Here is a 57671-nt window from a genome sequence, read left to right on the forward strand (position 1 = left end):
TTACCTCATGAGTCGTAATGACAATTCGTCCGGTGACGGCTATTCGCAGCTGCATGGCGGCTATCGTGCGCGCAAAAATCGCGACACGCTGACGGCGCGTGACAAACTGCAGTCGTCCCTGCTGGACAGGCTGACAGACGACGCGCCAGATAAAACCACCGAGTCAGGCAACAGTTCGATTATTACCCACAGTACGCTGCGACGTAATGTTCTGCGCGATCTCCAGTGGTTATTCAACACCATCAATAACGAGGCGCAGCACGATCTGAGCGACCTGACGGAGGTCCAGCGTTCCGTGCTGAATTTTGGCGTGGCCCCCCTGGCCGGACAGAATATCTCGGACATCGAGTGGCAGGATATGCAACGGAAAATGACCGATGCCATTCTGCACTTTGAGCCACGCATTTTACCCCAGGGCTTACAGGTTCGCTGCGTAAGCGACCTGACCTCTCTGAGTCTGCACAACGTACTATCGATTGAGATTAAAGGCCGGTTATGGTGCGTGCCGTACCCGCTGGAGTTTCTGTTCCGCACTCAGGTTGATTTAGAGAGCGGCCATTTTGAACTACAGGATGCAGGTTAATCATGGACAGCAAGCTGCTTGATTACTACAACCGTGAACTGGCCTATCTGCGCGAGATGGGCGCGGAGTTTGCTGCCCAGTATCCCAAGGTCGCCGGGCGGCTTGGTATGCGCGGCATTGACGTCGCCGATCCTTACGTCGAGAGACTTATGGAGGGTTTCGCGTTTCTGACGTCACGCGTGCAGTTAAAGATGGATGCCGAGTTTCCACGCTTTTCTCAGCGGATGCTGGAAATGGTGGCACCGGGCTACCTTTCACCTACGCCGTCGATGGCCATCGCCCAGCTCACGCCGGACAGCCGCAAAGGCGATATCAGCAACGGTTTCTTAGTGCCGCGCGGCACAATGATGGAAAGCCAGAACCTGAAAAAAACGGGCGTCACCTGCAGCTATACCACCGCGCACGATGTGATGTTACAGCCCCTGCGTATCAGCGATGTGTCGTTAGGTGGCGTGCCAGCGGATATCCCGTTAGGCGAGTTGAAAGCGGGCGGCTCGACGGCGGCGTCCAGCGCCCTCCGTATCCGCATCACCTGCGAAGGCATTTCATCGTTAAGCCAGCTCAGTCTCGATGACGTGATGTTTTTCCTGAGCGGACCCGATATCCAGGCCCTGAAACTGATGGAGCTGCTGATGCAGCATCGTGTCGGGATCATCCTGCAGTCCGTGGAAGCAAAACCGCAACGTCAGGTTCTGCCGGATGACGCGCTTCAACAGGAAGGCTTTTCGACCGAGCAGGCCCTGCTGCCCGACGATCTGCGTAATTTTGACGGCTACCGCCTGTTGCAGGAGTATTTTGCATTCCCGGCACGCTTCCAGTTTATCAGCCTGCGTCAGCTGGCGCCTTTCCTGCAGCGCTGCGATAACGCCCTGTCGTTTGACATCGTCATCCTGCTGGATAAGGCCGATGCGGCGCTGGAAAGCGTTGTCGACAGCGGCCATCTGGCCCTGCACTGCACGCCGGTCATTAACCTGTTCCCGAAAACCGCCGAGCGGCTTAAGGTCAGTGACAGTCAGCACGAGTATCACCTGGTGGTCGATAACATTCGTCCGCTGGACTATGAGATCCATTCGGTGAAGCGCTTGTTTGCCTCTGTCGAAGGGCAGCGAGAAGAGCAGATCTTCCGGCCGTTCTGGAGCACCTTCAGCCATGACGGCGGGGATTATGGCGCGTATTTCTCCCTGCGTCGTGAACAGCGCACGCTCTCTGAGCACGCGTTGCGCTATGGCACCCGAACGGGCTATATCGGTTCTGAAGTGTTTCTCTCCCTGGTGGATCAAAATCATACACCGTGGAACAGCGATATCCGCTATTTGTCTGCGGAAGTGATGTGCACCAGCCGTGACCTGCCTTTGATGCTGCTACAGCAAGAGCAGGCCAACTTTGTGATGCCGGATTCCATTCCTGTCGGGCAACTTAAATTGTGCAAAGGCCCGACGCCACCGCGTCCGGCGCTGGCTGAAGGGCTTTCAGCATGGCGACTCATCAGTCATCTGCAGATGAACTATCTAAGCCTGATGGACAGCAGCGATGGCGAAGGGGCTGCGGCACTGCGCCAGATGCTGAGCCTGTATGCCAGCCTGGCCGAAACGCCGCTAACGCGTCAAATTGACGGAATTCGGCACTGCAACCTCAAAGCCGTTCACCGCCGGGTGCCCGAGCCGGGCCCCGTGGTGTTTGCGCGCGGGGTCAGCATTGCGCTTGAGGTGGATGAGCAGGCGTTTTCGGGTGCCAGCCCCTGGCTGTTCGGCAGCGTGCTGGAGCGGGTCTTTTCTCGCCTTGTGGCGCTTAACAGCTTTACCGAATTCACCCTGAGCAGCCAGCAGCGCGGCGAAGTGGGCTACTGGCCGCCGCGCATGGGCAAAAAGGCGCTGCTATGAGTGAGACGGCGCACGTTATTCCCCTACAGCGGGCGGTGCGTCTGCCTGACGGTTTCTGGCAGGCCGTGATGGCCGCGCCCTGGCGCTATGATCTGTTTCAGCTGCTACGCAAGCTGGACGCCCAGAGTGGGCAGCGTTATGCCTTAGGTAAAGCGCCACTGCCCAAATTTGAAGCCGTGCGTCTTGGGCAAAAGCCATCCCTGGCCTTTGCACCATCGACCGTGTCACAGGTTAAAGCGCGTGAGCAGGACGAACGCTACGACGTCTCCATTTACAGCTTTGGGCTGTTTGGTCCCAACGGTCCTCTCCCTACGCACCTGACGGAATATGTACGCGGACGTATCGATCACCATCAGGATAACAGCCTGAGCGCTTTCGCCGATCTGTTTCATCATCGTGCCACGCTGCTGTTCTACCGTGCCTGGGCTAATTCACAGCCAACCAGCTCCCTGGATCGCCGCGACGATCGGCGGTTTCAGGATTATCTGGCCTGCGTGGCCGGTATTGGGTTACCGGCCCAGCAGAAAGCCAGTTCGCTGAGTCTGCATGCGCGCCTCATGCTGTCAGGGCATCTCAGCCGCCACGGTCACGATGCCGAAGGGCTGGTACGCATTTTGCGTCACTACTTTGCCGTTCCGGTTAAGCTGCAACAGAACGTGCCGCAGTGGTTATCCCTGGACAGCCGCGATCAGGCCCGTCTGTCGGCCGGTCGCCATATGCCGCGCCTGGGTGAATCGGCCTTTCTCGGTGTGGCCGTTCGTGATGTCCAGCATCGTTTTCGTCTGCGTATCGGTCCACTGAGCGCCGAGCAGTACGAACGTTTTTTACCCAACGCGCAGGGCGCTTGCGAAGTGCGTGACTGGGTGCGCCACTATCTGGGTATTGAGATGCAGTGGGATCTCAGCCTGATTCTGGCAGCCGATGCCGTTAAGGGCGTAACCCTTGGCGGTCAGGCGCGGCTGGGCTACACCAGTTGGCTTGGACAGCAACCGCAGCCTGTCGATCGTGAAGATTTTGCCTTTGAGGTTGAAGCTACGCCGTCATAGCCCAACCGCTTTCCCCGATAGTTAGCCCGCTTCTTTCAATAAAGAGAACCGATATGTCAGAGATCAGCCGTGCCGTGCTATTCGGCAAACTGGATACGCTGTTATTTACCTCGCTTGAGAGTGCGACCGCCTTTTGTAAACTGCGTGGCAACCCCTATGTTGAACTGGTGCACTGGTTGCATCAGCTCATGCAGCAGCAGGATGGCGATCTTCAGCAGGTGATTAAGCATTTTTCACTGGATGAAAACGCGCTGACGCGGGATATCGTCGCTGCACTGGACCGCCTGCCGCGCGGTGCGGGTGCGGTGTCCGATCTCGCAGAACACATCGACAGCGCCGTTGAGCGCGCCTGGGTTTATGCATCACTCAAATACGGTGCGACCCGCATTCGCGGTGGTCACCTGCTGATAGGTATGCTGAAGACCTTTACGCTCGCCAGCGTCCTGAAAGGCATTTCCCCCCAGTTTTCACGCGTGAACGCCGATGCTTTACTGGAGCAGTTCGATACCTTGCTGGCGAACAGTAAAGAAGTTCAGCAGGCGCTGGTTCAGCCCGCAGGCGATGCTGCCGCCCCTCCGGCGGCGGGCGACAGCACGTTAGCGCAGTATGCGCAGGATCTGACCGCGCGAGCGCGCGACGGCAAAATCGACCCGGTTGCGGGCCGTGATGAAGAGATCCGCCAGATGGTGGATATCCTGATGCGCCGTCGCCAGAACAACCCGTTACTCACCGGTGAAGCTGGTGTGGGTAAAACGGCGGTGGTAGAAGGGCTGGCGCTGCGCATTGCCGCCGGTGATGTACCGGCACCGCTTCGTGACGTGCAACTGTGGCTGCTGGATATTGGCATGTTGCAGGCAGGCGCCGGCATGAAAGGCGAATTCGAAGCGCGTTTACAGGCCCTGATTAACGAAGTGCAATCCAGCCCTACGCCGATTGTGTTATTCATTGATGAAATTCATACCCTGGTCGGTGCAGGCGGTCAGCAGGGTACAGGCGATGCCGCCAACCTGTTAAAGCCGGCCCTGGCGCGCGGACAGTTGCGCACGATTGGCGCAACGACCTGGGCGGAATACAAGAAATACATCGAAAAAGATCCTGCATTGACCCGCCGCTTCCAGACCGTTCAGGTGCAGGAGCCGGATGAAGCAAAAGCGATCCTGATGCTGCGCAGCACCGTGAGTGCGCTGGAAAAACACCATCAGGTGCTGTTACTGGATGAAGCCGTCAGCGCCGCCGTTAAGCTCTCTCACCGTTACATTCCTGCCCGCCAGCTGCCGGATAAAGCCGTAGCCTTACTGGATACCGCCTGTGCACGCGTTGCCGTCAGCCAGGGCGCACAGCCTGCCGCGCTGGAAGACTGCCTGCACCGTCTGGCCGCGCTGGAAATCGAAGCGGAGATCGCCGAACGTGAAGTCAAAGTGGGGCTGGGTGATGAAACCCGCCAGACCACGATTGCCGCCCAGCGCACTGCCCTGGAAGCAGAGCGCGATGCGCTGGACGCCCGCTGGCAGCAGGAGCGTGAGCTGGTCGAACAGCTGATTGCCCTGCGCGCGCGTTGCGTAACCGAAGGCGAAACTTCCCTGCGCGAGCAACTCGATGAAACCCGACAGAAGTTGCATGCGGTTCAGGGTGAAGCCCCGTTACTGTTTGCTGCCGTTGACGCCAGCGTCGTTGCCGCAGTGGTATCCGACTGGACCGGCATTCCGCTGGGCCGGATGGTGAAAAACGAAATTGACGCCGTGCTTAACCTCGCGGACACGTTGAATCAGCGCGTAATTGGGCAGCGTCACGGGCTGGATCTGATTGCCAAACGCGTTCGCACCTCACGCGCCCGACTGGACAATCCCAATAAACCGGTCGGTGTGTTTATGCTCTGTGGCCCGTCAGGCGTCGGGAAAACCGAAACCGCGCTGGCGCTGGCCGAATCGCTTTATGGTGGAGAGCAAAACATCATCACCATCAACATGAGCGAGTTCCAGGAAGCGCACACCGTTTCAACGCTGAAAGGTGCCCCTCCAGGCTATGTAGGTTACGGTGAAGGCGGTGTGCTGACGGAGGCCGTGCGTCGTCGTCCTTACAGCGTCGTGCTGCTGGATGAGATTGAAAAAGCGCATCCTGATGTGCATGAGCTGTTTTTCCAGGTATTCGACAAAGGCTGGATGGAGGATGGCGAAGGGCGCCACATTGATTTCCGCAATACCATTATCATCCTCACCTCTAACGTCGGTACGCAACTGATCAGTGCGCTCTGTGCCGATCCGGAACTCATGCCGGATCCTGATGCGCTCAGCACCGCTTTACGTAAACCCTTACTGGAGGTGTTCCCGCCTGCACTGCTGGGCCGTCTGCTGGTGGTGCCTTACTATCCACTCAGTGACGAGATGCTGGCAGAGATTGTTAAGCTGCAACTGGGGCGCATTGTACGCCGCCTGGAAGAGAACCACGGTATTGAAGCGATTATTGACGATTCGGTCATCAGCCAGATCGTGCAGCGTTGTACGGAAGTGGAGTCTGGAGGTCGCATGGTCGATGCCATCCTGACAAATACCCTGTTGCCGCAGATGAGCCAGATACTGCTCAGCGCCCATGCTCGTGATGAACGTTATCGTCGCGTGCAGGTCAGCTGTGATCAGGGCGAGTTTGTTTGCCAGTTTGCTGTCTAAAGCCGTTTGTTATCAGAGAGCTTTCGAATATGTCGGAAAATGATAATCACCAGAATGTACCCAATGCCCTCCCGATTGGTTACCGGTTTAATGAGTTTGAAATCAAAGATGTCATCGGCGGTGGCGGTTTCGGCATTGTCTATCGTGCCTGGGATCACCAACTGGAGCGCGATATCGCGATTAAAGAGTTTATGCCCGCGTCGCTGGCCGTGCGCAGCGACGACCTGAACCTGGTATTGCGGAGTGAGCGATTCAGTAAAACTTTCCATGCGGGCCTGAACAGCTTTATTCAGGAAGCCCGTCTGCTGGCACGTTTTAATCATCCGAACCTGCTTCACGTTCTGCGCTTTTGGGTGCAAAACGATACGGCCTATATGGGCACGGTGTTTTACAGCGGCACCACGCTGTCTAACATGCGTGAACGCCATCCCCATCTGATTGATGAGAACTGGATACGTCGCCTGCTGCCACCGCTGCTGGGTGCCATCAAGACCATTCATGATGCGGGCTATCTGCACCGCGACATCTCGCTGGATAATATTCAAATCCAGAGCAATGGCGATCCGGTATTACTGGATTTCGGCTCCGCGCGCAAAACCATCGGTAACCTTTCTGATGAAAGTGAAACCATGCTGCGTCCGGGCTATGCGCCGATTGAACAGTACAGCGATAACGATGAAAGCGAACAGGGCGCGTGGACGGACATTTACGCGCTGGGTGCCGTGCTGCACACGTTAATCACCGGCGCACCGCCGCCGGTCAGCGTGGTGCGCAGTATTGAAGATAACTATCAACCCTTGGTTCAGCGTGCACCGGCCGGCTACAGCCAGACCTTACTGGCGGCCGTTGATCGCGCGCTGGCGCTGAAGCCGGAAGATCGTCCACAGAGCATTGATGCCTTCGCGGCCTCAATGGTGCTGCCAGAGAAAGCACCCGAACCGCTGCCTGAAGTGAAGCACAGTGGGCCGGGTACCATGCTGGTACCGGTTCAGGAAGAGGATGAGGCGGCTGCCACTCCGGCAACACCGCTGAAAAAGCTGATGCGTAACCGCTTTGCTCTGCCGGGTCTGGTCGCTGCAGGTGTGCTGGTGGGGGTTTGCGTCGGTGTCCTGATGGCGGGCGGCGACAAAGAAGGTGATGCACCTGCCAATGTCGCACAGACCGAAACGGCCCCAGCCACTCAGGCACCGGCTGAACAACCTGCTGCAACGCCTGTGCAAACCCAGACCGCCCAGGCCGAGCCGGAAAAACCTCAGGAGCCGGTGGCACCACCGCCTGAACCTGTGGCGCAGGTTTATATTAAGCTCCAGCCCGGCGAGCGTGTTCAGGTGAATGGCAAGCCTCAGGCAGTGGTTCCGGCAGCCAATGGCTTTGCGGCGCTGCAGCTGGCACCCGGCAACTACACGTTTTCTGTAACAGGTCAGGGTGGCGAACGTGAACAAACGTTAACCATTAATCAGCAAGGCGTCTGGTTACTTGATCCCCATATTTAACAGGTATGTCTATGTTCTCACGTATTACTGTACAACTTCCCGCACAAGGACTGCTGTTCCGACGTCTGAGCGGCAGCGAAGCGCTGTCCCAGTCGTTCGTGCTGCAAGCGGAGCTGCTCTCCACCGACGCGCGCATTGATCGTAAGTCGTTGCTGGGCAAGCCGGTCACTTTCACGCTGCCGACGGATGGTCTGCTGAGCGCGGTGAATCCGCGCTACATCAACGGCAAAATTACTCAGATAGGCGTGCGCAGCGAGGAGCTGGGCGGCGTGCGCTACGCCGTTTACGGGCTGACGGTGGAGTCGGATCTGTGGCCGATGAAGCGCGACCGCAACCTGCGCATCTTCCAGAGCCAGACGGTGCCGCAGATTGTGCAGACGCTGCTGAAGGAGTACGGAGTGAACGTGGAAACGCGCCTGGCGGGAAGCTACCGGGTGTGGGAATACTGCGTGCAGTATCAGGAGAGCAGCTTCGACTTTATCAGCCGGCTGATGGAGCTGGAGGGGATGTACTACTTCTTCCGTCACGAGGCGGACAAGCACACGCTGGTGCTGTGTGACGCGCCGGACCAGCACCAGGCGTTCCCGGGCTACGAAACGATAGCCTACCACGTCACGCCGTCGGGCGGCAGCGTGACGGAAGAGGGCGTGAGCCAGTGGGCGCTGTCGGAAAGCGTGACGCCGGGGATGTACAGCACGGACGACTACGACTTCCGCAAGCCGAACGCGTGGATGCTGCAGGCGCGGCAGAACCCGGTGTCGCCGACCCCGGGCTCAGTGGACGTTTACGACTGGCCGGGTCGCTTCGTGGAGCACGGTCACGGCGAATACTACGCGCGTATCCGCCAGGAGGTGTGGCAGGTGGAGCACCACATGGTGAGCGGGAGCGGCACGGCGACGGGCATCGCGCCGGGCTACACTTTTTCGCTGCTGAACGCGCCGCACTTCAGCGACAACGGCAAATACTTGGTGACGTCGGCGCACTACGACTTTGAAGAGAACAGCTACGCGAGCGGCGACGTGGGCGCCACGCGGCACAACATCGACTTCACGGTGCTGCCGGCGGCGGTGACGTACCGTGCGAAGCCGGAGACGCCGTGGCCGAAGACGCACGGCCCGCAGACGGCGAAGGTGGTGGGGCCGAAAGGCGAGAGCATCTGGACGGACAAATACGGCCGGGTGAAGGTGAAGTTCCACTGGGACCGTCTGGCGAAGGGCGACGACACGAGTTCGTGCTGGGTGCGCGTATCGAGTGCCTGGGCGGGTCAGGGCTTCGGCGGGGTGCAGATCCCGCGCGTCAACGATGAGGTCGTCGTGGACTTCATCAACGGCGATCCAGACCGTCCGTTGATCATTGGCCGCGTTTATAACGAAGCCAGTATGCCGCCATGGGCACTACCGGCTGCAGCCACACAAATGGGCTTTCTGAGTCGCTCGAAAGACGGCACTGCGGATACCGCGAACGCATTACGCTTTGAGGATAAGGCGGGCGAGGAGCATTTGTGGATCCAGGCGCAGAAGAACATGGATACCAACGTCAAAAATGACGAAACGCACAGCGTTGGTGGAGAACGAAGCCACTATGTTGCTAAAAATGAGCTGCATAGGGTTGAAGCGAATCAGAGTCAGGCTGTAAAAGGCGGAACCGAAATCCTGACTGGCCAGGGTAAAGTTGATGCCGTAGTTGAACAGTATGTTCTGGCGTCGGGAACACAGTTGAGGCTTGTTTCTGGTGAAAGTGCTATCGAGCTCAATGCCAACGGAACAATAAATCTTATCGGAAAAGATTTTAACTTCTTTGTTGAGAACGATGGACATATTACGACGGGTGGCAAACTGAATCTGAATACGTCGGGGGCTAAACCTGGCACAACTGCGCCGGGTGCAGGCCACAAAGGCGATATTGATGCGGCCGTACAGGAGAAATTTACGCCGGGAAAGCCTGATACGGCAGGTGCGCTGGCAAGCGCACCTGCCGACGCTTCAAATAATGTGGCTAATCCCACGCGTGTTCAAACATCCTCTTTTAGCGGTTATGGCAAAGATGTCGATAATTTGGTTGAGAAATCACCTACCATGAAACAGGATATCACTACACTGAAAAAGCGCGGATGGGTGTTTAAAGAAGGTGAGGCGGGCAAGGGGACTTCAGCGGATCGTCAGGGACGTATCATAATTGTCGATAAAAGCCAGATGAATAACGCCGCTAAAGTCGTCCAGTCGCTGTCACATGAGAGTGGGCATGCACTCTATAAACCCAATATTGATCTGAGTTCTAAGAATAGTTATCTGAACAGTACACTCAGTGATGAAGGCGCTGCCACACTAAATAATATTCGTGTACAGCGTGAAATCATTGCTAATCAGGGGGGAGACATCGGTATAGCCGGTAATGCTGCGAATCAGAAGGATTACAACAGTATCTTCGACTCCTTGCAAAAAGGTGACATAACTGAGAGTGACGCAAGAATGAAAATTGGGCGCATCTTTGGAAAGGGTGAACAGACCTCCACCACTAAGGAGTTTTACGAAGATTATTATGGAGGTTGGTATGATAAAAATTACCCGTCAAAGTAAACTATCAGTCATATTAGTGGCAGGTTTTTTTATAAGCGGATTAGTGGAAGCAAAGATGCAAGCAAATGATATATGGAGTTTTGTCACTCAGATGAGTTCCAGTGTGAAAAGTTTGTCTGTGCAAGCTATTCACAATGCCCCAATGGCGTTCACATTAAAAAGTCAGAATGAATATATCAATTTTTACAGCGCTGACCGGGTCAGGCTTAACGATGCTTCCTTGATTAGCGATATCGAGTTGCGCTTGAGTAAAACCCCTGACGGAATGGCTCCCTTTCTGAGTTTTTCGCCACAAGGGAAATGCATTACACTTAATGACATAAAAGAACATTATCAGGCTATCCGGTTAACGGATTATCCACGCGGACAGTCTGAAAATGAGCTCACCAGCTACACATCATCCCCTGATGCCAACGGGCAGGTTATCACCTTTTCGTTCACGGCTAAAAATCCGGACTGCCTGAGTAGAGTCATTATTACCACTGAAGACTAAAGAGACTCGTTCTCAGTAATAACCGTTAGGCACAACACTCAGCAGCAATTTTTTCCCTGTTCGATTATCTTGCTCGAATGCCCCTCTCTCATTAGAAGATATATGACGTTAATCAGGTTTTTTTTGGCACTGGCGTTTTTGCTAACATCCGTTTTAAGCGAGGCAAATACGGTGCCGACAGTATCAGCGCCTCCACTTAGCAATAACGATTTCTCGGTCCTGCTAAACGACTACGCTTTCACCCCCGGCGACGCATGGAACAACCAAAGCTTCATACGCGCAGGCAAAGCCCTGAGTTCCGTTGTGGCCGGAGAAGTCGTCATCAATGAGCAGCGGTACAACTATTACCAACATACCTATGAAGGCTTTCAGTTATTCAGCGCGACGGCGGTAGGAAACGCCAGCCATGCAATTCTGGCAGAGATCCTATTGGACGGTGCCAGCGTGCCGACGGCTCGTAACATAATCGTCGGCGATAGCGTGGAACAGGTTCAGAAAGCCTATGGATCCGGAAAAGAAGATAACAGTGATAATCAGCAGTGGCTTATCTATAAGATGGGTGAGAAGCAGTTGATGTTCGAAATTGACCAGCAAAAAGTCAGCCACATTATGTTGAATACCACCATGAGTGCAGAGCAACATGAAGTCAGCGCTGATCAGGCTATCGCCTTAGCGACGAACGCGATTCATACTTATCACCTCACCGCGCTTGATGATCAATGTCTGAGATACGACCTGGATGACACCAGTGAGAAGGCGTTCTACATCATCACGGTTCGTGAAGACAACCATGACGTCAGTTGCGGCGGGGACCCGGATATTTCTCCCCGGCTTTTTGATATCAAAGTTGCTCGTGATAACACACAGATACTCACAAATGCCGATAACGCGGATGGCGATTATCGTAGCCTGGTTCCACCCGCCACAAACAATCAATAAAACGGACATCCTATGAATTATCAGTTTAATGAAGGCGCTTTTGCGCTGTTTCCTGCCGCCTGGCAGGACACCACCATGAATATTTTGCGGGATGACGCCAGCGGACTGGCATTAGTGGTGAGCCGTGGTGTGATTCCTGAAGACAGCGATGCGGAAAAAGAGTTTCAGCGCCAGTGGGACACGTTGCGCAGCCAGATGGGCCATATTCAGCAGACTGAGTTTGTTCGGGTTACGGCTGGCGCGGATAACGCTTTGCGTGCGCTAGAAGTTGAAACCGCATTCGATCGTAACGGACAGGCCGTGTGGCAGCGACAGTTGGCGACCCGGGTTCCGGATAGCAACATCTTAATGATTTTTACCCTCTCCGCGATGCGCGCTTTCAATGAAGAAGACGGACAGCGTTGGAGTGCCTTCAAACAAAGCCTGAGTCTGAACAACCCGCGGAAAGCATAAGCTATGGATAACCGTGCGGCCCGCGTGGGCGATGAGATCATTCATTCCAGCATTTTCGCTGATATCACCAGTATTGTCGCTGAGGGCGCAGCCTACGCGGTGATCGGTGCGGCGGTAGGTGCGGCGGCAACAGCAGCAGCACCATTGCTGGGGGCAGGAATGGCTGCGGCAGGCGTCGCAGCCATTGGTTCCAGCTGTCTGCTCAGCGGCATTATTGGCGGTGTATTAGCGAATGCTGCGGGCATTTCGGATGACATCACTAAAGCGGCCGATGGGCTGGGAGACATGATATTCCCGCCTTCTCCAGCCGGTGTGATCGCCAGCGGATCAGAGAATGTTCACGTTAATGGTCTTTTAGCTGCACGCGCGGCCGGGATGCTTACGCCCGGAGATACGCCGCCACCGGAACCGCAATCGCCCAAGAGTTTCGCAGACTATGGCGGCATGCTGCTCTCTGCGGTGGGTCAGTTTGGCAGTGCAATGTGGCAACCCACGGTAGCCTCCGCCGACGCTGGCACCTCTCCGCTGGAGCAGGACAAAGTGGCCTGTGAAAAGCACAGCGCACCGCAATATCTGGCGCAGGGATCGAAAAGCGTCTTTATCAATGGCCAGCCTGCGGTGCGGGCAAAGGATAAAACCACCTGTGATGCCACCGTGAGTGACGATGTTTCCCCCAATGTCATCATTGGTGGTGAAACCGTCACAGTAAGAGAAATTAAAAGTGGCAAGGTGCCAGGTCTGGCCGTGATGATGATCGGCCTTTCCCTGATTCGTGGTCGCCCCAGCCAGATCCTGAAAAACATGCCCTGCGCGCTGGCGAGCGCCGTGGGCGGGATGATGGCGGATATGGCGATCAACGCCGCCTTCTCATCGCTGTTTCCGGTTCATGCCTCCACGGGCGTCAAAGTGCTTAATGATGATGCCGAGCGCGATTTCTCCCTTCCTGGCCGCTTCCCGCTCAGTTTCCAGCGTAGCTATAACAGCCTGACCCAGCGCAGCGGATTATTTGGTCTGGGCTGGGCGACGGTGTTTGACAGCTATATAACGCTGGATGGCAATCAGGCGACCTGGTTTGATGACAACGGGCGCGAGCTGAGCTTTGCGGTTCCCGGTGAAAAAGAGGTGCTCTACAGCATCAGCGAAGGGCTGATGGTAAGGCGCAACGAACTGGGTGATATCGCCATTGCCGACGACGACGGTGCGGTATGGCGTCTGTACAGACGTACGGCCGCTGATCCGCAAGTGCTGCGGCTGGCTTCACTGAGCGACGAATACGGCAATGCGCTGGAGATGGGCTGGGATGAGCAGGCTCGCCTGGTACGCATTCATGACGCGCCGCTGGCCATTGACGTTACCCTGCATTACGACGACAAACAGCATGCACAGCGCCCGACCTCGGCCAGTCACTTTGATGGTGAGCAGCACTGGCCATTAACGCTCTGGACTTACAATGAACAGGGCCAGCTTGCCAGCGTCACCGATGCCGCAGGCGTTGTCTCGCGGCGCTTCCGTTACAACGATGACGGGTTAATGATCTGGCATCAACTGCCGGGCGGGCTGGAAAGCGAATATCGCTGGCAGAAGCTGGATCACTGGCGCGTCGTTGAAAACCGCACCAATACCGGTGACGGCTGTCACATGCATTATGATCTTGATGCTGGCATCACGCGCGTATCGACCTATGACGGTCAGCAGCGCGAACATCACTGGAATGCTGCAGGGCTTATCACCTGCTTTATTGATGAGCGGGGCGAGACCTGGCGCTATGAGTGGGATGAAAACGAACTCCTGACGCGCCGTATCGATCCGCTGGGTAATGCGGTGAGCTTCACCTATGACGATCTCGGCAACCGTGTAGAAGAGAAAGATGCGGACGGCGGTGTAAAGGCGGTGCAATGGCTGTCACACCGTTCTCTGCCCACGGTCGTTGCCGGGGCTGACGGTGCCACCACGAAATACTATTACGATCCCCATCATGGCCTTGAGCGCGTGGTTGATGCGCTCGGGCAGAGTACCTTCTATAAGCGGGATGAGTTTGGGCTGGTTGTCGAAGAGATTGACGCGGCAGGCAACAGCTATCGTCGTGAATTCAATGATGCCGGCCAGGTTATCCGCGAAACAGACTGTTCAGGGCTGACGACGCGCTACCGCTATCATCCCCTTGGCTGGCTCAGCTGTGTGACTGCGCCGGATGGTGAAGAAACCCGGTATCACTATGATGCTGCGGGCCGTCCTGTTCTGCTGGAGCGGGCAGAGGGCTGGGAAGAGCGATTGCGCTGGAGCGACAACGGCCTGCCACTGGCCCACGAGTCAGCGGATGGTAAACGTAGTGAATTCCGCTACGACAACGTCGGGCGCTTAATCGCCAACCGTAATGCCCAGGGCGAGACGGTTCAGCGCAGTTGGGACAGCCGTGGTCGGTTGACGGCGCTGCAAAACGAGAACGGCGAGCAGTATCAGTTCGAGTGGGGCGCAGATTCTCTGTTGCTGGCCCAGGTTGGGCTGGATGGTGTTGCCACGCGATACGAGTATGACGCGGCGGGCCGCACGGTATCACGCACCTTTGCCGCCGGACATCCTCAGTCCATTACCCATCGCTATAACTGGAGCCGTGCGGGGCAACTGCTGGCGCGGACCACGCCGGAAGGCCAGACGCGCTATCACTACAGCGGTGGTGGGCAGTTAAGTAAAGTGTCGCAGCATCTGCCGCTGTCTGACAGCGCTTGGAGCCAGCAGGCCGAGCAGGAGATTGCGTTTACCTATGATGCGCTGGGCCGTATCGTAGGTGAGCAGGGTGAACAGGGCGCGCTGGCCTGGGATTACGACGCGCTGGGTAACTGCACGGCCTTAACCCTGCCGGATGGTCGCAACCTGAAGCAGCTTTACTACGGCAGCGGCCATTTACTGAGCATCGCGCTGGACAACCTGCCGGTCACTGAGTTTACCCGTGACACATTGCATCGGGAACTCAGCCGCACGCAGGGCGGCCTGACCACGCGCAGTGAGTACGATCGCTTAGGCAGGCTGCGCCGCCGTGACGTTTTCAAAGGGGAAGCACAGCGCCCTGCGCCGCGCGTCTGGTCCCGCCGACGGGACTTCGATTACGGCAACAACCTGATCCGTGAAGAGCGCGACGATAACCCGTTCAGCCAGACATTATGGCACTACGATAACGCCGGTCGGCTGCTGTCTCAGGAAGGCGCGCAGCCGGGTAATGAGCAGTGGCGCTGGGATGGCGCAGGCAACCCGCTGGATCGCCATGCCGCTTCCCACATCATGCATAACCGCGTCACTGAACTGAACGGTATCCGCTGGCAGTACGACATTCATGGACGCACCACCGAAAAGGATGACGGCCAGACCCGCTGGCGCTACCGTTACGATGGTGAGCACCGCCTGACGGATGTCATCAGCGAACCGCGGGACCGCAATAAGCCACGTACTAAGGTGAGCTTCCGCTACGATCCGCTGGGGCGACGCATCAGTAAAACCCGCCATCAACTGTTACAGGGGAAACCATCTGGCAACGCCGTCACAACGCGCTTTGTCTGGGAAGGCTATCGTCTGCTGCAGGAGATCCACGACGATACTCCACTTACCTATGTGTACAGCGACAGCCAGAGTTATGAACCGCTGGCCCGTATAGATGGCGTGGAAAGCCCGGAAATATTCTGGTTTCACTGCGCCGCGAATGGTACGCCAGAGCTGCTGACCGACGTTGAAGGCCAGAAGACCTGGGAAGGTGTGAACAGCCCATGGGGCAAACTGCTGCGCGAGTCTAACCAGCGAATTCCGGTGGTGGAGCAGAATCTGCGTATGCAGGGCCAGTACCTGGATCGTGAAACCGGGCTGCACTATAATTTGTTCCGTTATTATGATCCGGACAGCGGCCGGTTTACCCAGCAGGACCCGATAGGGCTGGCGGGCGGGATTAACCTTTACCAGTATGCGCCGAATGCGCTGGGCTGGGTGGATCCGTGGGGTTTGAGTTGTAAAAAACTTCAAGGGAAATATAAAGAGATTGAGAAAAAGCCTCTTCCAGAATCACTCGCTGCAACATTTACAAATAGTGATTACAAAACCGTCATCACTACGGAAGATGTTGTTTTATATAGAGTTTATGGAGGGAAGGCTGAGGCAGGTGGTTCATTCGTTTCTACAACAAGTGCAGGTAGTCGTATTCAAGCTAAGATTGATGCTGCATTGCTACCAGAATGGAAAAATACCAGACAATACGAAGCTACAATATTGGTACCTAAGGGGACTATATTACAGATTGGTGAGGTTGCACCTCAAGTAACAAAATCCGGTGCAATACTTGCTGGGAAAGCTGATCAAATAATCCTTCCTCGCGACTGGGATCAGAGTTGGATTTTAAACATTAGAAGAATTAATACTCCATAGGTTGTCTATATGAATAAGAATGAAGTTATAAAAATATTAAAAGATACGCTGACTTTAATCAAAAGCGAAGCTTTAGTACATGGAAAAAATAAGCTTGATGACATCATTAAAAGATATGAATTAACAATTAAAAAGATAGAGGCTGACATCCTGGATCATAATGACATACACAATTCAGTAAAAGCTTATTTGGAAATTTATAATGATTACGATAATCCTTTACTGTTTAAAATGTCAGATGCTGAGAAAGCAGTATCTACTTATCTTAAATTTTAGAAATTATCGATGATTTTAATGAGACCTATAATAGCTTAAAAACTATTAGCTATACCAGATGCTTCTAGATAAGGTGGGGAGCTAGAAGATGTGGAGGGTAGCACAAGTAACCGACTCAATCATTCTGTCACCACATCATTTGATGCATAATCACTTTACAGTACTCAATACTAAATTATGTGGGTAGCATCGAGATTAGAGAAACATATGGTATTCGGTTATGTACTCTTGGACATCCCTGTCTTTATTAGTAATTAGTATGCGCCGAATGCGCTGGGGTGGGTGGATCCATGGGGGGGAGTAGGTGTAAAAACGAATGGAATGATTTTTAGAAAAAATCGAACAATAATCAATTTACTTCTAAGAAACAAGCATCCTAAGCATATGCTTTATGGAAAAAAAAGACTGGGCAGCGTTAGAACAATTTATGGGTGAAGGTGCTTGGCCACCGAACCGAGGGTTTGTGACCTCAATGAAAGAGACCCTTCAACCAGCCAGGTATGTTTCTCATTTAATAGGTGTTTTCCAAAAAATGAGTTTTTCTTTTAGATAATTTTTCTGGTAATCAGCACTGGCCATTAGCGCGCTGGAGCTGCAGTGAAAAAGAGCAGCTTGCCAGCGTCACAGATGCTGCAGGCGTTGTTTCCCTTACAACGATGACGGGTTAATGGTCTGGCATCAACTTCCCGGTGGGCTTGCAAGCGAATATCGCTGGCAAAAATTGGAACACTGGCGGGTTGTTGAAAACCGCACCAATACCTGTGGCGGCTGCACTGTGTAGAATAGGCAGATTGTATAACACAGTTCGAAAAGAAATTGCTTAAGATTAAATAAATATAGATAACGCTTGTTGACTTAAAAATACTAAAGGGTTTACATGTTGAACGCCATTGTTGTAATTATACTAGATAATGAAAAGGTGGTGTTTGAATCGATAGGTTGCGGCCAGGACATATCTTGTTTTTCAACGTGTGGGTTTCTGGAAAAAGGAAAATCTTACTGCGTTAGCTTTGAAAGCGAAAGTGAACAAATTACAGCGATTAAAAAGCTGGTCGAAATCGATGCTTTATTTTCATATGGACAGGGGTGGGCACCATCTCAGATCATGGAACACTTAAAAGAAAAGAATAAAATCAATATGTCTTATAAAGAAATAGCATGGAGTGGGTCAGGAAATTACGTTATAACAGAAAGGTAACAACCTGGTTTTACAATGCAGGACTTTACCCAAAACGTTTCCCTGTTGAGCCGGTGCAAAAAGAACTTGTTAAGCAACTCGCGCAGGTCGTAACGAGCGCAGCTGCTGTAGCTGGCAGTGCTGTCAGTGGCATCATTGCTGCACCCGGTAACGTGCCGCGCACCGGGCGCTATATTGTGGGAACCATTCAATCGTTGGCGGTATTTTAATGCAATTTCTACAATGGCTTGTCGGGCGTAATTTCGCTGAATTACTGCAACATGGTCGCGAAATAGATCAGGTAATCGCATGACAGGATAAGTCCATACTAGCCCGTTCCACTACAGAGCTTGAACGTTATTTTAAACAGCCTTCCGGGTCGCTTCCCAGGCAAAACGGCTTCCCTGTTGCAATAGTTCTGATGCTGTTACCGGTCGCCTTTGCATTTAATTTGCTGACATTTCTGCACGCTTTACCTCCGCTCAGTCCACAGATACATGCGTTGAGTTTTTTTGTTCCATCAATCGTCATTATTGGCGCGATACTCACGGCCAGTTACCTGCTTGCGCGGAGTTATACAACCGGTGTGGCGGGGTTAGTTTATCTCTGTGCGATGTTGATGATATCGACCATTTTACTACTGGTCTACAGCGTTATTTCGGGTAGTCACTCAGGCCTGTGGCTGCTTCTGGCACTCGCTGCTCTGGCTGGTACTCGCTGAATACTTAACGGACAAGCTTTCATCCTGTTTGCCATTTACTGCCGGACACAACGCCTCGCCAGCGTTGCCCGGCAGCGTCGCATGAAATAGCCCGCAGGTTGGTCTGTGGTATCCTCTTTGCAGACCAACTCATTCCCCCGTTCCATCCACATACACTTTTCCTCGCGTTGAATCGCACTCAACACGATAACGCTGTCTCCCGTCTTCTAAAATACACCACACATCTCCAAATATATCCCTTCCTGTCACCCTAAATAGGTTTCGACCTTACTTACTTCTGTTAAACCTTCCTTTATCAAATCAAGTGATCTGACGCTCATAACGTTTTTTTATTTAGACAAAGCTCCCATTTCTGGCCCGCTCTGCCGCAGACATCTTCCGCACCATACCGGAAACCGCTTGTGTTTACATACCTTAGGTTTCCGTTAGGATTTTCATCAAGGTACGGAACAATCCGGCAAGAGGGAAAACATGCTTATTGATCGCGAAAGCATATTCTTAAATAAAGCATTTACCAGCAAAGACGAGGTCTTTGATTTTATTGCTTCGCACGCGGTTGCACAGGGATGGGCGCTGAGTGCAGATGACATTAAAACGGATCTCTGGCAGCGCGAGCATGAATATTCCACGGGTTTTGAAAGTCAAATCGCCATGCCTCATGCCAAAACGGACAACGTAATAAAAGCCGGCGTGATTTTTATTCGGCTGAATGACGCAATTGAATGGCAAAGTCTGGATGGCGAACCCATCAAAATAATCTTCGCACTTTTGGTACCAAAATCTGGCGCCAGTCTTCTGCATTTAAAAATCATTAACGCGCTGGCAAGCCAGATTGTTGATGATGATTTCAGGCGAGCCTTATTTACGCTCGAAAACAGGGATGCCCTGTTCCAGTTTATGGTGCAACGAATCCAGTTTAAGGAGGAAGCATGAATATCGTAGGCGTCACGTCCTGTATTGCGGGCTTAGCCCATACGCCAATGGCAGCCAAATCGCTTGAGAAAGAGGGAAGAAAGCTGGGCCATCAGGTGCATATCGAACAGCAAGGGGCGATGGGGATGATCGATAAATTAACCCCGCAACATATTGCTGAAGCGGACTTTGTGCTGATTGCCGCCGATCGCTCGATTGAAGAAGAAGAGCGCTTTGCCGGTAAAACCGTCATTCGGGTGAAAATCAGTCAGTGCGTCGGACATGCAGCCGAGGTCATTGCAAAATGCGTGGCGGCTGTCGAGGCGCGCCGTAACCCGTGATATTGGTGACACTATGAAAAAAACTATGGTCAATATCAAAAACCATTTAATGACAGGGATCTCTTTTGCGCTGCCCGTCATTATTGCCGGCTCGTTAGTCGTCGCCGTGGCTAAGATTATCGGCATCATCCTGGGTGAACCCAATCTGGACAGCTTTGCCCACAGTAGCGGGCTGGAAAAATGGCTGTATCTTGCCCAGGATATCGGCTTCAAAATCATTGGATTAATGAATTACGTATTAGGTGCTTACGTTGCCTATTCAATAGCCGGGAAAAAAGGGCTGGCGCCAGGTTTTGCGGCGGGGCTGATTGCCTCTGTTACCGGATCCGGTTTTCTGGGAGCGGTACTGGGCGGCTTACTGGCGGGTTATTCTGCGGAATGGGTATCACGAAAAATCCGCATCACCGGTTCTGCCGCTTCGTCCGTGCCCCTAATCATCCTGCCGTTTATTACCGTTGGGCTGCAGGTTGTCGTGATGCTGTTGCTGCTGGGCGATGTCCTGCACTGGCTCAACAGTTCGCTGATGGCCTGGGTGCAGCGCATGACCGAAGACGGCACCAATACCGTTGTGCTGGCTGCGGTACTGGGCGGCATGATCTGTTTTGACCTTGGCGGGCCGGTTAATAAAGCAGCATGGGGCACGGGAAATGTGTTGTTTATGAGTGGCGTTTATTTACCGGCTATTTTGGTCAATGTCGCGATTATTATTCCGCCATTAGGCTATGCCGCTGCCCGCTTTATCCGGCCACGTAACTTCAGTGAAACCCTAAAAGAAGCCGGTAATGGCTCGGTGATTATGGGCATTCTGGGAATATCCGAAGGGGCAATACCGTTTACGTTAAAAAATCCCGCGCGATTAATTCCGTTAAACATACTGGCGGGCGCTATGGGCTCAATGACGGTGGCGCTGTTTAAAGCCTATCCCATTATGCCGCCGTTGGGGGGCTTGTACGGTGGTTTTACCGTCGGGAATCCGTGGGCCTATTTTCTTGGCGCGCTGGTGGGCACCTTGGTGATCGCAATAGGCGCTAACGTTTTAGTGAATTTTAATGAGACGGATGCGAACAGCGAGAGCATCAATACTTCCCCAGACGATATTGAAATTAAATTCGACTAAAGCGGTTTTTAGTAAGGTTAATAATATGAAAAAGCGGACAGTTCATCTCTATACGCACACGCACTGGGATCAGGAGTGGTATTTTACGTCTTCACGCTCGCGGATTTACCTGTACAACCATATTAAAAATCTTATTCAGGTACTGGAAACCCATCCTGAGTTTCCCTGCTATTTATTAGACGCACAAAGCTCACTTATCGAAAGCTATCTTCAGTGGGCTCCTGAGGATCGAGCCAGACTCACTAAACTGATCGCCTATGAACGTTTGCTGACGGGGCCGTGGTTTACCCAAACGGATCAGTTGGTGATTCATCAGGAGTCTGTTGTCAGGAATTTGTTTTACGGTATGGAAGTGGCTCAACGCCATGGCAACGTAATGATGCTGGGCTATGTTCCGGACTGTTTTGGCCAGGGCGGCAATATGCCGCAACTCTATCGCCAGTTCGGTATCCATCACGCCTTATTCTGGCGCGGCATCGCCGATAATACGCTGCACGAAACAGAATTTTTCTGGCAGGGTGATAACGGTGACCGGGTTTTTGCCCTGCAGATGCCGTGGGGTTATCACTACGGCGGCTTGCTGGATGAAACGCCTGAAACCATGAAAGCCTTTCTTGATGAGAAGATGGCTGCAATAGAAGCGCGTAGTCATCGCCAGCACCTGCTGTTTCCTCATGGCTTCGACCAGGCTCCCGTGCGCCGCAACTTGCCAGAATTAGTCGAGCAGTTTAATGCCCGTGATGATAGCCGCGAGTACCTCATCAGCAATCCGCTGACTGTCGTTAAGATGCTGGAACAGGAAGCCGGTGCAGAGGTTCGAACGCTAAAGGGTGAACTGACCGAAGCTAAGCATTCGCGCGTGCACAAAACGATCTTCTCCTGTCGTGCCGACCTGAAACTGTTAAACAATGAAGTTGAATCGCTGTTGGTGAATACGCTTGAGCCTGTGCTGGCGATAAGTCAGAGCCTGGGCAATGCCTATCCCAAACATATTGTCGCAACGATATGGAAACTGATGTTTTACAACGCCGCCCATGACAGCATCGGCGGATGTAACAGCGATGATACCAATCAGGATGTCTTCTTCCGCTATAAAGAAGCCAAAGGGCTGGCGCAGAATTTACTGGAGTTACATACCCGACTGATCACACAGCGCATTCCACGCCAGCATGATTTTACCTTCACCGTATTCAATCCACTGCCGTGGAGTGTTGCTCCTGGCATAACCTTTGAGGCCTGGCTGCCGGGGCTGCCGTTTACCTTGCGTGACGGCAACGGCAAAGCAATCCCCTGTGTTATCGAGTCTGAAGAAGATCTGACGCAATACGTACTTAATCAGACGATTCGCCTCGATCCGGGCAAAGCCTGGCATAAACCTGAAAAAGTCTGCCGTACGCGTCTGACCGTTAACAGCCCGGTATTACCGGCACTGGGCTATGACCGCTGGTACATTGATTTCAGTGAGGATAACGCCGCGAGGCCAGCGCTGAGCCAGGAGACAACGGCTGAAAATGACGTTTACCATATTCAGGCGGAAGCCGATGGCCTGTTAACCATTACCGATAAACGGAGCGGTAAACGCTATCCGCGGCAAATGCTGTTTGTGGAAAACGGTGATGATGGGGATTCATACAATTATTCGCCGCCTCGGGCCGACTGGATGATTACGTCTGAGGGTGCCATGACGACCGTTCAGAAACAAAAGAGTACCGTCAGCCAGGGCCTGATACTTCGCTACGCGCTCAAGGTCCCGGCTGATTTAGCCGAAAGGGCGGCAGGCACTGCCACGACAACCCTGAACCTCAAGGTAAAAGTCGTTCTGCAGAATGACGATCTTATTCGCTTTAATGTGGAAGTGGATAACAACGTTCTGAGTCATCGTCTTTGTGTGCACTTTGCCACTGATATTGCGGCCCGGGTTTCCTGTGCCGATCAGCTGTTTGGCGCGGTCACCCGACCGGTGCAACTTGGCAAGGCGCTGCAGTGCTGGGAAGAAGAGCGCTGGCAGGAAAAACCGATCTCGATTGAACCGATGCAAAGCTACGTCAATCTCCACGATGAGCAGCACGGCTTTACGCTGCACACCAATGGTGTGCGTGAATACGAAATCGTCGGGGATGATTTCAATACGCTCTCGCTGACGCTGTTCCGCACATTTGGCTTTATGGGTAAAGAAAATCTGCTTTATCGGCCGGGCCGCGCGTCCGGTGAAAGTATCGTAGAAACGCCCGATGCCCAGCTGTTGAAAACTATGACCTTCTCATTTGGCTGGCGAACTTACCTCGGCACATTCGATGAGGCCCAACATGCGCGCGTGTCGAAAACCTGGCTGACCGAGTTTCCCGTTTATCAGGACAGCGACTTCCTGAACGGACGACTGCGTTTTTGTCTGAATGACGAGGTGCGGGATTATCCCGAAACTTATAGCGCGCTAAGCCTGCCAGCAACACACCGCGATGCCCTGGTCAGTGCGGTGAAATGTGCGGAAGACCACAGCGGAATCATCATCAGATTTTATAATCCCCATCTGGAAACCGATGTCGTGATTCCGCCTCTGCAGGACGCGCGCTGCGTAATGCTCGATGAGATGACGCCCATGCAGGCACGGCAGACGCTCAAGCCTAACGACGTGCAGACGGTGCTGATTAAACGGATATAACCATGAGACTGTTCACCAGCAAACGGGTCAGGGACATCTTCATGACACTCGCGCAGGGCGATATCACGCAGGCCGCCCTGGCAAAAGAGATGAAGGTGTCAACAAGAACCATCCGTACTGACCTCAAAGAAGTGGGTGACATCGTCAGCCAGTCTGGTAACCGTCTTATCTATTCGCGAAAAAACGGCTTCTCATTACAGATTAGCGAGCCTGAGGCTCTGCAGGTTTTACTGGATCAGTGCCAACGGCCATGGAATGAAACACGTTCGGGGGCACAACGTCGCGCTGCCATGCTGGAGGCACTGCTGTTTGATGAGCAGGGCGTGAGGCTTGCTGAGCGGGAAGCCGAGTGGTTTATCAGTATCTACAGCTTAAGAAATGATATTACGTTGCTGAAGCGTCACGTCTCTCTCTATCAATTGCGTATTGTGTCGGAGGGTGAGGACATCTTTACGCTTAAAGGCAGCGAAATTGCCTTTCGGCGTTGCATCTACGACCACCGACTGCGCCTGACTCAGGCCACTGACGAGGACAGTTATGTCGGCCCGGTTACGGCATACCCGGACTGTAAAAACGCATTGAGCCACTGCCTTGCAGAGAAAAGGATCGCGATAAGTGACGCGAATCTTCGCTTTTTAAGCCTGATCACAGGGATTGCGCAAGAGAGGATGGCGCGAGGCAAATGGCTACGGGATTTTGAGTTTTGCGATGCGGAACCTGGCTGGAAAACGCTGGCTGAAGCTGTACTCCAGTCTTTATGCGTTAACCCGGCGATGCCGTTTTCGCAAAGTGAAATTGACTTCATGGCCATGAATCTTGTCGCCTTTTGTACCACAACCTCCAGCCCCAATCTGGTCTCTGAACAATACGCTGTTGAACGCACGATAATGAATCACTTCCTGAGCTACGTGAGTACATCGTGGTTTATTCATGTGAATTATGACGCGCTGTCCCAGGCGACGCTGCTAAGCCATATCAGAGCCATGCGCATTCGCGTCAACAACGCGATTACCATTGTTAATCCCTTACTTGAACAAATAAAACGCCACTATCCGTTAATGTATGAATTAACGCTTAGTGCATTCAGCGAACTGGATCAGTTCTTCAAGGCGACCATCAGTGCCGATGAAATCGGTTACCTGGTCATGCATATTGGCGCCATTCTGGAAGACAGTATCAGCCATCAGAGTGGTCAGGGGATGCGGGCGCTGGTGGTTAGCGATCAGGGGATGGCCTCGACGCGAGTCGTGTGTCAAAAAATCCTTAGCATGTACCCGGGGTTAGATATCGTCAGGCAGATCTCCGTTGAGCAATATAGTCTGCTGCCTGAGGTTTACGAAGATATTGTCATCAGCCTGGTCAATATCGTTGAGAAGAATAAACGTATTATTCTATTGCCCCCGTTTCCAGAGAGAGGGCAGCTCGAAAATATAAAATATTATTTGGTGTCTGAAACACAGCCTGTCAACGCGATGCTAACGTATTTTTCTGCTGATAATTTTTTTGTATTAAATGCGAGAGATTATACCCGTTCATCATTAATTACGTTTCTTTGCGACAGGTTAACCGCGCAAGGGCGGGTTACCGATCATTTCTTATCGTCGGTATTAGATCGTGAAGCGCGGGCGTCAACGCTGCTGGATGATAAAATCGCCATCCCGCATCCGTTAGGGCCTGTTGCCCTACGCACCACAGTCTCTGTCGCTATCTTTCCCGAGGGCATTGAGTGGGATCGCGGTAAACAGGTAAAACTTGTTTTCTTGTTGGCCATCAGTGAGGACCAGTTCATTGACAGTATGCTGATATATGACTTCCTCACCAATATTCTGGACGACGATATTATAGAAAAAATAAGTCAGTGTAAAAATTATAACGAATTTATTACAGCCTCAAAAAAGCACTTCCTTTAAGAAATTTATTCACTCAGGGTTATTTAGCATAAGGAGTTGGCTATGAAATACCGGCATTATGTCTGGGGACTGGTTTTTATCTCTTCCGCTTCATTTTCCTCGATAACGTTTGATACAGAACAAGGCGCGCTGAAACTCTATGGTGATGTTGAGTTCAATCTCGATGGTGCAAGCAGAACGGGCCAAATTACCTCATTAAAAACCCGTGCTGATAAAAACTGGAAGGCAGGAGAAGCGGAACGCTGGGACGTCAATGGCCGAATTTTAATCGGGCTGGACGGTTACCGAAGCATGGCGGATCAATCCTTTGCAGGCTTTACCGTGCAACCGCTTGCCGATCTCTCTGGCGGGCTTGAGTTAGACGACGCGGCTTTCTTCTTTGGTCAGGAAAAAGACTGGAAAGTGCAAGTAGGCCGCTATGAAGCCTTCGATATGTTTCCGCTCAATCAGGACACGCTTATCGAATATTCCGGCAACACGGCCAACGATCTCTACGAAGATGGCTATGGCTATATCTACATGATGAAAGAGGCGCGCGGACGGGGATCGGCGGGGGCTATTCAGCTAAGTAAAACATGGCAACGTTTTTATTTTGAATTAAATGCCATGGCGAATGACGGCACGAGGTTGTTCCAGAATGGGGAATACCATGGGAATACACTGGAGCATAAAAAGAATGTTATTTATTTGCGCCCGGTTATCGCCTGGCGCCATAGCGACGTCACGGCGGCTGTCGGCATGGAAAGCAACGTGGTGAACAATGCCTATGGTTATACCGATAACCGGGGGCAGTTTAAGGATCAGTCTAAGCGCAATGGATATGGCGCCACGCTGAGCTGGGACGGGCAACGTGCGAATCCAGATTCAGGGGCGGTCATCAATCTCAGCACGGCCTATATGGATGCGACGGAAGAACAAAACTTCAGTGCTGGGCTGAATGGACTATGGCGCGACTTTCAGCTTGGCTATATCTACGCGCGTAACGATGTGAAAGCCTTTACGATGCAGTATATCAGCGGGGCCAGCCTGAGTGACTTTATCTTAGGCAAGTATGATATCCATACCATCCACTCCTCTTACCGTTTTCGCAATGTCATGAAGATGCAAAATTTCGATATTTACCTTGGCGCTTACTGGTCGCAGATTAATGCCGAACGGCACAGTGGCGATAACGAACGTTACGGGGCACGCGTCCGGTTTAAATACCATTTCTGATAGGCAATAAGCCGCTCCCGGTTGAGATGACATGGCATCTTTACAGGGCGCGGCGCGTCACTCAACATCGTCAAAAAGGCACCAGGTTCTGGCCCGCCAGCTGCCAAAAAAATTTCATTTTCATCCCTTGAAATCATCCAAAAAGATCCTATAAATTTTTGTGAGCAACGGGGAGGGTCCCCACTCAGATGAGCTTTTGAATGAACGATTAATTCAGGAGGTTATCACTATGGCATTACGTAATTTTCCACTGTTTCCTTCTGTTGCAGATTCTGCATTCTCAGACCGGTTCAACCGTATCGATCGGCTTTTCAGCCAGTTGACCGGTGATGCGCCCGTGTCGGTTTCACCCTCTTATGACCTCAGACAAACGGATAATGAGCACTATGAGCTCACCGTCAGTGTCCCCGGCTGGCAAGAACACGAGCTGGAGATCGAGGTGGCGGGCGGTCGCCTGACGGTTACCGGCCAGAAAGAGGTGGTTACAGATAAAGAGGCGGACAAAGAAGGCCAGAACAGCGGCTGGCTGCATCGGGGCATCAGTCGTTCAGACTTCCGTCTGAGCTACAGCGTGCCTGAACATATGAAAGTCACCACCGCACGGCTTCAGGATGGACTGCTGCGGGTCGGTTTGCATCATGAGGTGCCAGAAAGCGAGAAACCTCGCCGCATTCCGATTGAACACCGCACCTCAGAGGCGATTGAACATCAGGCTTAATGGCAGTTTGACCCGACAGCGGGGAGCGTGAACAGCGCTCTCCGCACTATGTTATCAAGCGGAGAATCAGGAGGCTGTTATGAGAGTCATCAGCGTGCCCGAAGATCGTAGCCTGTATCCTAAACTGGTCGGCGAGACCGTCATGGCTGCCAAACTGCAGCTAGGCAGGACCCGCTTGTCGGTGAATTACAATAAAGTGCCAGGCGGAATTCTGCCTGTGCTGGTGGTGGATTTTTACAACGAGAAGGGCAAGCTCTACACCCTGCGCTACAACCTGCCACCGGATACCCCAGAGCGTACCGATCGCCGGGTATCGTTGCTGATGCGCTTGATTGAGAAAGAGGCCAACGAGGAAAAGTTGGCTGAGGCAGTGTGACCGCTCAGGACAGCGGTAAACGCGAGGAAGTCGTTATGTTGAATACATTGATGCTGCATAGCGCTCTGGGGGCAGGCATGTTAGCGATGACGGCCAGCCTGTTGCAAAACCGATTTAAATAGCCTGTTCCGTCATTCGTTATCCCTGTCTTTAAGTGCCGCGTCGTCGGCACTTTTTTTATGTCACCTGAGCGCTTGTTATTCTACCTTGCCATTGTTATGTTATAACGTAACAAAAATAGGTGGGGTGATATGATGCAGCCAGAGACATTACATGCCAGTGAATCGATATTGCGGGTGAACATTGGGGCGCTGCACAAACCCGATGGCGGCTGCCTGCTCAATGACATCACATTCGGCATCGGGACAGGGGAGCGCCTGGCGATCATTGGGCCGAACGGCAGCGGCAAAACCTCATTGCTGCGGGCGATGAGCCGTGAGCTGGCGGTACAGAAGGATGAGATAACGCTAAACGGTCGCTGCATCAAAACTTACACACGGCAGGAGTTAGCCACATGTATCGCCGTCATGGCGCAAAACGACGTGCCTGACCTGAGGCTGTCGGTTGAGGATTACGTTGGACTGGGTCGTCTTCCTCATCTGCGCGCCTGTCCACATTCTGTCAATCAGCGCGTTGTGAGTGAGGTGCTAGAGGAAACAGGGCTGGCGGCGTTACGGCGACGTTCACTAGATGCGTTATCAGGCGGTGAACGGCAAAGAGCGGCCCTGGCGCGCGTTCTGGCCCAAAAGCCACAGCTGATTCTGCTGGATGAACCGACCAATCATCTTGATCCCCTTGGACGACATGCGCTGCTGACGTTAATCAAAAACAAAGGCATCACGGCCGTGGCGGTCTTGCACGATTTATCACTGATAGATACGTTTGCCGACCGCGTGCTGATTCTGTCACAGGGGGAGCAGGTAGTATGTGATGCGCCTGCTCGCGCCCTGTCATCCCGCTATCTCCGGCCGGTATTCGGTTTAAACAGTTTTACCGTAGCGCATCCCGCGAACGGGAGTCATTTACGCATTTTCGAGGTGCCAGACTGTGCCTGATTCGTTGTTAAGGCTCTGCTGCGCGGCATGGCTGGCGAGCATTCCTGTTGGACAAACCCTCGCGGCCGATTTCCCGGTCACCATTGAGAGCTGCGGTCAGCCGGTTACCTTTAATGCACCGCCTGAGCGGGCGGTCATTAACGACCTCAATATGTCAGAAATGGCCTTTGCGCTTCATTTGCAGGATCGCATCGTCGGGCTGACGGGCATCAGTGGCTGGTACAAGATGACACCGGAATTTAAGCAGGCGATGGGGGCCATTCCTGAGCTGGCGCCTAAGTATCCCTCTCTGGAAACGCTGGTGGCGGTGAATCCTGACTTCTTTTTTGCCGGCTGGAATTATGGCATGAAGGTGGGCGGCGACGTGACGCCAGCCTCGTTAAGTCAGTACGGCATCAAGACGCTGGTGCTGAGTGAAAGCTGCGTTTTTACCGAAAAAGACAAGCATAAAGCCAGCATGGATCTGCTTTATCACGATGAGCTGACGTTAGGTAAAATCTTTGGCAAACAGGCTGAGGCGCAGGCTTTAGTTAATCACTGGAAGGAGCGCCTGAGAATGATTCCTCAACGGCCCAGCGCGGTCCGGCCGTTAAAGGTCTTTGTCTACGACTCGGGGGAAGATAAGCCGTTTACCAGCGGAAAATATGCCATGCCAACCGCCATCATTGAAGCCGCCGGCGCAACCAATGCGCTGGAGGAGCTGGATATCAGTTGGGGCACCACGTCATGGGAAAGTGTGGCGGCAACCGAACCTGATTTCATTATCTTGCTGGATTATCAAACCGGCGGCGGGGCGGATGCCCTTCGGCATTTCCTGGAAAGTCATCCGCTGATGAAACTCACGCCAGCCGTCAAACATCATCGTTATCTGAAGCTGCAGTATGCTGAGCTGACGCCAGGCCCGGCTAATATTGCCGCGGTGGAGAAACTGGCGCGCGCCCTGTATTCAGGAACCGCGCCGTGAATGCTACACCTTACCGTTTTTTTTGCATCTTGTGCTTTTGCGTCCTTCTGCTGGCAGTGCTGATGTTAATCAGCGTTGCCAAAGGTACGGTCGCGTTATCCCTGACGCAGGTGTTGGGCGCACTGGAACTGATCGCCATGCCTCAGTCTGAAATGATTAGCCGGATTGTGATCGATCTCCGCCTGCCGCGCACGTTGCTTGCAGCCTTGACCGGTGCCGGGCTGGCGATGGTGGGAGCGCTGCTGCAAACCACCACCCGCAACGATCTGGCCGATCCTTTTCTTTTTGGTCTCTCTTCCGGTGCTTCGGCAGGTGCGGTGCTGGTCATCACCCGCTTTGGTAACGGGTTGGGCGAGCTGACCTTGCCGGTTGCCGCCTTTGCGGGCGGGCTCTGTTCTGCCGCTGCGGTCATGTTGCTTTTCTACTTCAAAAAACTGCGCAGCCCAGCACACCTGATCATCTGTGGGCTGGCTGTGTCTTTTCTGTTTGGCGCGCTCACCAGCTATTTTATTTTCTCGGGCGATCAGCGAGCGGCCAGTTCGGTGATGTTCTGGTCGCTGGGTGGCCTGGGGCTGGCCAGCTGGCAGAATCTGCCTGTTGCGCTTGCCGGTGTTGTCCTGCTGAGTGGCTTTGCTCTGATGCGTCACCGCTCGCTGGACGGTCTGCTGGCGGGCGAACAAACGGCGCTGTCGCTGGGGATTAACGTCAGTCGTTTGCGGATTGAAGTCTTTCTTTGTTGCGCGCTGACGACCTCAATGCTGGTCGCGCTCACCGGGGTGATTGGTTTTGTCGGCCTGATGGTACCGCACCTGTGTCGACCGGTCACAGGGGTAAAGCACCGTCTGCTGTTACCGCTGTGTGGCCTGGGCGGCGCGGTTTTGCTTTGTGGCGGGGATATCATCAGCCGAACGCTGCTGGCACCGCAGGAGCTGCCGATCGGGATTATTACGGCAGGCATCGGGGGGATTTTTGTGATTCTGCTGCTGACCAGTGCATCGAATACCTAAAGCAAAACGAGGCCAGTTCAGCCCGGAACATACGGATGCTCACCGCCTGTCACTAAGTAGCAAAATTTCACTCTTCTCTCAGGTGTGACAATTGGCCCCTTTGCGGTATTAAATGAATTAAAAGCTGTAAACCTCTTCGAATCAAAGATAACGAATGCTGATATGTCTTATTCGAAAGTGTCAGGAAGTATTAATAATAGTATTCTGACAAATGTAGACTTTGAAAACGCGTGTTTAGATAGCGCTCTTTTATGCAAAGCAGAAATAAAAAGATGCAATTTTTCAAAAAGTAAATCAGTAATCAATATGGATGATGCAGTGTGTGAAGAAAGTCATTTTGTCAAAGCAAAGTTTGTGGCTGGATCCTCCGGAATTGAGTACGGTGGTCGTCGCGTAAGATTTGTAGACTGTGATTTTACCGGTGCTGTTTTTGATCGAGTTGAGTTTAGAGCAACGAAATATATTAATTGCACCTTTACTGATGCGAAATTAAAAAAATGTGACTTTCGTGGACTTAAGTTTGAGGGTGGTATTTTACCAATAACAACCCAGTTTGAAAATATGTATATACCTTCTCAGTTTATTTGATTTCTCAAATAAAGCCGAGAAAGAGAAATCAGCCTTACTCGGTTTTATTATTTAGTGTGGTTGGATCCTTTGAATATACCTGCACTTAATCTACCTAATCATCTGCTTAGTAAAATTAAAATACTCGCGCACTTCGTTGTTATCTGTCACTACACAGTGTATCTGCTAATATTTTAGCCGTACTTGCGGTGGGGCTATAGAGATATAGCCTGCAGAATTCAATCAATATTGCAGCCAGGCTTTGCCAATCAATAAGCGCATTTCTCAGTGCTGCAGCCTTCAACATCGCAATCACCCCAACGTTTCATTCTCAAGCTTCTGCCTTTTGCGCAGATTCGGAAACAGCGTCATCCAGAGCCCGACCACTACCAGCGTCCCGACGCCGCCAATCACCGCGGCAGGCACCGCGCCCATCCATGCCGCGAGCAGCCCCGACTCAAACTCACCCAACTGGTTTGAAGTATTGATAAAGATGGCGTTAACCGCATTGACGCGGCCGCGCATCGTATCCGGTGTATCCAGCTGAACCAGTGCGCCGCGAATGACCATGCTCACCATATCGAAACCGCCCAGCGCCGCCAGCGCCAGCAGTGAAAGCCACAGTTTGGTGGAAAGGGCAAACAGCAGCGTCGCCAGGCCAAAACCCGCAACGGAGCCAAACATAATCATGCCGACGTGCTTTTCCAGCTTGTTGCGGCTCAGCCAGACGCCGACCAACAGCGCCCCTACCGACGGCGCACCCCGCAACAGGCCAAGGCCCCATGGCCCGGTGTGCAGAATATCCTGGGCGAAGATAGGGAGCAGTGCGGTAGCACCGCCCAGTAGCACGGCAAACAGGTCGAGCGATATCACGCCGAGCACGTCTTTGCGTTCGCGAATAAAGCGCACGCCCATAAACATGTTCGACAGGGTCATCGGCATACGTTCCTGAGGAGGACGTTCGTAACGTAGGCGACTGACTAAGATTAGCGACAGCAAATAAAAGAGCGCTGAAACCCCGTAAACAACCTCGGGACCGGCCACGTAAAGCAGTCCGCCTAACGTCGGCCCGACAATCACCGCGGCCTGACCGCCGACGGAGCTGGCCGCCATGGCGCGCGCCAGAATCGATGGCGGGACCAGCGCAGGTAGCATTGAGGTAATAGCAGGCCACTCAAGTGCTTTAGCCAAAGCGATCAGGAAGACCAACCCCCAAATTTCAATCTTATCTGCCCAGTGCAGTAGCGTCAGCGCCACCAGGGCGAGCAGGGCGGCCCATTCAATGAGTTGCCCAATCACCACGATACGACGACGGTCGAATTGATCTGCCAGATGCCCTGCGGGCAAGGCTAACAGCACCGAAGGCAGAAACTGCATCAGGCCAATCATGCCCAGTGCCATGGCGCTGTGGGTAATCGCATAGATTTGCCAGCTGACGGCCACGGAAAACATCTGAAAGCCAAACGAAGAACAGGTACGGGCCAGCCAGAAGGCCACAAATGACCTGTGTTGCAGCAACGCGTCTTCGCCTGTAGAAACCCCTTTATGCATAATGATTCCTGTCCCGAACCGCCTGTTGGCGAAAGTGGTTGCATCAGTCTGATTCATGACCGTATTCGGTCTTATTTTGTCCTGGCTGAAGCACAGTGAGTGTGCTGTATGATCCGACTCGCTCGCCATAAGCGGAATCGGGCAGCACGAGCATAGACGTCTAAATATTAGCATGCTCAATATTCACTTTGATAAATCGAAATATCGACAAGATGTGATAGTTCCCCCTGAATAGTCAGGGGATTATCCGATCGTCTTGTCATCAGTTATGGCGATAAAAAGCACGAACCGGCCTGGAGGGCGACAGGACTTATCAGAGCTATTGGTCGTTTGCCAGCAGGGCGATGGTAAGATACGACCCACTGTTTTTGACTCCTCAGATAACGCAGAGTTAAAAACTAAAAAAGGCGGTGTCGCTGCGCGTGGTGGTATTCACTGCCTGAAAATGTATTGAAGCGCGGCGAGCCAGATTTACTTTTTTGCAAACTGTCAGGTGCGCTTGCGTGTTTTCATTGATGGCCTGTACCGACAGCCCGGGGCATATGGCCGTGTCGGAGACAGCAAAGGGCGTTGAACGTTGACTCAGCGGTCGGTGCCGATCCGAAGGCTGAGTTAAGCCGGTTTTCGTTTCGCCTCCGCGCACGCCAGCGGCCAGGACGGAGGTGATGATGTCCTTGAGTGTGCTACAGTGTTCAGGCACTTTTTTTCCATGGGTTTTCAGAGGTCCCAGCTAATGACGAATAAACAGGGTGTTTTAATTGTTAACCTTGGAACACCAAAAGAACCCACAACTGCTGCGGTTAAAACGTTTTTATCTAAATTTTTGCACGACTACAGAGTGGTCGATTTACCCAGGATCCTGTGGTGCCCAATCCTGCATGGTGTGATTATTCCGCTGCGCGCCAAACGCGTGGCCAAACTGTACTCCTCTATCTGGATGGACGAAGGTTCACCGTTGATGGTTTACAGCGTTCGCCAGGCTCGCGCACTCGAAGCGCTGACGGGCATGCCTGTCGAGTTAGGAATGAGCTATGGCGAGCCCAGCATTGGCGGCGCCATTGACAAACTGCTGGCTAAAGGTGTCGATAAAATTATCGTCATCCCGTTGTATCCGCAGTTTTCCTCGTCCACCGTCTCTTCCGTCTGGGACAGCGTCAGCCGTCACCTGCAGACGATGAAAAACCGTTACACGCCGGCGATCAACTTCATAAACGATTATGCCGATCATCCTGCCTACATCGAGGCGTTAAAAGCCTCTGTGCTGGAATCATTCGAGGCCAATGGCGTGCCGGATACGCTACTGGTCTCCTACCATGGCATACCGGTCAGGTTTTCTAACGAAGGGGATAAGTACCAGGATCGCTGTGCGTTAACCACCAAATTGCTCACCGAAGCCCTTAACATGCCATCGTTGAAGATTGTGATGACCTTCCAGTCACGATTTGGCAGAGAGCCCTGGTTAACGCCGTACACCGATGAAACCATCAAAAATCTTCCTGCGGAAGGCGTAAAAAGCCTGCAGGTGATTAGCCCGGGTTTTGCGGCAGACTGCCTGGAAACGCTGGAAGAACTGGACGAGCAGAACAGAGAAATCTTTATGCATGCAGGGGGAACGTCCTTTACCTATATCCCTGCGCTCAACGATAAGCCTGTTCATATTGAGATGCTGCGACAGTTGGCAGAGGGCGCGAAATAGCCTCCGGCGCGTGCTGACATCAGCCATCCGGCTATAACGCCAGCCGTGACGGGGCCAGAATGTGTGCATTCTGGCCCCGTTTTTTAGACGCGCCATGCTGACCGGATGCAGGCCGCCGGTTCGCACCGGAAACGCAGTGCTGGACGGTTCATAACAAACCAGAACTTGAGTTTAGTGCGTAACGTTTCTACCGGTATTTTTTGTATAAGTGTTTTATAACGCGTGGCAAAACCTTCGATGGTTTTTTGTAACTGGTTGAAAGCCTGACCGTTGACACTCTCCCTGCGACCACTCCCCGTTTCGAGCCTGAATGTACGGAGCTTTGTCGTTACTGCCTTGCTATCACGCAAACTCTGTCGGGGCTGGGATTTGCCTCTGAAACGGAGAAGCACCTTAGCTGCCTGCTGTATGAACTGATCAACTATTTCGCTGCGAAAATGAAAGCCCCGCGCTGGCTCCGCACAGCTGACGGCGTGAAGTTTATCGACGAGGTGACGGCATGACACAACAGGACTGGCATCCCGCCGACATTATTGCGGCCCTGAAAAAACGGGGAACGTCGCTGGCGGCGGTTTCCCGTCAGGCAGGGCTAGCGTCCTCCACGCTGGCTAATGCGCTTACCCGCCGCTGGCCCAAAGGCGAAAGATTGATTGCTGAAACGTTAGACGTCGAGCCTGAAAAAATCTGGCCTTCGCGCTATCGCTGATGTTCCTCCGGCGCAGCCCTGATACGGAAGCTGCGCCGCATTTCGTTTATCTGATCCGTCATAATCCTTTGAACCGCAAAAACAGTTTTCTATTATCGGCCTTCTTACCACGAACTAAGTTCCTGACTGCACGAAGTGCTTCATGATCTGAAAGAAGCACCTGATGTATCAGGATGGTCGCCGTTTTACCGGCAATGCCGCCTTTGAAAACTGCCGGATCTGTCCTCTGATGGTTTAAGGCTTTCTTCACGCTTTATTACGTTAAGGAAATCACAATGAATCTGATGAATAATTGTGCATCGCCTGCCGCAGATGTTATATTAAAATATAATATTTGGAGGTGCCCTATGTATACCACTCGTCTGAAAAAGGTTGGCGGATCTGTCATGCTGGCGGTCCCTCCCGCCGTGCTGAAAACGCTGGGGCTGTCGACGGACAGCGAAGTGGGCATGACTATTGATAGTGGCTGCCTCATAATTGAACCTCAAAAACGTCCCCGCTATTCACTCGAAGAACTACTGGCGCAGTGCGATCCGCACGCTGAAATAAGCGAAGAGGGTCGGGAATGGATTGATGCGCCTGCGGTGGGCAAGGAGCTCCTGTAGATGGACAGAGGGGAAATCTGGCTCGTTTCACTAGATCCGAATGCCGGGCATGAACAAAGCGGAAGGCGTCCAGTACTGATTGTTTCTCCGGCGTCCTTTAATCAGTTTACGCGGCTACCTGTGGTTGTTCCCGTGACCAACGGCGGAAACTTTGCCCGCGCAGCGGGGTTTACTGTTTCACTGGATGGCGCAGGAACGAAAACAACGGGGGTAATTCGTTGTGACCAGCCCAGAACCATTGATATGGAAGCCCGGAACGGCAAATATCTTGAACGAATACCTGAAGTTATTGTGAATGAAGTGGTGGCCAGACTGGAGGCCATTCTGAGCTGAGATTTTAGATGTAAAAGGTAAACGCAGAAAAGCAAAAAACCTGCTCAGTTTCCTAAGCAGGCTTCTTAAATCTGGCTCCTCTGACTGGACTCGAACCAGTGACATACGGATTAACAGTCCGCCGTTCTACCGACTGAACTACAGAGGAATCGTGTGAACGAGGCGAATAGTAACGAGGTCGCCTCAAGGTGTCAACTGTAAAAAAGCGTTTAGCATTCAACTGGCTAGCTTTAATGCAAAGCGTTCGCGAAGTAAACAAATCACCGATCAGTCATCTGGATTCTGCTTAACGGATCCTGCTGGTAAAATTGCTGGAGATGACCATACATCGCGGGAAAGCGCTCAGCTAACAGAACCGGTGCGGTAAAAAAATACTCGGATAACACCGCGAAGCATTCCGCAGGATCGCTGGCGGCATAAGGATCGATACTGGCGGCCTGTTCCCCGACCAGCTCAACCTCATTTTCAACCTCGGCCATGGCCTCACGCAGGTCTTTTTCCCACTGGGCGACGCCACGCAGAGGAATCAGTGGAACGCCGCTGGTGTAGCCGCTACCGCGGGCATCCAGCTTGTGTGCCACTTCATGAATGACCAGGTTATACCCTGACAGATCAAAGGAATCCTGAATATCCAGCCAGTTAAGGATCACCGGGCCCTGCGTCCAGCTCTGGCCCGCATGAACGGCAGGCGCGTGATGCACAAGGCCGTTTTCATCCTGCCACTCATCCGCCACATTAAAGGGCTCAGGATAGATGAGCACTTCATGAAAGCCATCCAGCCAGTCGAGACCCAGTTTCAACACGGGTAAGCAGAACAGCAGGGCAATACGCACGCTACGCAGCGCATCAAGTTGGCAGCCTTCAAGCGGAACCAGCTTTTTTTGCTGCAGAAAGCGCTGGGCCAGTTCTGTCAGCGACTGCTGTTCATCCTGTGTGAGAAGGGTAAAGATGGGCTGTGCCAGACCGGCCTGCCAGGGCAATTCGGTGACGGCGGTATCGCTATGCGTTTTCCATGGCCATTTTAACATCGTAAGTTCCGCACTGAATGCTGCTGTCGCAGAATCCTGAGAGACCAGACAGGAAAATGCCAGCATCGAAACGTCATGCTGGCATTGTCGGGCTTCAGGGATGAAGACGGTATATTCAACCCGTTAGCGAGGAGATTGTCTGTGATTTAGCCCGCAAAGCGCAGGCTAAATTTACTCACGCCCGGCGCGCTCAAACTCAATGACCCACACCCACGGGTTTACCTGCCAGCTGGTTGCACCGTACTGTTTCTGCCATGCCTTGCGATAGGCTTCTTTTGGCATTTCTGAATTCACATTCATGGTGAAAAAGTTATTCAGAAAGTGCGAGTCGGTTTGGACCCCTTCAGCCATGATGTCATCTTCACTGATATCCTGAATCTGCTCCACACGCACATCGGTAATGAGCAGATTGATACGGCTGGCCCAGCGCGGCATATGAATGGCCGTCTGCCAGCCAAACTGCTCGTCATCCGGGCCGCTCAGCGTATGCTGACCCAGTTCATTGCTGTCAGCACGGTACTGGCAAAATTCCGGCGTGCGGAACGGTACGGGATCGCGCTCGTAATCCGCCAGGGCATCCTGCGGCACAATCGGCCCACGCCAGGTTTCGCGCACCCAAAGCACGTCGCCCGGCATACCGTACGGGCAGTGATAGCGAATGTCATTCATCGACATCATTTTATCGCCATGCAGGTGGTTAGCCTGAACGTCAAAAGCATGAACCCCTTCGTGGTGATCCTGCCCCGGGCCAAAAGCCTGCGTTTTCATTATGCGCCGGGTTTGCGTTTGTTGGCCAACTAACAGGGCACGAACCCGCTGTTCGGAAAAAAGAATCGGCCGCTCTTTCATGGATTACCTCTTTTTATTAGTAGAACCCGGTTACTGCTAAAACAACAAGGGCATCTAAATGGTGGCAATATCATAAAAACTATAAATCATTACCCTTAACAATTTGCCGTCTCATAGTCATCTGAGCATTGGTGATTTTTGTCCCGAAAAACGGGGGCGGATAAAAAATCAACAATGCTGTTGTCAATGCGCGTTCCGGGACATCTGATAGTGAGAATACAGTACGTTATATCGGCAAAAATAGGAACCTTTTCAGATTTATCTGTGTGTAACTTTTGCCGATTTTAATGATAAGTGCGAACAGGTTATGTCATGTTTTTTGTTACTCCCCGAGAAAATGCCTATCATTAATCATTACATTTATTAAACTAATTAACCTGCCCGCAATTAAATCAGTCAAGGCTGAAAAAGCAGCAAACTGACGTTTTAATTACGGCAAAATGCTATAAAAATGATCAGCGTCGCATTTTTTTTCGAAATTATCCTGGGGCAAGGGCGATATTCATCTGCTGTGTAAAGAAAATGTCATTAGCCATTCGCTATGATGGTCGGGCCTGAGCGCGTAATTCATCGTCAGTCAGGACGGACGTCAACCCAACAGGAAAGAGAATATGTCACTTACGCTTTGGCAGGCTCGCTATGAGACCTGGTTTGAAAACAACTGGATTCATGATGATGGCGCGCACGATATCGCACATTTACGCCGCGTATGGATGAGCGCTCAACGCATTATGGCCGGCACCCAAGCCGATCCGCTGGTGGTCCTGACCGCGTGTTATTTTCACGATGTGGTGAATTTACCGAAAAACCACCCTGAGCGTCACAAGGCATCCACCTATGCCGCCAGTGAAACGCAGCGCATTTTACAACAGGATTTCATCGATTTTCCTGAGGAATTGATGGAGCAGGTCATGCATGCGGTTCAGGCGCACAGCTTCAGTGCCGCCATTACGCCAAAAACGCTGGAGGCAAAAATTGTGCAGGATGCCGACAGGCTGGAATCGCTCGGTGCTATCGGTCTGGCGCGGGTGTTTTATACGGCAGGTTCCATGAATCGCCCCTTGTTTAACAGCGAGGATCCGCTCGGTAAAGATCGGGAACTCAATGATGTTAAGTGGACGCTGGATCACTTTCAGACCAAGCTACTGCGGTTGCCAGAAACCATGCAAACCGAAGCAGGGCGCAGGCTGGCAGAACACAATGCGGACTTTCTGGTGCACTATATGGCCAAGCTGTGTGCGGAACTGCAAGGCAACTTAGTCAGTCTGGATGAGTCAGTACTCCACGACTTTAGCCCTATACACGCTGAATATTAAATTTTTATGACAGTATAGGAATCGATACAGTCATCCGGTAGCGTGGCAGTAATAACAATAAAGGAGTGATGAAATGACCGAAACTGTTAATTTAACGATTAAAATTGATCCTGCACTGAAAGAACACATCAAACAGTTGGCGCTGGAAAATCAGGTGTCGATGAGTCAGGAAATCGTGCAACGGCTTCAGTCCAGCCTCAATGCGCCTGCTCAGCCTGTCATTGACAGCCAGAATACAGAGGAAGACACATCGGATGCATTAAGCTCCAGCGAAATCAAGCAGCTGCGCACGCTGCTGAAGAAGCAGAGCAAGAAAAAGAAATCGTAAAATTCGGTGTTTGTCCCCGCAAAACGATTAAAAGCCGCCTTTAACACTGGCGGCTTTTTTACATCCCAAGCTTAACGGCTACAGGGTGATACGGAACTGCTGCACGCTTTCGGCCAGGCGCGCGGCCTGCTGCTGTAGCGTATCGACCGTGCGGCCCTGGCGGGCGGTGAGGCTTTCGTTCGTCTGAAGCTGTTTATCCAGCGCCACCACTTCTGCAGCAATGCCCGTCACGCGGCGGCTTTGTGCGGTGGCGTTTTCCTGCAGCTCTTGCAACTGTGTCACAACGGCGCTGACCGACTGGCTTATCTGGTTAAACAGCGCCTCAAGCGATTTCACCTTATTGAAGCCCTCTGAAATGTGCAGTTGCGTATGATTAACGAGACCGTTGATCTGCTGCGCCGATTCGCCACTCTTGTTTGACAGGTTGCCCATCTCTTTCGCGACCACGCCAAAACTTCGTCCATACACGCCCGCATGAGCGGATTCGATGGCGGCATTGAGCGCCAGCAAACGCGTTTGCAGTGACAGGCCGTCCAGCATCTCAACGATACCCGCGATTTCGCCGGAGGAGGCGACGATATGGCGCATCTGAACCTCCATCTCATCCACCTGAAGCGTACATTGCTGCATCAGATCGTCGGCGAAATGCGCCTGTTCAGAGGCCTGCTGAGAAAACAGGGTGCTGTTTTCGACTTCTTCAGACACGCGATGCAGGCGCTGGGAAATATGGCTAAAGCTGCTGTTTTGCGCTTGATACTGTTCGCTGACCTGCTCATTAGTATGCTGCATTTCACGCGTACCTTCGGCCACGCTTGCCGCAATCGTGTTAATTTCAGCCACGATGGTGCGCAGCCCCTGGCGCATCTCCGCCACTGCGTTGAAGAGTCTGGACGTTTCCAGCGATTGCAAACGCGGTGGAACCGGGCAGTTGATTAAATCACCGGTTGCGATGTCCTGTAACTGTCGACTGGCCAGACGTAAGGGGACGATCACACCACGCAGCAGCAATATGCCGCCGGTCAGCAGCAGGACAAACAGCAGTCCTGTCACCATTAGCGCCAGGTTGCGGCTTTCCATGAGTGTCTGAAGGGTCAGGCTGTTAACCGCAGTGAGCTGTTTATTGGTCTGCGTAATCTCGTTAAACCAGGCGCTATTGAACTGCTGCTGGTAAGCCTGCATCGGTACCATAAAGAAGGCGTCAATGTTATTCCCCTCCAGACCTTTTAGCTGCTCCTCCAGTCCCTGTTTCAGCAACGTAAAGCCCTGCTGCAGTTCGCCGCCGGGTGCGGCGTGATAGCGAGCAAAAAGCTGTTCAGCATGAAGCAAAGACGATTTGGCTGTTTCTGCCAGACTTTTCCAGCTGTCAACCGATCCACTTTTCTGATCTTCCATTAAATACAGCCCGGCGCGGTGGCTGTTATCACTGGCCGTAAGCAGCTCGACGCGTGCGCGGTCCAGCAAGGCCAGCCGGTCACGCATGGCGCTGGCCTGGGTGAGGTTGACTTTGTTCTGGCTCACCTGAGCGGTCAGCAGAACAATCCCGATGGACTGCAGCAAACAAAACAGCACCACGAACAAAATAAAGTTCCCGCGCAGGCTGGTTAACCAGGTGGGGATCGCCGGAAACCTAAAGCGGGAACGTCTTTTCAGCACGTGCCGCGACAACAAAGTGAGAGGTGACATCATTCTACCCATCCATTGAAAAAGCAGCAGTATTCTGGGCTTGCATGACGGCGTTGTGACAATCCCGCCGGACGGCAGGAAAAGAGAGGAATTGTTGCGCCTAAGCGCAACTTTTAGCGGGAATTATGCGTTCAACTGGCGGATATAGGGCGAAAGCAACTGCGCCACGGCGGCAAACACTGGTACCACCACCGAATTGCCAAACTGTTTATAGGCCTGCGTATCGGATACCGGGATGCGGAAGGGATGGCTGTCTGCACTATCAAATCCCATCAGTCGCGCGCATTCTCGCGGCGTTAACCGACGGGGGCGCCGCGCCATATTGGCGGCATCAAGAAAATCGGCTTCCCCTTTTTCCCGATCCCAACCGCGATCGATTAAAATTTCTGAGCCATCTTTATAGTATCGGGCTGACAGGGTGCGCACGCAGCAATGCACATTGTGTGGATCATTCAGGCCAAAGCCGAACCCGTTACCCCGTGCTTTATGCTTCTTAGCGTACTGGTAGAGGTAACGCCACAATACGGGCGACAGGATGTATTTGTCGTCGGGCTGCGGCTCCAGCAGGCTCTGTAGGCTGGGCACCTGGGCGGGGAAAAATTGGCGAATGTCGCGCAGGCTAAACTGCGCTGAGCCAGCAATATCCCGCCGGATGCCGACCAGAACGATACGTTCACGATGCTGCGGCAAAAAAAAGCGTGCATCAATCACCTTCGGATCGGGCGCGCCAGCCTGGGCATCCGCCACGTCATAGCCCAGCTCGTCCAGGGTTTCCATAATCACCGCAAACGTCCGGCCTTTATCATGGCTCTTGAGATTCTTCACGTTTTCCAGGACGAAGAATGGCGGTTTCTTTGCCGCCAGAATGCGGGCGACGTCAAAAAACAGTGTGCCCTGCGCCTGACATTCAAAGCCATGAGCCCGGCCCAGCGCATTTTTTTTACTGACGCCCGCCAGAGAAAAGGGCTGGCAGGGAAAGCCCGCCAGCAGCACCTGATGGTCGGGAATGGCCGCATCAATCGACTGATAGATCGCCTGTTCGTCAGTAAGGCCGGCTGGCTGCGTGACCTGGCGAATATCCGTATTAAAGTGGTGCTCTGCCGGATCGCTGTAGTGATTCGCCCGATAGGTGCGAATTGCCTCTTTATTCCACTCACTGGTAAATACACATTTACCGCCGATGCGCTCGAAGCCACGTCGAATACCGCCGATGCCGGCAAACAGATCGATAAAGCGGAAATCGGGAGAATCATAATGGGCAGGACGTTCAGGCAACAAATTCTGCAACAGCGACAGTTCTGCGGCGGCCAGCGAGGGTAACGCGCGCTTGCCCTGACGAATAGCGTTCAGCAGTGGCGGCGTCCAGTGCGGAAAGCCTGCCTGATGCAAACGTGCGACAACGTCCTTAACGGAATAGATCGACAGCACCTGTTGTAACATGTTCAGTTCATCGGAATGCAGAGCAGCAGGGAGAAGAGGTTCAGCGATTGCGACAGCGTGCATGCAAATATCCTTAACAGTGAAGCGCGTATGCTAACACTCCTTGCCCGAGGAGGAAATCTGCAGGCGCAGGTCAGGATGGTGTTTCAGTGTGCGCCAGCGTCAAAAAGGCACAATTGCCCGGGTCAGATCTAAACGGCGCGGTCTGGCGGTGAAAATATTTTCTCTGCTTTTATCTGGCCGACTTTCACTTTTCAGGGCGACGACTAAAGTTGAATAAGTCGCTATTAAGGAGGTGCTATGGCCGACGTTCACTCCAGCGAAACGCGCAGTAAAAATATGCGCGCAATTCGTCAACAGGACACTGCCATAGAGCAGCGAATCGCCTTGCTGCTCAAAGATCGTGGATTCAGCTATCGGGTACAGGACAAAAACCTGCCAGGCCGCCCTGACTTTGTCGTGACCTCGCATCAGGCGATTATCTTTGTGCATGGCTGCTTCTGGCACCGCCACCACTGTTATTTGTTTAAGATCCCCGCCACGCGCACCGAGTTCTGGACGGGCAAAATAAACAGTAATGTAGAACGGGATCGGCGTTATGTCCGGCAGCTGCGGGAGAATGGCTGGAAGGTGCTGATTATCTGGGAATGCGCGCTACGCGGTAAACTCAAACTGGACGATGAAGCCCTGCTTGAACGTCTCGAAGAGTGGCTGCTGGCGATGAATGACAGCGCTGAAATCGATCATCAGGGAATTCATCATTACCGAGAGGATGAATGATCCCACCTTGCTAATCAGTAACATAAAATGTTAGATAGACGCTTTTCCGTGACCGGGAGCCCGCAATGAGCAGCATAAAACTGACGGTTAAACGCCTGTATCAGATTCGTGATGAGCGCATGGTGAATACCAAAGCGACCGCCAGAATCTATGCTGGGGAAACGATGGTGGCCACGGAAGAGATAACCGGCATGACGGAAAGCCCGGTCAGTAAATATCTGCACATGGATGGACTTGCAGGACAAGCGGTGCGCGTCGAATGGGATTGTGAGGGCATCGCTGATATGACCGTGACAGAAATTGAACGATGCCCATGTTGTCAACATAACGAACCGGAATAGGCACGACGGGCTGCACTGTCACGCGCTTCGTCGAGGATGACGCGTTGCGGCTGATGCAGACATAACCCGTTGCTGATGACCGAATAAGGGAAATACTTTGGCAGGAACCAGTTTATTAACGTTGCTCGATGATATCGCCACGCTGCTGGACGATATCTCGGTAATGGGAAAAGTCGCCGCGAAGAAGACGGCAGGCGTGCTGGGTGACGATTTGTCACTGAATGCGCAGCAGGTGAGTGGCGTGAAAGCCAATCGCGAACTGCCGGTCGTATGGGGCGTAGCCAAAGGCTCGTTCCTCAACAAACTGATACTCGTGCCGCTGGCATTGATTATCTCTACGTTTGCCCCCTGGCTGATCATGCCACTGTTAATGATTGGCGGTGCGTACCTCTGTTATGAAGGGGTGGAAAAGGTCCTGCACAGTCTGCAGCATGATAAACAGCAGAACTCGCCAGAGGCGCGTCAGCAACGCCTGGATAAGCTGTCAAAACAGGACCCGCGCGATTTCGAAAAGAAAAAGATCAAAGGCGCAGTGCGCACCGATTTTATTCTGTCGGCTGAAATCGTGGCCATTACCCTCGGTATCGTCTCCGAAGCGCCCTTGCTGAATCAGGTGCTGATCCTGTCAGGTATTGCGATTCTGGTCACGATTGGCGTATACGGCATTGTCGCCGGCATCGTTAAAATCGATGATTTAGGGTTCTGGCTACGTGATAAATCGTCACGCGTGGCCCAGGCGCTGGGCGCAGTATTACTGGCCGCTGCTCCCGTATTGATGAAAGTGTTGACCGTTGTCGGTACGCTGGCCATGTTCCTGGTCGGGGGCGGCATTATCGTCCACGGCCTGACGCCGTTGCATCATCTGATTGAAAATGCGATCGCACCCTTCAGCGGCCTGGTTGCTGGCCTGCTGAGCAACGGCGCAAACCTGGTGATTGGTTTTATCATTGGGTCGATCGTGCTGTTAGTGGTTAACCTTATTGCCAAACTGCGTGAGTAATCGGTATAAAAGCGCATTCTTTAACGCGTTCAGGGGAGAAAACGATGAGCGATGACATGTTTGAATTTGATATTGATGCTCAGTTAGAGCAGGCCGAAGCGAAGGCAGAAAAAAAGGCGGGCGAAGTGCCAGAAGACCTGATTGATGATGCCGATTGTGAAGGCTGCAAAATCTAATCCACTCAGCGCCCCAGGCGGATAATTCTTATCCGCCTGATTTGTTTTCGACATATCTCTCTACGTTATTCTGAATTCGCCATTTTTATGCGCGTCTTAACAGCAGCAACTCTTTTACCATGCTATAAAGAAATGGTTTCAATGACAGTCATTTCTCAAAGAGGGCGCAACATGGTTTTTGCAATCAGTGATGAAGTACAGCATAAGGAAGGCGGGCAAACGATGGTGGTGACCGGACATGCCAGCGGCATGGTTGAATGTCGATGGTACGATGGTTATGCGGTCCGGAATGAGGCTTTTCGCACCGATGAGCTCAGCCATTCCAGCGAATCGCAGCCCCAGTTTACTTCCTGATTTCTGTCAGTCAGGCCGTTAACGACGGCGGCCTGACTGGATTTATCACACTCTCCATCCTCACTGGCGCGATGCCTGCAGCGTTAGACGTTGCCGTCGTTGTCTTCTTCTACCGCTTTATAAATACGCTGCAGGATATCCGGAAAAGCCGACTGAACCCGACTCCAGCTGGGAATAAACGGCTTATCGTTCGGGCGCTCGATAAAGGACTGACCGGCATCCAGAATCGACTGGGTGAACATTTCGACGGCCGCTTCTTCAACATGCTGGTCGAATTTCAGGCCGTTCATTGCCGCCTCATGGTTATAGATTTCCATCATATCCAGCGCATTACGGTAATAGGTCGCTTTCAATACCCGGAATGAGTCACTGGTCAGCGGCACGCCCATGGTTGCCAGCTTACGCAGCAGCGACTGGACAATATCGTTGCTCATGCGCTTAAGGCCACCGGTGCCATCATCTTCTGCCAGCGGCTGATGCTTGTGATCATAGTGATCTGCAATCTCCACCTGACACGACTGGCGCGTGGTGTAGTTACGGTAAATTTCAGAGAGCACGCCAATTTCCAGTCCCCAGTCGCCGGGGATTTTAATGCCGTTGAGCACGTGCGTGCGCATCGCAAACTCGCCCGAGAGCGGGTAACGGAAGCTGGACAGGTAATCGAGGTATTCGGAGTGGCCATAGACTTTTTGTAACGAGCGCAGCAGCGGGCCTACCAGCAGGCGGCCCACGCGGCCATTGAGTTTACCGTCAGCGACGCGTGCGTAAAACCCTTTGCAGAATTCATACTGAAAAGCGGGGTTAGCCAGCGGATAAAGCAGGCGTGCCAGCATGCCGCGTTCGTAGGTAACAATATCGCAGTCGTGCAGTGCAACACAGCTGGTGCGATCCGAGGCCAGCGTATAACCGGTACAAAACCACACGTTGCGTCCTTTGCCCGGATGGGTGGGCGACAACCCCTCTTTATCCAGTTCCGCGTCAATGGCTTTGAGTCTGGGGCCGTCATTCCACAGGATGCGGTGCCGTTGCGGCAGTCGGGAAAAAAACTCGCGGGCATGCAGAAACTGGTCACGGTCAGCCCGATCTAACCCGATAACGATTTCATCCAGATAGGGGACCTTAGCCAGTTCATCAACAATTTTTGTCAACGCCGGACCTTCCAGCTCGGAAAAGAGGGAAGGCAGGATCAATCCCATTTTGCGCTTACGGGCAAAACGCACCATTTCTTTTTCCAGCGACTCAACGCTGCGGTGCGTAAGATTATGAAAGTTGGTAATTACGCCATTCTGAAAGAAATCACTCATTGCATCATCCTTATGGTTTTGCGAGAGGAACAACAGCCTTTCATGGCTGAGTCAAAAAATGGTCCAGCCCTTCACGCCAGCCTTCAGGGCCGTGATGTGTCGTGCGGAATACGTTGGCATCCTCCGCGCGCTGTAAGGTCACCGGTGTTTTACTGAAGCCTTTGATCACCACGGCATAGTCAACTGCATCCAGCATCGGGGCATCGTTCGGGCCATCGCCCAGGCCAAGGGTGGTAACGCCTTCCCGGTCGGTGTGAGACAGTAGCCAGCGCAAGGCTTCTCCTTTGCCGCTTCTGGCAGGCATGACATGCCAGAAGCGGCCGCCCTGTGTCAGGGAAAGATGATAGTCGGCCAGCGCCGTGCGAAAGCGGCCAAAGGCCTCATCGGTATCCCGCCAGACAATCACCTCTGAGGCATCACGCTGACGGGCGAGGGCGGCATCCGCTTCACTCAGGCCGGTCATGGCGGAAACATCGACATCGCTGAAGTCATGGAAGCCGGTAAAGCGAAACTGCTGTTGTAACGCTGCCAGCACCCGGCAGATTGCGGCATAGTTCATCTTGTCGTCCGGAATGCGCACGCTTTTACTGTCGTTGAGGTACAGCACGGCGCCGTTTTCAGCAATAAAGGCGGTGCCGGCAATACCGAGCTTACGCTGCAGTGGCAGAATCTCAGCGGCTGTTTTGCTGGAGCAAATAATTAAGGGAACGGCGTGCGCGTTGAGTGTATCAAGCCAGTCTGCTGCGGCATCCCAGTTATAGTCGTGGTGGTCAAGCAGCGATCCATCGAGGTCGGTCACTATCATTAGCGATTCATTCAGATTCGGCATCCTGATCTCCTTCACTCCAGTTCGACATTAGTTTTAGTGTAGTTGAGTCTACAGCAGGCTTAGCATTGCGCACCGTAACCCCTATAACCAGGAGGATTCCTAAAACCCGAAGGATAAAATCGGCGATGCCGTCATTTCGTGCAGCGAATATCGCTGAAATAACAAGGCTCAGGGTGAAAGTGGCCAGTTTGAGATAGGGCGAAATGAGTGAAACGCGCACGGGAAAGGCTTGTTTTGGCGAACGGGAAGCGTACTCTGAACGAGCAATATGAATTCCCTGGTGTAACGAATTGACTGCTTACCTGGCTCGCGCCGGGTATTTTTTTGCGCCGAATTCAGTGCGGCTGCGCTGCCTAGCGGTTTATCTCTGTATAACGACAATCATGAATATCCATTTCACACTGCTCCGCAGGTTCACGGCACAGCCCTGGCCGAGAGGCATCCGCCCCCGTCACTGACTGCGAGTGTGGGGAAAAGTAGTCCTGCAGTTCACCGGTGCTACCGGGTTCAATAGCCTGCAGCAGGGCGTCCATTTCTTTATCCCGCTCATGCTTTTCGGCTGGGTGGGGAAGCGACATCGCAAACCTCCATCGGCTGGATTGGGTAATAAATATACAATTTAGCGGAAAATGAGAGGGCGGGACAGAAAAAAAAAGCCCGCGCTGCGCGGGCAAATGATCCTTGTTACTTTGGGTGTGTTGTATTTCCTGGGGAGGAAAGCAACGAAAAAAAGTTTACCTGTTGTTCCTGTTAAACGTCTCGCAGTGAAGTGTCAGGAAACTGAAAATGCGTATTACTCAGATTTACCTGACTTTCTCAGTAATCTGCTAAAAAGGGACTATATTTGATAACAAAACGGTTTTTTATCAATACCTAAAGGAATGGTTATGGACTTACTTCGAATTCTAATCGCAATCTTACTCCCCCCGCTTGGTGTTTTTATGCAGGTAGGTTTTGGGGGAGCATTCTGGCTTAACATCCTGCTGACCCTGTGTGGATACATTCCAGGCATCATTCACGCCGTGTGGGTCATCGCGCGTCGCTAACGCCTGCATTACCCAGGCTCTTCGATTAAACTGTTAACAGGAATGTATCGGGAGAGTGGTAAATGAAGGTAGACGATCGCGTCAGTGTGAAAACGGATGGTGGGCCCCGTCGTACAGGCACCATCCTGGCTGTTGAGCCATTTAGTGAAGGCACCATGTTTCTGGTGGCCCTGGAAGATTACCCGCAGGGCATCTGGTTCTTTAACGAGAGCGGTCATCAGGACGGTGTGTTTGTCGAGGCTTATCCTGCCGACTGACCTTCATATTTAACTGCCAGACCATCACAAAATCGCCCTCTGGCCTGTTTGGCTCAGAGGGCGAGTGTTATTGACAGCGCCGTCAGGCAATGCGCTTCAGCGACGTCGCTGGCTCACCGGTCTGCTTTGGCTAAAACGTTTCCCAGTTCTCATTGCCGCTTGTGGCGGCAGCGGGGCGCAAGACAGGCGCAGGCGCCTTAGGTGCGCTATCGGACTGATGAACAGGTTTTGCTGCTGGCGTATCCTGCAAACGGAAAGCCGCCACCGCCTTGGTCAACTTACCAGCCTGATCTTCCAGAGAGGCAGCCGCAGCCGAGGCTTCCTCAACCAGTGAGGCGTTTTGCTGCGTCACGTTATCCATCTCTGTAACGGCCTGGCTGACCTGCTGGATACCGCGGCTTTGTTCGTCGGACGCGGCGGCAATTTCCGACATGATATCGGTCACGCGACGCACGGCCTCAACAATTTCGCTCATGGTCGTCCCGGCCTCACCTACCTGATGTGAACCGCTGCTGACTAACTTCACTGATTCAGCAATTAGTGATTCAATTTCTTTTGCCGCCTGCGCACTGCGCTGAGCCAGGTTACGGACTTCGCTGGCGACCACGGCAAAACCGCGGCCCTGTTCGCCCGCGCGGGCAGCCTCGACGGCGGCATTCAGCGCCAGAATGTTCGTCTGGAAGGCAATACTGTTGATCACGTTAGTGATCTCAGCAATTTTCTTCGAACTACCGGAAATATCGTTCATGGTTTTCACCACGCCACTTACCATATCGCCGCCGCTGCGCGCCTTGCCGGACGCATCTGCTGCCAGTTGGCTGGCGTGATGGGCGTTATCTGCGTTCTGTTTCACCGTCGCGGTGAGCTGTTCCATGCTGGCCGCAGTCTGCTCAAGCGCGGCTGCCTGTTGCTCGGTACGTGATGACAGGTCGGTGTTACCCGCAGAAATCTCACTTGATCCCTGGTAAATGGCGATAGCCCCTTCGCGGACGGTACCTACCGTTTTGATTAGCGACTGCTGCATACGTTGCAGGTTGTCGAGCAACAGACCTATTTCGTTACGGCCGTGCGGGACAGTGGGTGCCGTTAAATCCCCTTGAGCAATACGTTCTATGTGCGCCACTGAATTGCGCAGTGGGTTAATGACGACACGACGTAAAAACACAAAGGTGAGCAGCACCAGCACAAGAGCGGCAACAAACGCGGAGCCCATTGCGATAAATCCAATCCGTGACTGCTCTGCCGCCTGATCGTTGATCTGAGCGGAGCGAACATCACGAAGCTTAATCGCCTCCATCAGAACGGCTTTATAGGCGTTGTCCAGTTTGCGTGTCGTATCGGTTTCCTGAGCAATAATGCTTTCGAAGCTGCCCTGTTTACCCGATTCGATCATCGGCATCAAACCCTTCGTCACATACTCTTTGAAACGCGCCTGTAACTGCTCATCCAGCTTGATGCCTTCTGGTGTTTTGCTTTTACGATTCAGATAGATTTTAAGGCCGGCTTCAGCCTGCTTGATACGATCGGCCGTAGCCGCAAGATTGGCGTTGAATTCATCCATCTCACCGATACGCGCGGCGGCGCCTGCCTGAATGATATTCAAACGGGCAGAGCGCATGTGCGATGAGCTGTCGATAAGCCCGTTTCTAACCTGGATCTCATCGGTAGCATCTTTAAGGGACTGATTACTGAGAATAAGAAAGTAGCTTGAGATAGCAATACAGAGTGCGAACAGAAACAATATCCCGCCGAATATTAAACTAAACAGAGGAACGAGGCGGATGTTTTGCCAAAGACTAAGTTTGGGATGCCCTTCATTAACCAGCGTTGTGTTCATTTCCTTGCTCTCTTAGGAGGTTATTCTGTTGAACAAAACATCGGCAAAAGAAGAGAAAGGTTTACACCCGAAAGTGAGATCTGGATCGCTAATCCATAAAAAAACCGGCCTTTTGGGCCAGTTCTTAGAGGGGAGGAGGTTACCTTACGTTGACATAGATACCGGACGTCACGTTATCGGTTAAACGCACCACATGATAGATCACTTGCTTGTTATGCGTTTTAATTTTTCGCTTTATATTGCCTTTATGCGAAGAAACGGTTTTCGCTTTGATTTGCATTTTATCTGATATCTGGATGGTATCATGGCCTGACATCCACATTTTCAGCATATTTGACTCTGTCTGGCTTAGCGTAAGAGGGTGGACATCAAGACCCGAAGAAATACGCGGCGACATATTGAGTTTTTTCTGCAAATAAGTACTTAACAATGAATCCAGCGTCGAAGGCTTAATTGCTTTGGATGTAATAATCAAATTTTTCCGAACATACAAATATTCTTCAAAATGAATATTACTAATGGCCATAAAAATAAAAAACAATGTTTCGGGATGCTGGTTAATAACGCTGCGAATGCGCTCGCTGGAGTCGGTTTCATGAATGAAACAGTCTTCGTTAATAAAGACGACGCCAGGTTTTAACTGCTCACATCTTTGCTGTAATTGCTCAATGTCAGATACAGAAGTAATATTTTTCTTCTTAACTCCCTTAGAAGACATATAATCTGATAATCCCAGGCGTGTGTAGTTGCAGGAATCCATAATAATCGTTGGCATGTTAGCGACCCTCACCAATTTGTTATCCGTTTAAATCAACGATGAATTACGCGTTGCGGTACGAGAAGATTTCCAAAGCGCTTTTTTTTATTCTGCTGATGCAGCGTGGCAATGGGCAATAGCCCATAAAAGTCCTCTTCCCTGACCCGGTCTGCAAAAAATTTGTGTTGCTCTGACCTCACACCTGACCTGATATCAACATGATAAGTCGATACAAAGTCGGACTGAGCGAAATGCAGTTTTTTGGGAGCGCTGTCACTATCGCTGAAAACCCAGAGTTTTCTGATAGGACAAATCTTAAAAACATTTATTTCACGAAAGTGTGAAGTCGGTTAGCGAGTTGACAATGCCGGAAAAAACATTTTCTGACAAGAAAAATCACATAAAAATTTTTCTTTAGTAATTTCAACGCATTGCCGATTTTGTCACCAAAACAATCTTGTTGATGACTCGGTTAACCGCCTGACTAAAATACGCGAAGCGCGGTTTAATAAGAATAATTTTAAGACTTTCCGCACGTTTATCAGAATATCCTTAGTTGATTTCTGGGAAATGTGGTTTGAAAAATGTGCGGATAGTTATGCGTTTCTTAAGTATCAAATCAGGATAATAGTTAGATACTTAATGTTCAGACAGGGGACAGTTCTGTCAGGAACTGGGCCAGAAGATCGAATATTTCGCCGAACAGGTGCTCGCAGAAGGGGGCAAGGAGAGGCATCAGCAGGCTGATGGTCAGAATGCCTACTGATAAGGTAATCGGGAAGCCGATCGCGAAGATTGATAACTGTGGTGAAAGACGGTTTAACAAACCCAGGACCATATTTATCGTGAGTAGCAAAACGATCAACGGCAGCGCTAACATCATGCCATTAAGGAAAATCATGCTGCCGGATTTCACCAAAGCCATAAAGGCATTTGCCTGAAGAGGCTCGCCGCCGATAGGCAACGTATGAAAACTGTCCGACAGCAGGGAAATAAGCCACAGGTGACCGTTGAAAGTCAAAAATAAAAGCATCGCCAGCATGTCGAGAAAGCGCGCAAGAACGGGCATATTCAGTCGACTGGCGGGATCGAAAAAGGTGGCGAAAGACAGACCCATCTGCAATCCAATCAGTTCACCGGCGGTACGAACCGCGGCAAAGGCGAACTGCATGGTAAAACCAATGGCAATCCCAATCAGCATCTGCTGAATCAGCAGCATAAAGCCGGCAGGTGAAAACAGCGTCACGTTCACCGGGGGTAAATTTGGGATCAGTATCCAGGTGATCATGGCGGCAAGACCAATCTTCACGCGTTTACTCACCGCTTTTTCACTCAGTACCGGCGCGGTAGCAAGCAGTGCCAGAATACGCACCAGTGGCCAGAAAAACTGACTGACCCAGTGTACGAGTTGGCTACTGTCGAGAGTGATCATCAGCCGATGATATAAGGCAGATTAGAAAAGACGGTGCGGATGTAATCCAACAGCACGTTCAGCATCCAGGGGCCGGCAATGATACCCGTGGTGGCCACTGCAATAATTTTTGGAATGAAAGACAGCGTTTGTTCGTTAATCTGGGTCGCTGCTTGCAGCAAACTCACCAGTAAACCGCTGACCAGCGCGGCCAGAAGCATAGGGGCAGCCAGCAGCAGGGCAACGCGCATGGCTTCCTGTCCCATTACCATTACCGATTCAGGTGTCATGAATTTCTCCTGTGCAATAGAGAGGTCAGGAATAGAAACTTTGCGCCAGCGAGCCAACCAGCAATTGCCAGCCGTCCACCAGAACAAACAACATTAATTTGAACGGCAGCGCAATTGTTGCCGGGGGAACCATCATCATCCCGAGTGCCATTAACACGCTGGCAACCACCAGGTCGATAATTAAAAAAGGAATAAATACGGTAAAGCCAATCTGGAATGCGGTTTTTAATTCACTGGTCACGTAAGCCGGCAACAGAATACGCATAGGTACGGCTTCCGGACCCGCAATCGGCGCTGTATTTGCCAGGCGGGCAAATAACGCTAAGTCAGCCTCACGGGTTTGCCGCAGCATAAACTCCCGCAGCGGCTGTGCGCCTTTATCGATCGCCACATCCATGCTGATTTTATCCTGGCTAAATGGCAGGTAGGCATCCTGATAAATTTTATCGAAGGTCGGTGCCATAATAAAAAACGTTAAAAATAAGGTCAGGCCAAGTAATACCTGGTTAGGCGGCGCGGAAGGCGTGCCCAGCGCATTACGTAGCAGGCCGAAAACAATAATGATGCGGGTAAAGCTGGTCATCATTAACAGAATGGCTGGCAGGAATGTTAACGAAGTAATAAAGACCAGCGTTTGTACCGGCAGTGACCAGCTTTGGCCACCGTTAGCTAATGGCTGACTAACCAGGCCCGGCAACTGGGCATGGGCAACCGGTGCCAGCAACAGCAGCGGCAGAAGAGGGAGCAGTCGACGCATCATGGATTTTTTCCGGGACGTTTAACCAGATTTTGTAATAGCTGACGAAAATCCTGCGGCGCAGCTTTTACCGGTGCGGTTTCATCAGGTGCACCTGGCGGCAACGTATGCAGGTGAGTAATTTGTTGAGCTGTCACGCCCAGCACCAAACGCGCATCCGGCGTATCAACAATCACAACGCGTTCGCGCTGGCCGACCTGCACACTGGCCGTGAGTGTCAGCTCACGGCTGCCCACTTTCTTAGGGGCAAAACCCATGCGGCGTGCCAGCCAGGCACATGCCAGAATCAACAGAATAATGACGACCAATACGCCACTGACCTGGGTCAATACTGAACCTGCCGAAATGGGCGGTGCCTGAGGTGTGGCAGGTTGCAGCGTATGATTCTGGTTATTCATCTTAACGGCTCAGACGACGCATACGCTCTGACGGCGTAATGATATCGGTGATGCGAACGCCATATTTATCGTTGACCACGACGACTTCACCCTGTGCGATCAAATAACCGTTGATCAGGATGTCCAGCGGTTCACCCGCCAGCCCATCCAGGGAAACCACGGAGCCCTGCGTCAGACGCAGCAGTTCTTTAATGGTCATTTTGGTGCGGCCAAGCTCGACGGTGAGCTTCACCGGGATATCCATAATCAGGTCGATATCCTGCAACGAACCTGACGCATTACTCGTTTCAAAGCTTTTAAAAACGTCATCACTCTGTGAGGCAGTCGTAGCGGAGCCAACCTGCTCATTCATTGCTTCAGCCCACAGATCGTCCGCAGAGATAGTATCATCGGACGGTTTCTTGCTGTCAGTCATGGGGCTGTTCCTCGTTAAGCGAATTCAAAATCGGGTTAATCAAATGTTCAACACGCAGGGCATACTGGCCGTTAAGCGTGCCATACTGACTGGTTAAAACGGGCACACCGTCCACATGGGCAATAATGCGCTCTGGCTTTTCAATCGGCAGGACATCACCGGGTTTCAGCTGTAAAACGCGCGACAGGCGCAGCGACGTTTCGGCGAAATGGGCAATCAGTTCCAGCTCAGAGTGCTGAACCTGCTTCACCAGATTGTCGCGCCAGTGTGTATCTTCTGACCGCGAGTTTTCCAGCGGTGGATTCACCAGCATTTCACGCAGCGGTTCAATCATCGAAAACGGAATACAGATGTTGAACTCACCCACAAGGTTACCGATTTCAACCTGGAAAGGCGTATTCACAACAATATCGTTAGGTGATGTGGTGATGTTGGTGAATTTCACCTGCATTTCCGAACGCACATACTCCACATCCAACGGATAAATGGCTTTCCACGCATCGCTGTATCCGTCAAGCGCCAGCTTCAGCATGCGGCGAATGACACGTTGCTCGGTATGGGTAAACTCCCGTCCTTCAACTTTAGTCGGAAAGCGGCCATCACCGCCAAAAAGGTTATCGACCGCAATAAACACCAGGCTTGGCGAAAACACGACTAATGCCGTACCGCGCAGGGGCTTCAGATGGATCAGGTTCAGGTTGGTTGGCACCGGCAGATTGCGTGCAAACTCATGGTAAGGCTGAATCTTGATCGCGCCTACGCTGATATCCGGGCTACGACGCAGCAGGTTAAACAGCGCCATACGGAAACTACGGGCAAAACGCTCGTTAATAATTTCCAGCGCCTGCAGACGCTCGCGCACCACGCGACGCTGGGTATTCGGATCATAAGGGCGAATATCGCCCTCAGGTCCGTTTTGTTTCTTTTCTTCTTCCGCGCTGCCGCTGTCGCCGTTAAGTAGCGCGTCAATTTCAGCCTGGGAGAGAATGCTGTCGCCCATTGATTCACCTCAAAATGAAGGCAGTAAACAGTACGTCGTCTACGACCTGCGGAGGTTGACCTTTTACCAGTGGTGGTGCCAGCGCCTGTTTGATTTGATCAACAAGCGCTTGCTTTCCTTGCTCCGTCGCCAGTGCAGCTGCGTTCTGACGAGACAGCAGCAGTAACAGACGACTGCGAACCTCAGGCAGGTAGTCACTCATCCGACGACGCGTTTCTTCATCCGGCAGACGTAGCGTAAAGCCTACGTACAGTACGCGGTCTGGGTCGTTGTCGGGATTGACCAGGTTAACCGTAAATGTATCAAGTGCAAAAAAGACCGGGGCGGGAGGCGGTTCAACTTTCGCGACCTCCGGCTTATCACCCTCATGTTTATTCATCATTCGCCAGACTGCATAGCCTGCCACGCTGCAAGCGGCCAGCGCGACAATCAGTAACACTGGTATTAAAAGTTTTCGTTTGCGGCCTTTGGCTTTCGCGTTATCAGACATTTTTGCAGTAACTTCCTGTGAATTATGGGCAAGCCTCTCGGCTTGCCTGAACAGATTATCGCGTGTCTTAAGTCAAACAATGGCAAGAAAAGACACGGGTTTTACGCTTACCTTCAGCGTTTGTCGCTGTCAGGCAAATGTGTCGACTGCGCCTTTGCCGGTTAACCGGGCCTGAAGAGACTGCGGTACGGCAATGGGTGTAATGTCGCTATCACTGTCCTGGGTGAGGGAGAAGCTGCCGTGCTGTCCGTCGCGACGCGCCTCCTGTTGCTGCTGGAAGCTCTGTCCCTGCGAGAAACTCTCACTGCTTACCTGACTCTCACCCAGGTTAATCCCGCTTTCCGCCAGGGCATGACGCAACTGGGGAAGCGCAGCTTCCAGCGCGGCCCTGACATGGCTATGGCTGGAAACCATATTTAACTGTGCCTGATCGTTATTCAGTTTCAGGCTGATCTGAATCGCCCCCAGGTCTTCAGGATGCAATCGCAGCTCTGCATTCTGCTGGCCATTACGGCTGAACATCACAATTTGCTGCCCCAGTGCCTGCTGCCATTCGTTGCTGCCCAGGTGGGCATTCAGCGTCGGCGTTGACGGTGAGTTCATCGTCGCTGAGGCGCCAGATGACTGCAGCAAGCTACTGGTACTGCTCACCGGCGCGCTGAGAATGGCCTGGTTATCGCTGGCTGCCGCTAACGGACGATCGTCCTGCTTACTGACGCTGCTCAGTATCTGCTGAAAACTGCCGTCGGTGGTCAGAGCCGCAGGCGTCACCGCGGTGTTATGACTTGTCGCGGCGGTTGGGCCGGTCACGCTCTGGCTAACCAGACTGGCTTTATTGGCCAGGTTGCCGTCCTGCACCTTCGTGTTTTGGCTCTCTTTGCCATCACCTGTTAGTGCCGTAGTGACCGCCTGCGTCAGCGCTGACAGCGCTGAACGGGGCGCATCCCCTTGCAAATCCGCACCACGGTTCGCTGCGTTGTCTTTCACCGCCTGCTGCAGTCCCGTCGCGGGTAGCATGGCAAAGAGCGCCTGTATATTCTGCATGTCGCTATTGTTAAGGGCGGTGGCTGTCAGCTCATCTTTATCATCGGCTGATTTTGTGCCGGCTTTAATCTTTTCCGGTGTAAACAACGCACTAAGCGCAGTCGG

58 protein-coding genes, 1 tRNA gene and 2 pseudogenes (2 of these 61 running past the window's edge) are annotated in these 57671 nt (G+C 52.5%); 42 read left to right on the top strand and 19 right to left on the bottom strand.

Annotation, left to right across the window (positions count from 1 at the left end):
- From P9J57_RS08290 to P9J57_RS08425, 28 genes and pseudogenes are all read left to right on the top strand, one after another.
- Positions 1–18 carry the final stretch of a type VI secretion system accessory protein TagJ gene (locus P9J57_RS08290; protein WP_019106469.1) on the top strand. The gene continues 810 nt to the left of window position 1, outside the view, so 18 of the gene's 828 nt are visible here — the last part of the coding sequence; its start codon lies off the left edge, out of view; its stop codon occupies positions 16–18.
- The gene (gene tssE, locus P9J57_RS08295) at positions 8–583 is read left to right on the top strand and encodes a type VI secretion system baseplate subunit TssE (RefSeq protein WP_013026236.1); all 576 of its coding nucleotides are present in this window, start codon (positions 8–10) and stop codon (positions 581–583) included. The genes P9J57_RS08290 and tssE overlap by 11 nt, the downstream gene beginning before the upstream one ends.
- A gap of 2 nt (positions 584–585) precedes the next feature.
- Positions 586–2463, top strand: coding sequence for a type VI secretion system baseplate subunit TssF (gene tssF / locus P9J57_RS08300; RefSeq protein WP_483279460.1), 1878 nt, complete (start codon positions 586–588; stop codon positions 2461–2463).
- Entirely contained in the window at positions 2460–3509 is a 1050-nt protein-coding gene (gene tssG, locus P9J57_RS08305) for a type VI secretion system baseplate subunit TssG (RefSeq protein ID WP_116219944.1), read from the top strand. The genes tssF and tssG overlap by 4 nt, the downstream gene beginning before the upstream one ends.
- Before the next feature lie 53 nt (positions 3510–3562).
- Positions 3563–6172 (top strand): type VI secretion system ATPase TssH, encoded by a 2610-nt coding sequence (gene tssH / locus P9J57_RS08310; protein WP_483279461.1) that lies wholly within the window; start codon positions 3563–3565, stop codon positions 6170–6172.
- Between the two features lie 29 nt (positions 6173–6201).
- Positions 6202–7665 (top strand): serine/threonine protein kinase, encoded by a 1464-nt coding sequence (locus tag P9J57_RS08315; protein ID WP_024471006.1) that lies wholly within the window; start codon positions 6202–6204, stop codon positions 7663–7665.
- Positions 7666–7676: 11 nt separating this feature from the next.
- Positions 7677–10241, top strand: coding sequence for a type VI secretion system Vgr family protein (locus P9J57_RS08320; RefSeq protein WP_483279462.1), 2565 nt, complete (start codon positions 7677–7679; stop codon positions 10239–10241).
- Positions 10216–10734, top strand: coding sequence for a hypothetical protein (locus P9J57_RS08325; RefSeq protein ID WP_024472413.1), 519 nt, complete (start codon positions 10216–10218; stop codon positions 10732–10734). The genes P9J57_RS08320 and P9J57_RS08325 overlap by 26 nt, the downstream gene beginning before the upstream one ends.
- Before the next feature lie 123 nt (positions 10735–10857).
- Entirely contained in the window at positions 10858–11673 is an 816-nt protein-coding gene (locus P9J57_RS08330) for a hypothetical protein (RefSeq protein ID WP_483279463.1), read from the top strand.
- A gap of 12 nt (positions 11674–11685) precedes the next feature.
- Positions 11686–12126 (top strand): DcrB-related protein, encoded by a 441-nt coding sequence (locus tag P9J57_RS08335; RefSeq protein ID WP_014605540.1) that lies wholly within the window; start codon positions 11686–11688, stop codon positions 12124–12126.
- Between the two features lie 3 nt (positions 12127–12129).
- On the top strand, positions 12130–16530 hold the full coding sequence (locus tag P9J57_RS08340) for an RHS repeat-associated core domain-containing protein (protein WP_483279464.1): 4401 nt from the start codon (positions 12130–12132) through the stop codon (positions 16528–16530).
- Between the two features lie 9 nt (positions 16531–16539).
- Positions 16540–16806, top strand: a complete 267-nt coding sequence (locus P9J57_RS08345; RefSeq protein WP_022623322.1) for a hypothetical protein — start codon at positions 16540–16542, stop codon at positions 16804–16806.
- Positions 16807–17197: 391 nt separating this feature from the next.
- Positions 17198–17359 (top strand): hypothetical protein, encoded by a 162-nt coding sequence (locus P9J57_RS08350; protein WP_288492194.1) that lies wholly within the window; start codon positions 17198–17200, stop codon positions 17357–17359.
- A pseudogene (locus P9J57_RS08355) lies at positions 17358–17578 on the top strand (hypothetical protein); the annotation flags it as partial. The gene P9J57_RS08350 and the pseudogene P9J57_RS08355, both read left to right, overlap by 2 nt.
- Before the next feature lie 105 nt (positions 17579–17683).
- Complete coding sequence (locus tag P9J57_RS08360; RefSeq protein ID WP_483279465.1) at positions 17684–18004, top strand: hypothetical protein; 321 nt, start codon at positions 17684–17686, stop codon at positions 18002–18004.
- Between the two features lie 481 nt (positions 18005–18485).
- Complete coding sequence (locus P9J57_RS08365) at positions 18486–18704, top strand: hypothetical protein (RefSeq protein ID WP_483279466.1); 219 nt, start codon at positions 18486–18488, stop codon at positions 18702–18704.
- Between the two features lie 471 nt (positions 18705–19175).
- The gene (locus P9J57_RS08370) at positions 19176–19637 is read left to right on the top strand and encodes a PTS sugar transporter subunit IIA (RefSeq protein ID WP_013026224.1); all 462 of its coding nucleotides are present in this window, start codon (positions 19176–19178) and stop codon (positions 19635–19637) included.
- On the top strand, positions 19634–19957 hold the full coding sequence (locus tag P9J57_RS08375) for a PTS fructose transporter subunit IIB (protein WP_014593971.1): 324 nt from the start codon (positions 19634–19636) through the stop codon (positions 19955–19957). Before P9J57_RS08370 ends, P9J57_RS08375 begins: the two co-directional genes overlap by 4 nt.
- 13 nt (positions 19958–19970) lie before the next feature.
- A complete protein-coding gene (locus P9J57_RS08380; protein ID WP_029570208.1) occupies positions 19971–21074 on the top strand; it encodes a PTS fructose transporter subunit IIC in 1104 nt (367 codons plus the stop codon).
- A gap of 25 nt (positions 21075–21099) precedes the next feature.
- On the top strand, positions 21100–23733 hold the full coding sequence (gene mngB / locus P9J57_RS08385) for a mannosylglycerate hydrolase (protein ID WP_483279467.1): 2634 nt from the start codon (positions 21100–21102) through the stop codon (positions 23731–23733).
- A 41-nt stretch (positions 23734–23774) separates the two neighbouring features.
- On the top strand, positions 23775–25643 hold the full coding sequence (locus tag P9J57_RS08390; protein ID WP_483279468.1) for a BglG family transcription antiterminator: 1869 nt from the start codon (positions 23775–23777) through the stop codon (positions 25641–25643).
- Positions 25644–25685: 42 nt separating this feature from the next.
- The gene (locus tag P9J57_RS08395) at positions 25686–26858 is read left to right on the top strand and encodes a carbohydrate porin (protein ID WP_014593967.1); all 1173 of its coding nucleotides are present in this window, start codon (positions 25686–25688) and stop codon (positions 26856–26858) included.
- 229 nt (positions 26859–27087) lie between these two features.
- Positions 27088–27576 (top strand): Hsp20 family protein, encoded by a 489-nt coding sequence (locus P9J57_RS08400; RefSeq protein WP_014593966.1) that lies wholly within the window; start codon positions 27088–27090, stop codon positions 27574–27576.
- A 79-nt stretch (positions 27577–27655) separates the two neighbouring features.
- Entirely contained in the window at positions 27656–27952 is a 297-nt protein-coding gene (locus tag P9J57_RS08405) for a hypothetical protein (RefSeq protein ID WP_013026217.1), read from the top strand.
- A gap of 251 nt (positions 27953–28203) precedes the next feature.
- Positions 28204–29007 carry an ABC transporter ATP-binding protein gene (locus P9J57_RS08410; protein WP_105082179.1) on the top strand — a complete coding sequence of 268 codons (804 nt, stop codon included), beginning with the start codon at positions 28204–28206 and terminating at the stop codon, positions 29005–29007.
- A gap of 31 nt (positions 29008–29038) precedes the next feature.
- Positions 29039–29971, top strand: coding sequence for an ABC transporter substrate-binding protein (locus tag P9J57_RS08415; protein WP_423461380.1), 933 nt, complete (start codon positions 29039–29041; stop codon positions 29969–29971).
- Complete coding sequence (locus P9J57_RS08420; protein ID WP_483279469.1) at positions 29968–30978, top strand: FecCD family ABC transporter permease; 1011 nt, start codon at positions 29968–29970, stop codon at positions 30976–30978. The genes P9J57_RS08415 and P9J57_RS08420 overlap by 4 nt, the downstream gene beginning before the upstream one ends.
- Before the next feature lie 162 nt (positions 30979–31140).
- Positions 31141–31566: a pentapeptide repeat-containing protein gene (locus P9J57_RS08425; protein WP_483279470.1), complete on the top strand. Its 426-nt coding sequence runs from the start codon at positions 31141–31143 to the stop codon at positions 31564–31566.
- A 291-nt stretch (positions 31567–31857) separates the two neighbouring features.
- Here P9J57_RS08425 and P9J57_RS08430 read toward each other — a convergent pair whose 3' ends face one another.
- Complete coding sequence (locus P9J57_RS08430; protein ID WP_105079416.1) at positions 31858–33096, bottom strand: MFS transporter; 1239 nt, start codon at positions 33094–33096, stop codon at positions 31858–31860.
- A gap of 733 nt (positions 33097–33829) precedes the next feature.
- Between P9J57_RS08430 and hemH the strand changes: the two genes are divergently transcribed.
- The 5 genes and pseudogenes from hemH (at position 33830) to P9J57_RS08455 (ending at position 36436) form a co-directional block, all read left to right on the top strand.
- Positions 33830–34792, top strand: coding sequence for a ferrochelatase (hemH, locus tag P9J57_RS08435; RefSeq protein ID WP_041930826.1), 963 nt, complete (start codon positions 33830–33832; stop codon positions 34790–34792).
- 251 nt (positions 34793–35043) lie between these two features.
- Positions 35044–35295 (top strand): annotated as a pseudogene (locus tag P9J57_RS08440) (hypothetical protein); the annotation flags it as partial.
- Complete coding sequence (xreR2, locus tag P9J57_RS08445) at positions 35292–35498, top strand: cell morphology transcriptional regulator XreR2 (RefSeq protein ID WP_029570199.1); 207 nt, start codon at positions 35292–35294, stop codon at positions 35496–35498. The pseudogene P9J57_RS08440 and the gene xreR2, both read left to right, overlap by 4 nt.
- A 347-nt stretch (positions 35499–35845) precedes the next feature.
- Positions 35846–36103, top strand: coding sequence for an AbrB/MazE/SpoVT family DNA-binding domain-containing protein (locus tag P9J57_RS08450; RefSeq protein ID WP_014605554.1), 258 nt, complete (start codon positions 35846–35848; stop codon positions 36101–36103).
- Complete coding sequence (locus P9J57_RS08455) at positions 36104–36436, top strand: type II toxin-antitoxin system PemK/MazF family toxin (RefSeq protein WP_019106594.1); 333 nt, start codon at positions 36104–36106, stop codon at positions 36434–36436.
- A gap of 72 nt (positions 36437–36508) precedes the next feature.
- On the opposite strand, the gene P9J57_RS08460 is transcribed toward P9J57_RS08455, so the two are convergent.
- From P9J57_RS08460 to P9J57_RS08470, 3 genes are all read right to left on the bottom strand, one after another.
- Positions 36509–36584 (bottom strand) — tRNA-Asn (locus P9J57_RS08460).
- 112 nt (positions 36585–36696) lie between these two features.
- Positions 36697–37464, bottom strand: a complete 768-nt coding sequence (mtfA, locus tag P9J57_RS08465; RefSeq protein ID WP_227022858.1) for a DgsA anti-repressor MtfA — start codon at positions 37462–37464, stop codon at positions 36697–36699.
- Positions 37465–37635: 171 nt separating this feature from the next.
- Positions 37636–38313, bottom strand: coding sequence for an ASCH domain-containing protein (locus P9J57_RS08470; RefSeq protein WP_013026204.1), 678 nt, complete (start codon positions 38311–38313; stop codon positions 37636–37638).
- Positions 38314–38924: 611 nt separating this feature from the next.
- Between P9J57_RS08470 and P9J57_RS08475 the strand changes: the two genes are divergently transcribed.
- Together P9J57_RS08475 and P9J57_RS08480 are read left to right on the top strand one after the other, a co-directional pair.
- Positions 38925–39629 carry a phosphohydrolase gene (locus P9J57_RS08475; RefSeq protein WP_022623305.1) on the top strand — a complete coding sequence of 235 codons (705 nt, stop codon included), beginning with the start codon at positions 38925–38927 and terminating at the stop codon, positions 39627–39629.
- 73 nt (positions 39630–39702) lie between these two features.
- Positions 39703–39957, top strand: coding sequence for an Arc family DNA-binding protein (locus P9J57_RS08480; protein ID WP_013026202.1), 255 nt, complete (start codon positions 39703–39705; stop codon positions 39955–39957).
- A gap of 78 nt (positions 39958–40035) precedes the next feature.
- Here the strand turns inward: P9J57_RS08480 and P9J57_RS08485 are convergent, their stop codons facing one another.
- Both P9J57_RS08485 and dcm read right to left on the bottom strand, forming a co-directional pair.
- Positions 40036–41652 (bottom strand): methyl-accepting chemotaxis protein, encoded by a 1617-nt coding sequence (locus P9J57_RS08485; protein WP_013026201.1) that lies wholly within the window; start codon positions 41650–41652, stop codon positions 40036–40038.
- Positions 41653–41763: 111 nt separating this feature from the next.
- A complete protein-coding gene (dcm, locus tag P9J57_RS08490) occupies positions 41764–43143 on the bottom strand; it encodes a DNA (cytosine-5-)-methyltransferase (protein ID WP_064352459.1) in 1380 nt (459 codons plus the stop codon).
- Between the two features lie 237 nt (positions 43144–43380).
- On the opposite strand from dcm, the gene P9J57_RS08495 reads away from it, so the two are divergent.
- The 5 genes from P9J57_RS08495 (at position 43381) to P9J57_RS08515 (ending at position 45731) form a co-directional block, all read left to right on the top strand.
- Positions 43381–43860, top strand: coding sequence for a very short patch repair endonuclease (locus tag P9J57_RS08495; protein WP_013026198.1), 480 nt, complete (start codon positions 43381–43383; stop codon positions 43858–43860).
- A gap of 65 nt (positions 43861–43925) precedes the next feature.
- Positions 43926–44201 (top strand): hypothetical protein, encoded by a 276-nt coding sequence (locus P9J57_RS08500; protein WP_064352460.1) that lies wholly within the window; start codon positions 43926–43928, stop codon positions 44199–44201.
- Between the two features lie 97 nt (positions 44202–44298).
- Positions 44299–45201 (top strand): DUF808 family protein, encoded by a 903-nt coding sequence (locus tag P9J57_RS08505; RefSeq protein ID WP_064352461.1) that lies wholly within the window; start codon positions 44299–44301, stop codon positions 45199–45201.
- A gap of 44 nt (positions 45202–45245) precedes the next feature.
- Positions 45246–45377 carry a hypothetical protein gene (locus P9J57_RS08510; protein ID WP_014605559.1) on the top strand — a complete coding sequence of 44 codons (132 nt, stop codon included), beginning with the start codon at positions 45246–45248 and terminating at the stop codon, positions 45375–45377.
- A 171-nt stretch (positions 45378–45548) separates the two neighbouring features.
- The gene (locus tag P9J57_RS08515; RefSeq protein ID WP_019106597.1) at positions 45549–45731 is read left to right on the top strand and encodes a YodC family protein; all 183 of its coding nucleotides are present in this window, start codon (positions 45549–45551) and stop codon (positions 45729–45731) included.
- A gap of 83 nt (positions 45732–45814) precedes the next feature.
- Here P9J57_RS08515 and P9J57_RS08520 read toward each other — a convergent pair whose 3' ends face one another.
- From P9J57_RS08520 to P9J57_RS08530, 3 genes are all read right to left on the bottom strand, one after another.
- On the bottom strand, positions 45815–47035 hold the full coding sequence (locus P9J57_RS08520) for a glycosyltransferase family protein (RefSeq protein WP_014593955.1): 1221 nt from the start codon (positions 47033–47035) through the stop codon (positions 45815–45817).
- 40 nt (positions 47036–47075) lie between these two features.
- Positions 47076–47864, bottom strand: coding sequence for a mannosyl-3-phosphoglycerate phosphatase-related protein (locus tag P9J57_RS08525; protein ID WP_064352462.1), 789 nt, complete (start codon positions 47862–47864; stop codon positions 47076–47078).
- A gap of 353 nt (positions 47865–48217) precedes the next feature.
- Positions 48218–48442 (bottom strand): DUF2525 domain-containing protein, encoded by a 225-nt coding sequence (locus P9J57_RS08530; protein ID WP_064352463.1) that lies wholly within the window; start codon positions 48440–48442, stop codon positions 48218–48220.
- A gap of 309 nt (positions 48443–48751) precedes the next feature.
- Between P9J57_RS08530 and P9J57_RS08535 the strand changes: the two genes are divergently transcribed.
- Positions 48752–48910, top strand: coding sequence for a YqaE/Pmp3 family membrane protein (locus tag P9J57_RS08535; RefSeq protein WP_014605562.1), 159 nt, complete (start codon positions 48752–48754; stop codon positions 48908–48910).
- A gap of 62 nt (positions 48911–48972) precedes the next feature.
- Positions 48973–49167, top strand: coding sequence for a protein DsrB (gene dsrB / locus P9J57_RS08540; RefSeq protein ID WP_064352464.1), 195 nt, complete (start codon positions 48973–48975; stop codon positions 49165–49167).
- A gap of 130 nt (positions 49168–49297) precedes the next feature.
- Here the strand turns inward: dsrB and P9J57_RS08545 are convergent, their stop codons facing one another.
- From P9J57_RS08545 to P9J57_RS08590, 10 genes are all read right to left on the bottom strand, one after another.
- Entirely contained in the window at positions 49298–51004 is a 1707-nt protein-coding gene (locus P9J57_RS08545; RefSeq protein ID WP_015700052.1) for a methyl-accepting chemotaxis protein, read from the bottom strand.
- Between the two features lie 139 nt (positions 51005–51143).
- Positions 51144–51779 (bottom strand): transcriptional regulator RcsA, encoded by a 636-nt coding sequence (gene rcsA / locus P9J57_RS08550; RefSeq protein WP_014593952.1) that lies wholly within the window; start codon positions 51777–51779, stop codon positions 51144–51146.
- A 628-nt stretch (positions 51780–52407) separates the two neighbouring features.
- Complete coding sequence (gene fliR / locus P9J57_RS08555; RefSeq protein ID WP_014593951.1) at positions 52408–53193, bottom strand: flagellar biosynthetic protein FliR; 786 nt, start codon at positions 53191–53193, stop codon at positions 52408–52410.
- The gene (gene fliQ / locus P9J57_RS08560; protein ID WP_014605563.1) at positions 53193–53462 is read right to left on the bottom strand and encodes a flagellar biosynthesis protein FliQ; all 270 of its coding nucleotides are present in this window, start codon (positions 53460–53462) and stop codon (positions 53193–53195) included. Before fliQ ends, fliR begins: the two co-directional genes overlap by 1 nt.
- A gap of 25 nt (positions 53463–53487) precedes the next feature.
- Positions 53488–54219 (bottom strand): flagellar type III secretion system pore protein FliP, encoded by a 732-nt coding sequence (gene fliP, locus P9J57_RS08565; protein WP_033765984.1) that lies wholly within the window; start codon positions 54217–54219, stop codon positions 53488–53490.
- The gene (gene fliO / locus P9J57_RS08570; protein WP_014593949.1) at positions 54219–54617 is read right to left on the bottom strand and encodes a flagellar biosynthetic protein FliO; all 399 of its coding nucleotides are present in this window, start codon (positions 54615–54617) and stop codon (positions 54219–54221) included. The genes fliP and fliO overlap by 1 nt, the downstream gene beginning before the upstream one ends.
- A gap of 1 nt (position 54618) precedes the next feature.
- On the bottom strand, positions 54619–55032 hold the full coding sequence (gene fliN / locus P9J57_RS08575; RefSeq protein WP_013026182.1) for a flagellar motor switch protein FliN: 414 nt from the start codon (positions 55030–55032) through the stop codon (positions 54619–54621).
- Positions 55025–56032 carry a flagellar motor switch protein FliM gene (fliM, locus tag P9J57_RS08580; protein WP_013026181.1) on the bottom strand — a complete coding sequence of 336 codons (1008 nt, stop codon included), beginning with the start codon at positions 56030–56032 and terminating at the stop codon, positions 55025–55027. The genes fliN and fliM overlap by 8 nt, the downstream gene beginning before the upstream one ends.
- A 4-nt stretch (positions 56033–56036) precedes the next feature.
- Entirely contained in the window at positions 56037–56522 is a 486-nt protein-coding gene (gene fliL / locus P9J57_RS08585; RefSeq protein WP_013026180.1) for a flagellar basal body-associated protein FliL, read from the bottom strand.
- Positions 56523–56651: 129 nt separating this feature from the next.
- A protein-coding gene (locus P9J57_RS08590; protein WP_014605564.1) for a flagellar hook-length control protein FliK crosses the window boundary here: on the bottom strand, positions 56652–57671 show its 3' portion. It continues 249 nt past the right edge of the window; 1020 of the gene's 1269 nt are visible here — the last part of the coding sequence; the start codon falls outside the window, past its right edge — the gene reads right to left on this strand; its stop codon occupies positions 56652–56654.

Source organism: Pantoea sp. nfd-35, from assembly GCF_056892255.1.

Excerpts from the sequence above, each read along its gene's own strand:
- fliR (WP_014593951.1), bottom strand. The coding sequence starts at position 53,193 with ATGATCACTCTCGACAGTAGCCAACTCGTACACTGGGTCAGTCAGTTT.
- fliL (WP_013026180.1), bottom strand. The coding sequence starts at position 56,522 with ATGTCTGATAACGCGAAAGCCAAAGGCCGCAAACGAAAACTTTTAATA.
- P9J57_RS08390 (WP_483279468.1), top strand. The coding sequence starts at position 23,775 with ATGACACTCGCGCAGGGCGATATCACGCAGGCCGCCCTGGCAAAAGAG.
- P9J57_RS08455 (WP_019106594.1), top strand. The coding sequence starts at position 36,104 with ATGGACAGAGGGGAAATCTGGCTCGTTTCACTAGATCCGAATGCCGGG.
- mngB (WP_483279467.1), top strand. The coding sequence starts at position 21,100 with ATGAAAAAGCGGACAGTTCATCTCTATACGCACACGCACTGGGATCAG.
- tssF (WP_483279460.1), top strand. The coding sequence starts at position 586 with ATGGACAGCAAGCTGCTTGATTACTACAACCGTGAACTGGCCTATCTG.
- P9J57_RS08395 (WP_014593967.1), top strand. The coding sequence starts at position 25,686 with ATGAAATACCGGCATTATGTCTGGGGACTGGTTTTTATCTCTTCCGCT.
- fliP (WP_033765984.1), bottom strand. The coding sequence starts at position 54,219 with ATGCGTCGACTGCTCCCTCTTCTGCCGCTGCTGTTGCTGGCACCGGTT.
- P9J57_RS08325 (WP_024472413.1), top strand. The coding sequence starts at position 10,216 with ATGATAAAAATTACCCGTCAAAGTAAACTATCAGTCATATTAGTGGCA.
- P9J57_RS08475 (WP_022623305.1), top strand. The coding sequence starts at position 38,925 with ATGTCACTTACGCTTTGGCAGGCTCGCTATGAGACCTGGTTTGAAAAC.
- P9J57_RS08485 (WP_013026201.1), bottom strand. The coding sequence starts at position 41,652 with ATGGGTAGAATGATGTCACCTCTCACTTTGTTGTCGCGGCACGTGCTG.
- P9J57_RS08335 (WP_014605540.1), top strand. The coding sequence starts at position 11,686 with ATGAATTATCAGTTTAATGAAGGCGCTTTTGCGCTGTTTCCTGCCGCC.
- P9J57_RS08425 (WP_483279470.1), top strand. The coding sequence starts at position 31,141 with ATGTCTTATTCGAAAGTGTCAGGAAGTATTAATAATAGTATTCTGACA.
- tssG (WP_116219944.1), top strand. The coding sequence starts at position 2,460 with ATGAGTGAGACGGCGCACGTTATTCCCCTACAGCGGGCGGTGCGTCTG.
- P9J57_RS08405 (WP_013026217.1), top strand. The coding sequence starts at position 27,656 with ATGAGAGTCATCAGCGTGCCCGAAGATCGTAGCCTGTATCCTAAACTG.
- fliQ (WP_014605563.1), bottom strand. The coding sequence starts at position 53,462 with ATGACACCTGAATCGGTAATGGTAATGGGACAGGAAGCCATGCGCGTT.
- P9J57_RS08545 (WP_015700052.1), bottom strand. The coding sequence starts at position 51,004 with ATGAACACAACGCTGGTTAATGAAGGGCATCCCAAACTTAGTCTTTGG.
- P9J57_RS08315 (WP_024471006.1), top strand. The coding sequence starts at position 6,202 with ATGTCGGAAAATGATAATCACCAGAATGTACCCAATGCCCTCCCGATT.
- fliM (WP_013026181.1), bottom strand. The coding sequence starts at position 56,032 with ATGGGCGACAGCATTCTCTCCCAGGCTGAAATTGACGCGCTACTTAAC.
- fliO (WP_014593949.1), bottom strand. The coding sequence starts at position 54,617 with ATGAATAACCAGAATCATACGCTGCAACCTGCCACACCTCAGGCACCG.
- rcsA (WP_014593952.1), bottom strand. The coding sequence starts at position 51,779 with ATGCCAACGATTATTATGGATTCCTGCAACTACACACGCCTGGGATTA.
- P9J57_RS08515 (WP_019106597.1), top strand. The coding sequence starts at position 45,549 with ATGGTTTTTGCAATCAGTGATGAAGTACAGCATAAGGAAGGCGGGCAA.
- fliN (WP_013026182.1), bottom strand. The coding sequence starts at position 55,032 with ATGACTGACAGCAAGAAACCGTCCGATGATACTATCTCTGCGGACGAT.
- hemH (WP_041930826.1), top strand. The coding sequence starts at position 33,830 with ATGACGAATAAACAGGGTGTTTTAATTGTTAACCTTGGAACACCAAAA.
- P9J57_RS08350 (WP_288492194.1), top strand. The coding sequence starts at position 17,198 with ATGGAAAAAAAAGACTGGGCAGCGTTAGAACAATTTATGGGTGAAGGT.
- P9J57_RS08340 (WP_483279464.1), top strand. The coding sequence starts at position 12,130 with ATGGATAACCGTGCGGCCCGCGTGGGCGATGAGATCATTCATTCCAGC.
- P9J57_RS08525 (WP_064352462.1), bottom strand. The coding sequence starts at position 47,864 with ATGCCGAATCTGAATGAATCGCTAATGATAGTGACCGACCTCGATGGA.
- P9J57_RS08510 (WP_014605559.1), top strand. The coding sequence starts at position 45,246 with ATGAGCGATGACATGTTTGAATTTGATATTGATGCTCAGTTAGAGCAG.
- P9J57_RS08380 (WP_029570208.1), top strand. The coding sequence starts at position 19,971 with ATGAAAAAAACTATGGTCAATATCAAAAACCATTTAATGACAGGGATC.
- P9J57_RS08370 (WP_013026224.1), top strand. The coding sequence starts at position 19,176 with ATGCTTATTGATCGCGAAAGCATATTCTTAAATAAAGCATTTACCAGC.
- P9J57_RS08360 (WP_483279465.1), top strand. The coding sequence starts at position 17,684 with ATGTTGAACGCCATTGTTGTAATTATACTAGATAATGAAAAGGTGGTG.
- P9J57_RS08500 (WP_064352460.1), top strand. The coding sequence starts at position 43,926 with ATGAGCAGCATAAAACTGACGGTTAAACGCCTGTATCAGATTCGTGAT.
- P9J57_RS08400 (WP_014593966.1), top strand. The coding sequence starts at position 27,088 with ATGGCATTACGTAATTTTCCACTGTTTCCTTCTGTTGCAGATTCTGCA.
- P9J57_RS08470 (WP_013026204.1), bottom strand. The coding sequence starts at position 38,313 with ATGAAAGAGCGGCCGATTCTTTTTTCCGAACAGCGGGTTCGTGCCCTG.
- dsrB (WP_064352464.1), top strand. The coding sequence starts at position 48,973 with ATGAAGGTAGACGATCGCGTCAGTGTGAAAACGGATGGTGGGCCCCGT.
- P9J57_RS08530 (WP_064352463.1), bottom strand. The coding sequence starts at position 48,442 with ATGTCGCTTCCCCACCCAGCCGAAAAGCATGAGCGGGATAAAGAAATG.
- P9J57_RS08430 (WP_105079416.1), bottom strand. The coding sequence starts at position 33,096 with ATGCATAAAGGGGTTTCTACAGGCGAAGACGCGTTGCTGCAACACAGG.
- dcm (WP_064352459.1), bottom strand. The coding sequence starts at position 43,143 with ATGCACGCTGTCGCAATCGCTGAACCTCTTCTCCCTGCTGCTCTGCAT.
- P9J57_RS08480 (WP_013026202.1), top strand. The coding sequence starts at position 39,703 with ATGACCGAAACTGTTAATTTAACGATTAAAATTGATCCTGCACTGAAA.
- P9J57_RS08410 (WP_105082179.1), top strand. The coding sequence starts at position 28,204 with ATGATGCAGCCAGAGACATTACATGCCAGTGAATCGATATTGCGGGTG.
- mtfA (WP_227022858.1), bottom strand. The coding sequence starts at position 37,464 with ATGTTAAAATGGCCATGGAAAACGCATAGCGATACCGCCGTCACCGAA.
- P9J57_RS08520 (WP_014593955.1), bottom strand. The coding sequence starts at position 47,035 with ATGAGTGATTTCTTTCAGAATGGCGTAATTACCAACTTTCATAATCTT.
- P9J57_RS08345 (WP_022623322.1), top strand. The coding sequence starts at position 16,540 with ATGAATAAGAATGAAGTTATAAAAATATTAAAAGATACGCTGACTTTA.
- P9J57_RS08320 (WP_483279462.1), top strand. The coding sequence starts at position 7,677 with ATGTTCTCACGTATTACTGTACAACTTCCCGCACAAGGACTGCTGTTC.
- tssH (WP_483279461.1), top strand. The coding sequence starts at position 3,563 with ATGTCAGAGATCAGCCGTGCCGTGCTATTCGGCAAACTGGATACGCTG.
- xreR2 (WP_029570199.1), top strand. The coding sequence starts at position 35,292 with ATGACACAACAGGACTGGCATCCCGCCGACATTATTGCGGCCCTGAAA.
- P9J57_RS08495 (WP_013026198.1), top strand. The coding sequence starts at position 43,381 with ATGGCCGACGTTCACTCCAGCGAAACGCGCAGTAAAAATATGCGCGCA.
- P9J57_RS08375 (WP_014593971.1), top strand. The coding sequence starts at position 19,634 with ATGAATATCGTAGGCGTCACGTCCTGTATTGCGGGCTTAGCCCATACG.
- P9J57_RS08535 (WP_014605562.1), top strand. The coding sequence starts at position 48,752 with ATGGACTTACTTCGAATTCTAATCGCAATCTTACTCCCCCCGCTTGGT.
- P9J57_RS08450 (WP_014605554.1), top strand. The coding sequence starts at position 35,846 with ATGTATACCACTCGTCTGAAAAAGGTTGGCGGATCTGTCATGCTGGCG.
- tssE (WP_013026236.1), top strand. The coding sequence starts at position 8 with ATGAGTCGTAATGACAATTCGTCCGGTGACGGCTATTCGCAGCTGCAT.